Genomic DNA, 57,671 nt, shown 5'->3' on the forward strand with positions numbered 1-57,671 from the left:
CGAATGCTCCATCTCAGCAAGCATATCTCCAAGGTCGCTTCCGGGAATCTGGAAGCCCGGCTCGTGATCGACGGCAAAGATGAGATCGGCCAGCTGGCCCGGCAGTTCAACCACATGGTCCGCAATATCAATGACCTGATGAGCGAGGTGCAGGAGTCCAACCAGCAGAAGAATGCCATCCTGCTGAAGCAGAATGAGATCAAATTCAAAATGATGGCCAGCCAGATCAATCCCCATTTCCTGTTTAATGCCCTGGAGTCGATCCGGATGAAGGCCCACACCCGGGGCCAGACCGATATTGCGCAGGTAGTCCGGCTGCTGGGCAAGATGATGCGCAAGAACTTAGAGGTCGGCGGAGGCAGAATCACCCTGCAAAGTGAGCTGGAGACCGTGAACTGCTACCTGGTCATCCAGAAATTCCGCTACAATGACCGGCTGGCCTACGAGCTGTATGTAGATCCGGCAGCGAATACGCTAAGGATTCCGCCGCTTATTATTCAGCCGCTGGTGGAGAATTGTGTCATTCACGGCCTGGAGGACCGGATGGACGGCGGAATGGTCCGGGTAGATATTCGGGTGGAGGAGGCCATACTTAAGGTTCAGGTCTCCGATAACGGAACCGGAATCTCGCCGGCCCGGCTTGCAGAGCTGCGGCAGATGCTGGACAACAACGATGACTATGAGACCCACAGTATCGGAATGCGTAACATCCATCTGCGGCTGAAGCTGACCTATGGCCCGGAATGCGGCTTGATTCTGGCCAGCCAGAGCGGATACGGAACACAAATCAGCTTCGCCATCCCTTTAAGGAGTGATTCCTATGTATAGTGTGTTAATTGTTGATGATGAATTGTCTATCCGCGAAGGACTTGTCACTCTGCTGGACTGGGAGAGCCTCGGCTACCGGGTGGTAGATACAGCGGCCAATGCGATTGAAGCCAGGCATAAGGCTAAGCTGTATTCCCCGGATCTGATGATTGTGGATATCCGTATGCCCGGGAAGGATGGACTGGAGCTGATCGGTGAGCTGCGGGAGGATCATGAGGAGCTGCATATTCTCATTCTGAGCGGCTATGCCGACTTCAGCTATGCCAAGCGCGCGCTATCTTACAATATCGATAACTATCTGCTTAAGCCGGTCGATGAGGAGGAATTGCAGCTGTATCTTACCGGACTGTCCACCGTGCTGAACGCACGGCTGGCACACCGCAAGAATCATGAAGCCGTTAAGGTCTGGAGCCGGGAGATGCTGGTTCAATCCCTGCTGATGGAGAGCAATCTGCATCCCGCCCCGGCACTGATGGAGTCGGCGCTGGAAGCGGGGCTGCTATGGGATTCCTACCAGATCGTGCTGATCCGGCTGCTGCTCCAGGATCATGCGGACAACGGACCCTCTAGTTGCGTCAAGTCCCGGCTGACGTCAAGCTTCGAGGACAACCGCTGGGGCATCGTTTTCGCGCTCGATTCTTATCTCGGGGTGCTGCTGCAGCCCTCTTACCAGAAGGAGCTGGTAAGCAAACGGATGGCCCTGCAGATCCGTGAGGCTGCTGCCGCAGAAGGACTGGAGTGCATTATCACTGCCGGGGATATGGTGGACAGTCTGACGGAGCTGCCGGTCTCGCATCAGTCGGCGCTGGCGCGGATGAAGGATCATTTCTTCTATGATGAGCCGGGGATGATCGGACCGGATTCGCTCAAGCTGAAGCAGGGGCTGCCTGCGAACCCCCAGGATACGGAGAGCAGGCTCGCTCCCGTGATGGACCGGCTGTATTTCGCCCTGGATACCGGCAATCTCAGCGTAATCTCTGCCCTGATCCAGGAAGCAGGGGACCTTATGGCTGCTGCGGGCTTATCCGAGATGGCGGTGAAATCCTACTATGTCCGGGCCGTCACTACTATGTCCGGCAAGCTCTCCGTTCATTATAAGGAGCTTAGCGCTGCGCAGAGCCGGATGGAGGAGCAGATTCAGCAGATCTACAGGCATACCTCCCTCCCCCAGCTCCAGCGCTATATCTCAGGTCTGCTTGAGGAATATGCTGGCGGGATTATACGCGACGATATGGATGTCCTGATGAAGCGGATGGTCGATCTGATCCACCGGCACTATGACGAGAATCTGAAGCTGGAGACGCTGGCCGATGTGTTCACCTATAGCAGTGCCTATCTGGGTAAGCTGTTCAAGAACACCATGGGCTGCTCCTTCAACACTTATCTGGATACGATCCGCATGGAGAAGGCCAAGGAGCTGCTGGACCAGGGCTGCAAAATCCATCAGGCAGCCAGCAGCGTCGGCTTCAGCGATGTCGATTATTTCCGTGAGAAGTTCAAAAAAATCACAGGCACCTCCCCCTCCGCTTACCGGAGAAAGGAGCCGGAGAATGTTTTTTCAGAAAGCGCTTACGAAAAAGACTGATTTCCCCCTGTTTTTACACTTAAATCTTCGGGTGTTTCCCGTCCTGGCGGCAGATTATGATAAAGCTATATCGAAGGAGGGACATAAATGAAAGCGATTACCACCGCGATGAAGCCGGAGCCGAAGAAATCCTCCTCCAGCTTCTGGGGGAAATTCCGGCAGCAGAAATACCTCTATATGATGGCTGTTCCTTTTGTCCTCTGGGCCTTTGTCTTCAGCTATCTTCCGTTATGGGGGTGGATGATGGCCTTCCAGAAGTATAAGCCGGGCAAATCCTTTTTCGAGCAAAAATGGGTCGGCCTCCAGTACTTCCGGGAGCTGTTCCAGGATGAGCAATTCTTCAACGCCCTGCGCAATACGCTGGCCATGAGTATCATGGGACTGCTGGCAGGCTTTATCATTCCGATTATCTTCGCTATTCTGCTGAATGAGGTCCGGCTGCAGGTGCTGAAGCGCTTCGTTCAGACGGTGTCGTATCTGCCGCACTTTGTGTCCTGGGTGGTTGCCGCCGGGATCATTACCAAGATGCTCTCCACGGACAACGGCGCAGTCAATGACCTGCTGATGGGTCTTCATATCATCAGTGAGCCGATCCAGTTCATGGCGAAGGGCAATCTGTTCTGGGGCATTGTCACTGCCTCGGATGTCTGGAAGGAGACGGGCTGGAACACCATTATCTATCTCGCCGCCATCTCGGGCATCGGGCCGGAGCTGTACGAAGCAGCCAGGGTGGACGGAGCCAGCCGGCTCCAGCAGGTGCGTCATATTACTTTTCCGGGCATCCGGGGTACCATCGTGATCCTGCTGATTATGTCCATCGGCCATCTGATCAGCATCGGGTTCGAGAAGCAGTTCCTGCTCGGCAACAATCTGGTGCGTGACTACTCGCAGACCCTCGACCTGTATGCCCTGAATTATGGGCTGGGGATGGGACGATTCTCCTTCGGGACGGCGATTAATATTTTCAATTCCGTGGTGAGTGTAATTCTGCTCTTTACGGCCAACGGCATCTTCAAAAAAATAACCAAGGAAAGCATCATATAGGAGGCCCTGCTCATGATTAAAAAACTGGCTGCGGCATCCTGGTCGGACCGCATCTTCGATTTGGTTGTCTATCTCGCGATTACGGTGGTTACCGTTGCTACGCTGTACCCTTTTCTGAATGTACTGGCGATCTCCTTCAATGACTCGACGGACAGCATCAAAGGCGGGATTACGATCTATCCCCGGGTGTTCACCTTCAAGAATTATGAGACGATCTTCGCCTTCTCCGGCCTGATTACCGGCTTCAAAATCTCGGTACTGCGCACGGTTATCGGGACTCTGCTCGGACTGGTCAGTGCCTCCATGCTGGCCTTCACCTTAAGCCGGGTGGACTTCCAGGCCCGCAAGTTCGTCTCTACCTTCCTGGCGCTGACGATGTATGTATCGGGAGGCCTGATCCCCTTTTACATTCTGATTAAAGACTTGCACATGATGGGCACCTTCGGCGTGTATGTCCTGCCCGGTCTGGTGAGCGCCTTCAATGTGTTCGTGATCCGCTCCTTCATCGACGGTCTGCCTTACGCTCTTCAGGAATCTGCCAAGCTGGACGGAGCCAATGACTTCACCATCTACTGGCGTGTTATTCTGCCTCTGACCAAGCCAGCCTTGGCAACCATCGCCCTGTTCCTGGCCGTCGGCCAGTGGAATGCGTGGATTGACACCTATCTGTATAATGGCTCGAAGGACTCGCTGACCACGCTGCAATTCGAGCTGATGAAGGTCATTCAGAGCACCACGACCAACGCGGATAATTTCCGCGGACGCAATATGACAGAGGTCATGGCCCAGATCTCCCCGGAATCGGTCAAAATGGCAATCACTATTGTCGTCACCGTTCCCATTCTGATTGTCTATCCGTTCCTGCAGCGCTATTTCGTCAAAGGCATGACGCTGGGTTCGGTCAAAAGCTAATCGGCTTAAGCGGTATCTTCAGGCTAACGCCTGTGAATACAATATGTTTCTACCAGACAAAGGGAGGGTTTCTATTCATGACAAGAAAGACGGCGAAACCGGTTGTAGCGCTGATGGTGCTGACCTTGCTGCTCAGTGTGCTGGCAGGCTGCGGCGGGGGCAATAATAACGGCAACAAGAATACGGCTGAGAATACCGGGGCCAAGGCTACGAACAGCGGCAATGCCACGGCAACAGCTGAGGCTACGGCGGCAGCTGAGGACCTAAGTCCCCTGACACTATCCTTCTTCGCGGAAGACCCTAATCCGAACTGGAACAATATGAAGGATGAGGTCAGCACCGTCATTACGCAAAAGACCGGCGTCACCCTCGATGCCGAATTCGCTGTCGGTGATCCGCAGCAGAAGATCGCCCTCATTGCAGCGGGCGGGGATTATCCCGACATTATCTCGGCTAAAGGCGACATTGGTAAGCTGGTGGATGCCGGCGCGGTCCTTGATCTGACTGATCTGATCGATAAGCATGCCCCTAACATTAAGCGCGTACTCGGCGATAATCTGGCCCGCGCCAAGTACACGAATGAAGACCAGTCGATCTACGCTATCCCAACTTGGGCAGCAGTGGATGAGAAGAAATTCGTAGCGGGCGGCGGCTTCGAGCTGCAACACCGGGTATTGAAGGAAGCCGGGTATCCGGAAATTAAGACAGTCAAAGATTATGAGAACGTTATTAAGGCGTACCTGGATAAGCATCCAACCGATGAGAACGGCAACAAAAACATCGGCGTCTCCCTCAACGCGGATGACTGGCATATGTACATTTCCGTCACCAACCCTGCGGTAGCTACGACCGGCGGCTCCGATGACGGTGAATATTACATCGATCAGGAGACTCATGAAGCGATCTACCATTTCCGCCGTCCAGAAGAGAAGGAGTATTTCCGCTGGTTGAACCATATGAACGACATCGGCCTGCTTGATAAGGAGAGCTTCGTGCAGAAATACGACCAGTACAAAGCCAAAGTGGCGACTGGACGCGTGCTTGGCCTGATTGACCAGGACTGGGATTACAACGACGCACAGCAGGCGCTCAAAGCCGCCGGCAAATTCGATCAGACTTACGGACATTATCCGGTCACTCTGACGGATGAATACAAGGAAACCAGCTTCTGGCCTACCGGCTTCATGGGCGGCTACGGCATCTCTATCTCCACCACTAACCCCGATCCGGTGCGGACGATCAAGTTCCTGGATTACCTGGCCTCCGATGAAGGTCAGATTCTGAACAACTGGGGTGTTGAAGGCAAGCACTATAAAGTGGAGAACGGCAAACGCGTAGTTCCTGCCGAGGTTCAAGACCGCATTAATAACGACAATACCGCCTTCACGAAGGAAACGGGCATTGGCTTCTACTGGAACATGATGGTTCACTATGGTGACGGTGCCAAGGATTCTACGGGCAACTACTACACCAAGAACTTCCCTGAGCAGCTCGTGCTGGGCTATAGCGATGTTGAGAAAGAGACGCTGGCAGCCTACAAAGCTACGACCTGGAAGGATCTGTTCCCGAAAGAGGAAGAATTCAAGGAGAAAGCCTACGGCGCAGCCTGGAACATTTCCATTCCCGGTGAGGACGAAGTCTCCATTCTGGGCAATAAAATGAAAGATATTACCTGGAAGCGCATCCCGCAGGCCATTCTGGCCAAACCGGCGGAATTCGATAAAATCTGGGATGATTACATGGCCGATCTGGAAAAAGCCGGCGTTAAGAAAATGGAAGCTGGCTATACCAAGTATGTGCAGGATCGCGTGGAGTTGTGGACTAGCAAATAAGATTCCATAAACCTTGATCGAAAAATCTTAGTAATAGAGTAGTCGCCACTGCGGAGCTTTTGGACTTCCGGCCGCTGTTGTCTCCAGATTTCCTGATTTAGACCGCTGGTTGCGGTAGAAATCCGGAGACAAAGGCGGACGCTAACGCTCCTACAGTTCCAAAATCTCCTCCGCCGCTCCCTTCTATTTACTAAAGTTTGTAGTTCAACCTATATTTCATTGCAGAAGGGCACCCGTGCGGAATAGCACGGGTGTTGTTTGCTGCGCTGGAACGATCGCAACTGCATTTTGTACAACAGAATGCTGGAAGAAGGGCTTCGAAATACAATCTATTGTATTCCGTACAATTGAATGTTGAAAAAAGGCCAGTTTTCACCCAAAACTCAACATTCCACTGTATGAAATACAATAGAATCTCATTTTACGGTAAGCTATGCCTTTTCTATTGCAGGAAATACAATCTAGCTATGCAGCTCGTGATAAGTTTTGTTAATCATATCGGTGTATATGGAAGGTGAGTAATCCCTGACCTGATCATAAGCGATTTGGGACAACCGCAGTGCTTCCTCCTTCATGCCCCGGCGCATACAGATCTGTGCGCGGTAAGCATAAGCTGTCAGCAGGTTGGCGCGGTCAAGCGGGTGGTAGACCTGATCTCCCGGCTCGGCTTTGGACAGGCTGATCAGCGCTTCATCGTCCTGGCCGAGATGATACCTTGCGATGCCAGACATGAGCTGGGCGCTGGATGCGTAATGTTCATCCTCCTGCGGATACTGCTCCGCCAGCGCAAGAACCTTGCTGTACTCTCCCTTAGCTACCGCAAGTCTGATCTCTCCGATCACCACCAGCTTCAGTGAATTCTCAGATTCGGTGAATTCTGCGAATGCTCTGGCCTTTTTCATGGCCTGCTCTGCCGCCAAGGTCTCTCCTTCGGTCAGCGCCAGAATCCCGAGCACACGATACAGATGATCTGTCATATAGTAGATTCCCTCTTCCCGCGAAACCTGAAGCGCTGCCTGTGCAGCTTCACGGCTTCCCGCATAATCCCCCAGGGCAGACAGACTAATACTCTCAGCATAATGAAGATCGATTTCAAAGATAAAATCATTCCCCACCTTATTATCCTCGTACTCCTTGCGGACCCGGCGGATCAGCTCCAGCCCTTCCGCGTACCTGCTCTGTGCGAAATTCAGGGCATAGGAAATATACTGCACCTTCGCCCGTTCCACGAATAAGCCGAAGCGTTCATAGATCAGCGCTGCCCGTTCCAGCTCCGCTTCCCCGCCTCCGGCTCCCGTATAGAAAAGGGAACTTACATAGAACTCCAGCAGACGCGCAGCATCAATCGTCATCGGAAGCGTACGCTCCGTGAGCGGCTGGAGCCGCTGGATGACCTCCCTGTAATTCTTCGCCTTGAACTCAGCCTCCATCTCCCGGACAAGCGGAGCGAGCTCCGCCTCCTCCTCGCCTTCCAGGAAGTAGCCCGGATCAACTCCTAGCCTGCCGGCCAGAACCTGCAAGCTGTTCATCGAGGGCAAGGCGCGTCCATTCTCGATTTGACTCAGCATGCTCTTGGTCATATGGTCTCCGGCAAGGTCCGTCTGCGTAAGCCCCTTAGCCTTGCGCAATTGCTTGACTTTCTCTCCGATAGTTTGTTTGGTGGTCATCTGCTTGCCAACTTTCCTGGTAGCTTTTCTTTTCAGTATAGCTTACCTATACCCTAAGAGAAAGCTGGAAATACGCTAAAGTTAAATTATATTAAACTTTTTATTGCATTCTTGAATTTTTACTCATACAATAAGTTTAATTAAAATTAACTTTTTGATCAAAGGGAGTGCTTTTATGTCTCAAATAACATCTGCAACCCATGATAAGGCAGCGACTAACCGTAACATATTTCTCTTCTTCAGCAGCAAGCTGGTCTCTGTTCTCGGCTCCAGTATGTACACCTTCGTAGCCGGTCTGTATATCCTGCACGAGACTGGTTCAGGGAGCAGCTTCGCCGTTACACTGCTGTGCGGGCTGCTGCCCGGTATCCTGCTGTCCCCCTTCGCCGGTGTGCTCGCCGACAGAGTTAACCGCCACAGGCTGCTGATCGGCTCGGACCTGGCCAGTGCCCTGATTATGTCCCTGGCCTTTCTATTCGTCTCGCTGGAGGGAATGTCCCTATGGACTATCTATCTGTCGCTCATTCTATTATCTATCTGCTCTACCTTCTATAGTATCTCAGTCTCCTCCTCGATGATGATGCTTGTAGACAGCGGCTCCGTCCAGCGGGCCGGATCACTGAATCAGATTGCCGGATCGGCTGGCCACCTGCTGGCTCCGATTCTCGCCGGTCTTCTGTATGCCTTCCTTCCCCTTCAGGATTTCATGCTGCTGAACGCGGCAGGCTTCACCGTTTCGACCGTGATGGGCTGCATGCTGAGATACAAGCCGATTCCACGGCTTCATGCTGCCCTTGAACCTGCCGAAACCGCAGATCCCCAGCCGCTCCACGAACGTCTGGGCACTGCTGTTAACGGGGTTCGCACGAATCTGAAGGAAGGCTTCGCTTATGTGATCCTCCGTCCGGTCCTCCGCTCACTGATGGGGATTGTGTTCTGGATTAATTTCTTCGTCGTCGCCCTGAATGTTGTGCTGCCCTACGTTGCAGTACAGACACTCGGACTCTCCTCGAAGCAATATGGAGTCCTCGAAGCGATGCTGGCGGCAGGCGTACTGCTGATGTCGCTGCTGCTTGCTATACTTCCCCAGAGCAAGAGTCCGGTGAAGCCGATCCTCGGAGGCTTAAGCGCAATGGGAGTGTTATTCCTCGCACTGGCGGTTCCGCTGCTGCTGCATTTCACCCCGAAGGCCACCTTCCTTCTCTTCCTGCCGCTGCTGGTCCTTATCGGCGTCGTGATTATGGTCATTAATATTCCGATTCAGGTCTATCTGCAGCAGACTACCGAGGAAGAGTACCGTGGACGCGTATTCGGGCTGGTGGAGGGCATCGCCGGTTCCATCGCTCCGCTCGGAATGCTGCTCTATGGAGTCCTCCTCGACCGGATTCCTGGCTCGTTCATTCTGCTCGTCTCCGGTGCAGCTATTCTGGCGGTCACGCTGGCCGGACAGAGAGGCCTTGTCCGCAGCAGTGTCGCTGCTCAACAGGCCGCTCAGGGGAAGACAGAGCAGGCGGGGGTCTGAATGTCTGAATTGACCATAGCTGGCAAGCTGTCCAATTGATACGCTTAACGCAGCAGAATCTAATCAAGGAGGCGGAACGTTATATGTACGCGCACCACAGGCAGACGCTGGAGAAGCTGGCGGAGAAGCTGGAGCAAGACCCCGCTTGTCTGGCGGCAATCACCAGCGGATCTGTAGCCAAGGGAACCGCCAGCGAGACCTCGGATGTGGATGTTCATCTGGTCTTCACCGATGAAGCATATGCGGAATATGAGCGGAACGGCAGGCTCTCCTACGTGGACCGGGAAGTCAGCACCTATGAAGGCGGATATGCCGATATCAAGGTGATCAACCTCCGGTTTCTGGATCTTGCCGCCCGACGCGGCAATGAGCCGACGAGGTATGCTTTTACCGGTGCAGAGGTACTATTCTCCAGAATCCCGGAGCTAAATGAGCTGGTGGCCCGGATTCCCGTCTATCCCGAGGAGAACCGCGAGCGTAATTTGCGGGAATTCTGCGCCCAGATCTACCTGTACGGGCTGTATTTCGCCAAGGAAGCGGGCAAAAAAAATGACGCCTACCTGCTCGCTCATACGGCGGTCCAACTGGTGTTTTTTAGCGGACGGATGATTCTGGCGTATAACCGGCTGCTTTTTCCAAGCCCTAAAGGGCTGCTGGATGCTGTCGATGCTGCGGAAGCCAAGCCGAAGAATTTCCGTACACTGGCAACAGAGCTGCTGCAATCGCCCAGTGCACATAAGAGTGTGCGCTTCGCCGCGAAGATGCTGACTTTCTATAATCATGGCTTGTCCTTCGAGCAGGCACTCGGGATCTATGTGCTGAACAACGAGCGTGCCTGGATGGAGCAGCCTCCTTCCTTACAGGACCGCTAGTGTAGACAGACATTCATATTCGGCATACTTACTGGAACCTCCAGCGGAATAGTGGAACAGCAAAAAGCGTCCCCCACAAAGGGAGTCGCTGTTTGCTGTTGCTGGAAGCAGCTGCTGTCAATGGTCTCACTCTGCTAGCACAATCGCTATAGTGGAAGCACCTCAGAGACCCGGCGCCGCTGTGCCTCAGCCATGATCCGGGCTTGCAGCTGCACCCGTTCCCAGGTAGCACTCAGGCCCTCGGCCTGCTGCCCGCTCATGATCGCTGCAAAAGCCTCCAGCTGGCCCACATAATAGTTCAGCGGTTCGAATTCGCATAGGGTGGTACGGTTGTCCGGCAGATCATGCCGGATTTTGAGCTTATAGAACCCCTTGATCGGCCGGAAGAAATCGGGGACCGTCAGCACGGTATGGTCGAAATACAGGATATGCGAGGCCCGGAATGGCAGCTCAAAGGAAGTGAGACACTCGGCCCTCAGCCCGTTCTTGTATTGCAACGCCGCCTGAAAGGTCCAATCGCAGCCATCCGGCCCGTCAAAGGCCGACTGCGCCAGGATCTCCTCCGGCTGTAGACCGGCAAGGGTCTGCACGAACTGCAACCAATAGCAGCCAAGATCGGCAAAAGCACCTCCGCCCTTCCCCCTGACACTCCGGTAATTGCCGGCATGCCTGTTCTTGGCAGGAACGGAGATTCGGGTGCTGATCCTGCGCAGCGCACCGAATTCGCCCGAATCGACGATGCCCTTCAGCGCCTGCTGCCAGGGGTGACAGGCAATCATCAGACCCTCGGCCAGCTTCGGGGCAGCAGGGTTACTCTTCGCCAGCCTTAACTGCTCCGCTTCTTCAGGACGCAGACAGATCGGCTTTTCCACCAAGACATGCTTGCCCGCGTTCAAAGCCCGGATCGCCCACTGCGCATGAAGCTCATTGCTGAGCGCAATGTACACCCCGTCCAGCTCATCTAGCTCCAGCAGCTCATCCAGACTGCCCGCCACATAGGGAATCCGATACGCTTCCGCCATAGCCTCCGCCTTCGCCAAGGTACGATTGGCAATCGCGGTGATCTTCACCTTGTCCACTATCCGAGCCGGCTCCAGCATCGCTGGAACAGCAATATTCGAGGCGCCCAGAATGCCAAGCTTATAGCTTGGCTCCTCTACCACACTGCTCATATCTGCGCCAGCGCAGCATAGGTGTTGAGGTACAGCACATTACATTTGGAGCAGGCCGGGGACAAGCCTTCGTCCATAATCCGCCGCAGCCGGTCATATCGCGCAGAATTCCATATGTCTGTCAGTGTCAGATCCTTCACATTGCCAATAGCCAGCTCGCCAAAAAATTTACACGCACTCACCATCCCGTTCGGGGCAATATCCACCCGGGTGCTGAGCGCAAGACATTTCGACGTGCTGCGGGATTTCATCGGCTTGCCAGCCACAAAATCCTCAATCTCATCAAAATCCAGCCCAGGCTGATAACGGATTCGGGTATTGTGCCAGGTGTTGCTGTTAATCCGCCGCAGGTCATCGGTCAGTCTGGTGATATTCTCCGGCTTGATATGGTATTTGAACGCATGCCAGCTGCTCCGGTGATCCGGCGGAAGCTCGGCCAGCCACTGGAAGTGTTCATCGTAGAAGCGGTCCATCGCAAAACTGGTCTCCTCAGAGATATACCATGGGAAGCAAAGCAGGACCAGATCCACACCCTTTTGTTCAAAAAACTCCACCAGCTCGTACAATCTGCCGATCATATTATCATTTATGACGTTATGCACGGAGATCCGTCCGCGGAAGCGGCCCTGCTCGCGCAGCTCCAGCAAACGGTCAACGGCGTCGATGACCTTCTGGAACGAATTCTTGCCGCGCAGGAAATCATGCTCCTCCTGGAACCCCTCGATCGGGATCAGCAGCTCCAGATTGTCCGAGATTGCACACAGCTCCTCTTCAAACTTCGGAATCATATAGGCATTGGTGCAGATGGTCGTGTCCCGGGGATGCTCCTTCAACAGCTCCAGAATCTCCTTAGCCTGCCGGTGAAACAGCGGCTCCCCTCCCCATAAATACAGGCGGGACTGCGCTTCATCCGTCTCCTCCAGCAGCCTCTGGATCATTCCCAGATCCATATCCAGATTCTGCTCAGCGGTATCCATATCATGATGGTAGCCGGATTCATTCCACTGATAGCAATGCTTGCAGCGCAGATTGCAGCGGTTGGTCAGCTTGAGGGACATAATCTCCGGCATTACGGTCCGGAAGCCCGGATCAAGCTTGCGCTCTCTATGCGGAACCACGACATTTCGAATCGTACGCTTCAAAGCTTCGAAGGACTTGGCGTCCAGGCTCACTCTACTGGTAGGTTGCATTAGCTTCTCCCTCCTGCTGTGGATAATTGTTCGGCATAGCTTGCCGCATAGTCAGGGTATTGACCTCTAGCGGCTCTGAGATTATTCGCCAGCTTGCGAAGTACATCATCATCATATCCTGACGCGGCCCACTCCCCGTAAGTGATACCGTAACCAAGCCCGACCCACAGATCACTGTTGATCTTCTCATGCGGGCCGAAGGGGTCGAGCAGCACCAGCGGTGTACCCGAAGCCAGGGAATCTATCAAAGCGCCGCCGCCCGGCTTGCTGATGACTGCAGACGCCTGCCGGATGACTCCGTACATCCCCTCCCCGTAGCTCTGGCAGGGCGGGAAACGCTCCGTCCGGTTACCCGTTACCTCTGCAAACGGCGGGAAGGTATATTGCCCGCTGCCGTCCTTCGTCCAGGTGCGCCACTGCGAATCATTCATATAATAGCGTCTGCCATGGATAGCCCCGCCAATCTCCTGAATGCTGTAAGCGGCAATATCCAGCTCGTACCCCGCCGACTCCAGCGCGTCGAATTTCTCGCGGAAGGTTCCAATTCCCCAGCCGCCCCCATGAACGACCAGCCGCCCGTTCCTCTCCGCAGCAGGCAGTGTCTCCTCAGATCCGGCATCGATGCTGCACAGAATCTCCTGCTTCCCGGGATCATACAGACTTACTTCATGGTAGCCTTCCGCGTAACCCGGATTCAGTTTGCGAAGATTCTTCCACGATGGCGACAGGTCGGCGTCGATATACAGCAGGTCAGCATACACGCTCATTCCCGCCATCTCACGGTACCGGTCCATGACATGCACCCAGTGCCCGGACAAGACGATGAAGTGCTGCCGCTCCTCCTGCTTCCATTGCTGCAGCAAATGTTCAACGGCTGCTGGGTCAAGGCTGCTTCTTATATCGGACGGTATTTTCTGTGAGGTCAGGGCGACAGCAAAGCTCTGCTGGTATGCCCTGCGGCTGTTGTCTGTCTGCTCCTTTTTGTGGTCAGGCATTAAGGCCTCAAACACCTCAACCTCTGCCTGAAGGCCCATCGCTGTGAACTTCCGTTCCAGCAGCAGACCAGGGACATAGAAGCCCAGGCCAAAGCCTGAGCATAGAATCGTCACGCTGTTATTCATTGGAGGGTTCCTTTCTTTATCGCAGGATAGTATAGCCTGTGCGCATGAGAGACTCGTCCAGCGTACGGATGAGGCTCTGCTTACTGTCTTCACTCCGGTAAGTCAAGGCCGCATACAGCTTGCCCTTCGTGGAACCGGCAGTATGGGCGGGGTCCAGCGGCTGGAGCGCGCTTGAAGTCAAGGGCATCACACCTTCACCTGCCCCCAGCGAGAATAAAATCCCCGTCTCCTCCATCCGCTCCAGCAGCTCCTCATAATGAACCTTGCCCATAGCCGCCAGCGGTACCTGTATCAGGCATGTGTGCATGTCCTCCTGCTTAAACCGGCGGTCCACATAATGCTTGATCAGACTCATCGACTTGCGGGCATTGATCTCTACCAGAGGCGCCAAGCTTCCGTCACGCAGCAGCATGGAATCAACACACACCTCACCGTAATATCCGTCAGCATGCAGCTCCCGGCCTATGCTGTGCATGGTCTCCCAGTAGCCTTCCTTGTCCAGCTTGTCCAGCAGAGACGGCTGCGGGGAGCGGGATTCTCCGAAGGCGAAGCCCTGGTTCACCAGCTGCTGGGCAGACAAAAGGGTGACCCGGCCTTCCGGATCAATCTGAAACTGGCAGGAGAAGTCTGTCTCCCGGTCCAGCAGCGGCTCGAGGACAAACCTGATTCTTTTCCCCTGATTGCGGCTCGATTCCAGATGCCCGGCCATCCGGCGCAGCATACGCTCTGAATCCACCAGCTGGTTCCCTTTACCGGATACCCCATACTCATCCTTGATCAGGAAAGCCCCCTTCTCCAGCAGTGCTTGTCCCGATTGCAGCAGCTCCTCCAGACTGTCGACCACTAACGCAATATTCGGCAGCCCCAGCCGGTCCCGCATCGCTGTAGAATAGCTCTTGGTATTCACCGCCCGTACAATCTCTTCATCAGGCAACGTAGGCAAAAGCTTGTACCGGCTAACCGCCTCCTGTGTCCCGGGAAGCACGGCGAAGGGCTCCAGCAGCGCTCCTTCCGGTATTAAGCGGTCCGGTTCCTGCCCGGCGTCCATCCGGCCCAGCAGTTCAAATATATTCAGCGCCGCCTGTGCGGGAACAGACTCCACTGTCTCCAGGCGGAGCGCATCCATATTGGTGTTGAAAGCATAACCGAGCGATTGCAGATAGTCATATTGTGCCCGGTTCATCCCCTGGCGGGTTAAGAGCACATCGCCGCTCCCGCAAAAGACAAACAGCATTTCATCCATCGCCTGCACGATAGCCAGCGCCTTCGCATCGGGAATGGCCGGCAAGGAGGCCAGATCCTCCTCCCGCCAGTACCGCTCCGACTCCAGGCTGCCGCAGTGCACAGCATTCCTCATCATACGGCAAGCCCGGCGACATAAGCGGAGAACCGGTCCACTGATTTCAGATGCTCCAGATCAAAGGTGTCGAAATCTACCTCTATATTGAATTCATCCTCGACTCTCAGAATAAAATTAATGATCTGCAGGGAGTCAAGTGCGGCGTCCAGGGTCAGGTCAGAAGCTCCGCTGAGCGTCTGAAGCAAACCTGGTTCCTCCTTGATTTCGGCAATAATCTCAATGACTTTCTGCTGCATGTGTCTACCCCTTTCAGGTTGCGGAATTGGAATGAATAGCATGAATATACCAAATTTTAAGTTGTTAATATATGGTTGAATGCGCCAAAATATTGAGATATACTAGGGTGGATTCCAGTCATCCAACATAAGGAAGCAGGAAACGGAGGTTTGTTTATGGAAGCTTTTCCGGTATTTACGGGGGATTATTTATTCGACTCTTCTTCACCCGTACAAATGCTCCTGACTCAAAATACGGTCACTTCCGTACGTCATCAGCACGATTTCGTAGAGCTGGCATACGTGGTTCAAGGGACAGGCATTCATCTGGCAGGTGAGGATAAAATGCAGGTGGTGCAGGGGGATGTTCTAGTGATTCCGCCGGGGATATCCCATGTCTTTCATCCGCAGGATCTGAGCGGTACCGAGCCGCTGCTGATCCTGAATTGTATGCTCAGGCCCGGGCTTGACAGTGTGCTCAGAGAGCTGCCGGGTACCTTATCCGAAGAGGCCCTCTTGCCGCTGCTTAAGCTTCTGGAGGTGCGGCAATGGTTCGGATACAGGGAGAAGAATAAGGAAATCCTCTTCCTGCTCGGGCGGCTGCAGGGGATGCTGAACTCTGGCCCGCTTATGGATGAGCAGCGGCTATACCCGCCGCTGCTGGAGCTGGCCAAGCTGATTATGCCCGCAGCAGACACTCCCTTCGCCGAACGCCCGGGACCGCAGTATGACCCGCTGCATGATGTCCTCCTATATATGATCAGTAACTATAGTGAGCGGATCACGCTGAATGAGATGAGCCGCCAGCTTGCGGTGAGCTCCCGCCAGTTCCAGCGGCTGCTTAAGAATAAGACCGGCAGGTCCTACATCCAGATCTTCCAGGAGATCCGGATGAAATACAGCTGTATCCTGCTCCTGTTCACGAAGCTTGGCGTCCAGTCCGTGGCCCTTGAGGTCGGCATTTACGACATGAAATACTTCTACCGGCTCTTCCGCGAATTCAGCGGCATGACTCCCGCTTCTTATCGCGACCGGCTGCACAGCCACTTCTGCTCGGCGAAGGAGATGATGAGCAGTGTTGAACATTGCTCCTGTTAAAAGTACCCACTACCCTAAGCTGCGCAGCTGTATTGATGATTGCATCCAGTCTGTAGCACAGTGGCAGGGACTGGACAGCAAAGGCATGTACGGCGATGCCTGGCAGATGTTCCTGGATGAGCCGCAAGCCCCGGACCAGCCTTTGATTGAGCGAATACGGCTGCCCCGGATCAATACCGGCTATCTGTCCGCGTATCATGGCCTTACCTTCAGTTATATAGAACGGACTGAACCGGCAATGGATAGAAGCTACATGCTTGACCTGCTGGAGAATCAGCTGTCCTCAGGCATGCCGGTTCTGGTTGGCTTTGATTCCTATGACTGTCCCTGGTGTGTAGCCTACCGCAGGCTGCATACGAGCCATGCCTGTCTTGCCGTGGGCCTGGACAGGGAGAAGAGTCTGATTTATCTAACGGATGCTTACTATGGCAAGGATCTTGAAGCGATAGATTTCAGCATCCTTGAAGGGGCCTGTCATTTCTATGCTTTATTCGGGCGGTGCGAAGTCTCCCGTTCCTGCTCAGATTGGCAGACGATCCTTCAAGAGGTGCTTACCAGCCCTGCCCAACAGATTCGGCCGGATCAAGTGGGCGTCCAGCTCAGGGCGTATGCCCAGGCCTATCTGGAAATAGGGATACGGCCTGATAACTCACCCGAAGCCAGTTCGGCCTTCAAAATCTATGCCAACGCCTTGCCGATCAGCCGAATCCGGTTCAGCCAATTCCTGCAGCTGCTGGAGCGCGAAGGTCCGGCGCCTGCTCTCTCCCGGGCGGCTGAAGGCTACCGTCAAGCAGGCGAGCAGTGGGATCTGATCAATCAGTTCATGATTAAGGGGATGTGCTCGGGTAACAAGCCCGCCGCGCGGGTGAAGCTTCACAGGAATATGTGTGAGATCATCCGCCTGGAAGAACAGCTTCTGGAGGAACTGGTAGATCTGGCTATGACTACGCAGCCTAGCAGATAGCTCCTCTACCATACAAAACAAATAGAGCAGCGGCCCCCAACCGGGAACCGCTGCTCTGCTCTTTTTAATCTAACTATACTGCTACTTGCGCACCGAGAGGACGAACCGCTCCAGCGCGCTTATATCCGTAATGCTCTGATTGCAGCCCTGATTATCCAAACATACGTACTGGCCCACGGAAGCAAAATTATCTGCCGCCGCAAACTCCGGCTTGGTCTTGACGGTCAGGAAGGCAAGCTCCTGCTGCCGGTTGCAGAACAGGCAGTAGCCCTTCTTATGCATCGGCAGCATCCGGCCTTCCACCCCAATGAACTCCCCCTCATGCGGATAGACGATGAACAGCTTGTTCGTGGCGATGTCCGCCCAGGCCAGATACGTGACATAACGGAAATCAAAGGACTGCAGGTCAGGCAGCTTCATCTTTTTATTTTTGGGAAACAGCTTCTGAATCTGCTTCAGTGTAATCGGCGGAAACGGCTCCAGATAAGGCTCCAGCCCACTGGTATACTGCTGGAAGTCCTCGGCCTTCTCGAAGGTGGAGATGGCCCGCAGCATCTGCTCCTGATCGGCGGTCAGTGAGGCGAAAGCCCCCGTCACGTTGAGCTCGGCGCTGTATCTTACGGTCTCCAGTACACGGCGGTCCGCTACCGAACGCAGTGTTTTCAGCACAAAATCCGCTTGTTTCTTAATATAATTATATTGATGGTTTCTAATAAATGTTGGTTTCACAGCTCTTCAGCCCCTTATTATGATTGATTAAAGCAATAAGGTGCAGAGCCTGCGATTAGAAACGATAATATCTGTTTGGGCGATCAAGATTGTCCTGCCGCACCCCACGCAAAGTATCGCCCCGGATCAGGCTCTGCATGAGGACTCCCTAGCTAATGAGCAATTCGTTGCCATCCGTGTAACCCCCTATCAACTAACCTGCCAAAATTATAGCAGGAAATTACGGTCGGAACAATTCCAATTGTTATAGGTGTGCACAGCAGATGCCCTGGGATGACGGCGGATGGTGGAGCCGGTTTTTACTGTTTATTTTATAGCAGGAGTGTATGAAAAGATTCCGCATCCAGCTCCAGCTTGTAATGCGTGCCGTCATTCGAGAGGGTAACCGTCCGCGATTCCTTGAACGGATTGGCAATGACGAGGACCCGTCTGCCCTCCGGCGTCTCGAAGGCGACTGCATTGCCGGTCCATTTGCCCTTGAGTCCGATTCGGCTGGAGCCGGGACCCACGAAATGGGCGAAATGCTTCATGACATAGAACTCAGGATTGTACACTGCCTTGACGCCTCCAGGGTCTACAGTAATCATGGAGTTCTGTTCCCATCCCCACGTACTGCGCCCCTTAGGCAGCAACACCATATTCCAGTAGATATACGCGTTCACGCCGTTAGTGAAATAATGCTGATACAGATTAAATACATATTTGGCATAAAACCAGGTGTTCTCCCCGTCCCCGCATTCGTTCTCCGTCTGCATATAACGCAGTTCAGGATAGGCCTGTACCGTACGCTGGATGCCGTATTTGCCTGCCCACTGGTAGCCGACTCCCTTCACATACTTGTAAGCTTCAGGATCACTTAATACCGTATGGGCATAGGCATCGAAGCTGCTGTCCTTCTTCTTCATCCACTCGTCCCAAGGCTCCGGTGCGTTGATCGTGCCCAGCCAGATCTCCGTAGCAAGTCCATGCTGTTCAAAAGCCGGCCCCAGATAATCCCGGATGAATTCCAGCAGTTGCCCGCCGGTCCATACGCAGGAAGGGAATTTCTGATCGGCTACCACTTCGTTCTGTACATGTACCTGATGAATGGTAATTCCCTCTTCAGCATAAGCCTGGACGAACTTCACAAAGTAGAGCGCATAGGCCTCCAGAATATCCTTCTCCCAGCGCAAGGTGCCGTAATTGTAGACGCGCGGGAATTTCATCCACGTTGGCGGACTCCAGGGGGAGGCGAATAATTTCAGCTCCGGGTTCAGCTTGAGAGCCTCGCGGATATAGGGGATCAGATACTTGCGGTCCCGCTCGATGGAGAAATGCTCCATGGCGTAATCGCCGTCGGTCTCATTCAGGCTGTACCATTCCAGGGCATAGTCGCTGGCCCCGATCGGCAGGCGGCAAATACTGAATCGCTGATCCCCTTCCGGGTGAAAGAGCGAATGCAGCACAGCGCTTCTGTCTTCGTCCGCGAGGAGATTCAGCGCCTCGAACCCCAGCTCATTGAAGCATCCGCCGAACCCTTCGATATTCTGATGCAATTGTCCGGTGAACGCCAGATCCACTGCTTCGGCAGTGGTGGCTTCCAGGGGATGGGATACCCAAGGCTCATTTTCTGTACTCGATATCCATACTTGTCCTGTCACGTCCACGCTTATGCCTCCTAATGCTGTAGATGTTCTCCAGTGCTATGTTTATTTAATAATCATTACGCCCCAAGCATCAAGGGTAAGTTCCTCATCCTGTGCCACCGGATTGCCGGACAGCAGTTCCGTTCCGGCTTCGTACGGATATTGGAAGCTGAGCGGCTGGGCTGAATAGTTATAGTAGTAGCGGATGGTGCTTCCCTGGCGGTTCACACCGGACTTCACGATGAGCGGGAACGACAGCTGCTGGTCCGCTCCCCATAATCCGGCCGTTTGGAGCGTATCGCGCAGGATCTCCGCAAGTGCGGCAGGTCCGGTCATACAACCGATGTAGGTGGCTGTTCCTTCGCCGAAGGTATTTCGGGTGACGGCTGCATATTCGCCCCACTGGGGATGATCGTAGCTGGCCAGCACCTCCGCTGAACCGGGAACAATCATCTCCATCCAGGTGCGGACGGTGTGAACGCCTGCTGCGGCTCCCTCAGGGAACAGCTTGCCGGTAAGTCCCGTAACCGCATTCGGTGTGGCAAAATGACTGTAAGCAATCCCGCAGGCCTCATGTATGATCCCAGGCTGTGCCGTATGACGAACCTTCACCTGTTCATCGGTGAACCCGCTCTTGAAGGAATAGACCACATGGCCGCCGCTGTGAACGTAGTCATTTAATTGCTGAAGCGCCTCATCCGAGACAGCGTATAAAGCAGGAACCACAACCAGCTCATACTCACTGAGGCGCGGGCTGCCCGGCTGGATGAAATCGCAGGCGATGTTCATTTTATAGAGCTCATCGTACATCCAGCGGACCACATCATTATAGATCAATCCTCCCGGCAGCTTGAACCATTCGATCGCCGACAGCGCTTCATTGCTGACCATAACGGCCACCTTACTGGTCTTCTTCAGTCCGATCAGCTGGTCGCTTAACCGCTTGAAGTCCGCGCCGATAGTCATAGCTTCCTTATACACCGGGTTAGGCAGGAAGTCATGGCTGAGAAGCCCCTTCCAGTAGGTCTCAAAGGAGTTATGAATCGAATGCCAATGCCAGTAAGCGACCATCGAAGCCCCTGAGCCCAGATGGCTGAATGCCAGCTGCCGCAGCTGGCCGGGATACGGCGTCCACTCTGGGAACGCCTGTGCCTGCGTCTCCAGCACGAAGTAATTATCCTGCTTCAGCGAGCGGATCAGATCTCCCCCGAAGGCAATCTCGGCACCGGTCAGCTGGTCCTGGGACGGATGATAAATATCTGTACCGGCAATGTCAAAAGGCTGCGAAGCCGCAAAGTGGTCTACCGAAGGCTGAACACCGAAGGAATAGCCCCGCCACTCGAAATCGAAATTATGTGTGGTGAACTGCCCCGGCTGCTTATACTCATTCACAATTCCGACCTGCCACGCCAGGAACTCATTTACCAGCCCACGCTGGAATCGGGCGAATTCCGTACCCAGGCTGCCGTTGATTGTCCCTGTCATGGACGGGAAGTCCTCCCAGCTGTCGATCCGGTTACTCCAATAATCCAGACCGAACTGGTGGTTGATGGCTTCGAGCGTTCCGTAGGTTTCCCTCATGTACTTGACGAAGCTAAGCTGGACGTTCGGTCCGGCCGTCTCATAATGCTTGGTCTCATTATCGATCTGGTAGCCGATCACCGCCGGATGCTTATGTACCACAGCCATCAGCTTGCGGATGATCCGCTCCGCGTAGAACAGATACGCCGGACTGGTGATATCCATAATCTGTCTGGCTCCATATTTGCCTTCCCCGTTCACGGTGACCGCCAGCACCTCCGGGTGCTCCTTGACCATCCAGGCCGGAACCGCATAGGTAGGTGTTCCTACAATGACATGAATTCCGGCCTCATGCATCGCATCCAGCACTCTACGTACAGAGGAGAAGTCGAATACCCCATTCTGCGGCTCATGTGTGCTCCAGGTCGATTCGGCAATCCGGACGGTATTAATGCCAGCATCCTTCATCATTTGGATGTCCTGCGTAAGACGGTCATAAGGCATGTATTCATCATAATAAGCAACGCCGTATAACAAGTGATCCATTATAATCCTCCTAAGAGTTTTGATAGCTACGCATTCTGAATGTCTTCGCAAAACTGGCTTCGGAAGCATACGCTAAGAATTTTGATAGCTTAGTTTAGCCTTTTACCGCGCCCGCTGTCACGCCCTTGGTAATCTGTTCGTTGAAGATGGCGTAGATGACAATGGCAGGGATCGAGGTCAGCACCATAACCGCAAATTGAGAGCCGTAGTCTGAGGAATACTGGCCGGCGAAGTTCATAACCGAGAACGGCAGCGTCTTCAGCGCATCCTTACTCAGGAAGGTTGATGCCATAATGAATTCATTCCAGCAGTTCAGGAATGTGGTGACGATGACCGTAACCAGTGCAGGCGCGGTAAGCGGTGCAATGATCTGGAAGACAATCCGGTAAATATTCGCGCCGTCTACCACAGCGGACTCTTCCATTGCTCTAGGAATGCTGCGCATGAAGCCGGTCAGGATGAAGGTTCCCAGCGGTACAGACACTGCGGTGTATGGCAGGATCAGCCCGAGATAGGAATTCGTCAAGCCCAGCGCCTTGAAGATGGCAAAGTTAGGCAACAGGGTCGCATGAATCGGAATCATAATCCCCAGCAGGATAATGGTGAAGAAGACTGAGCGCAGCTTCCACTGCATCCGGGTAAAGGCATAGCCGAGCGTAAGGGACAGAATCACCGTTAACAGAATGGTTACGGAGGTAACGAAGGCGCTGTTAATGAAGTAGCGCAGGAATTTGCCGTCCACCCAGGCATTGATATAGTTCTGCCACTGGGGGTCACTCGGCCATTTCAGGACGCTGGAGGAGTAGAATTCATTGCTGCTGAGGAATGAGAAATCTACCAGCCAGATGAGCGGGAACAGCTGAACCAGGGCGACGATCAGGAAGAACACCCATAGTATGGTTTTTGTGCTTTTTGTCATGGTGATTCCTCCTTAGAATTCCGTCGCATCACTGCGGGTCAGTTTGTTACTGAGATAGGTGGCAAGCAGGCAGACAATAATGAACAGAATCGAGATGGCGTTGGCATAACCGTATTGGCTTGCCGAGAACGCCTTGTTATAGAGATACACGGCCAGGAATTGGGTGGAATCACCGGGACCGCCGTTAGTGGTCAGGAACACGGTCTCCATCTGTTTCAAGGCGGTAATCATAGCCAAAGTAATCTGCACCGTAATAACCGGTGACAGCAGCGGAACGGTAATCCGCCAGTGCAATCGGAAGCCGGAGGCTCCGTCCAGTGAAGCGGCTTCATACATATCATCGGGAATACCTTTGAGTCCTGCATAATAGAACAGCAATCCCCAGCCGAAGCCGGCCCAGATCAGGATGAATAACATGGAGACGAGCGCAGTGCTGCTGTCCCCCAGCCAAGCGTGCTTAAGGAAGCCGAGTCCCAGGGAATCCAGCATTTTGTTGAAGGCGCCGAAGGTCGGGTCAAGCAGGGATAACCACATTTTTGAAATAACGACTACAGAAATGACACATGGGATGAAGAAAATCGTTCTGAACCACTTCTCTGCCTTACCGCCCAGGCGGTCCAGCATAATGGCAAAAAAGATGGCAATCGGATGTTGGATCAGGATAAAGCCCAAACCGAGCAGTACGGCATTTCTAAGTGCCAGCCAGAACCGTGAATCGTGAAACAGCAGCTCTGTATAGTTGGCGAATCCGATGAATGCCGAGGGCGTTCCCGGAGACAGGGTGTCTCTGAACGAGTAATACGCGCTGAGGATTATCGGCACGAGAAAGGTCAGGGCGAACAGGAGAATCCCCGGAAAGACGAACAGAAAGATTGCCATTTTGTTGTTAAATACTTTTTGCATGGAACTCCAACTCCATCCTTAAGATTAGAGAGGGGCAAGAATGCTTCCCGCCCCGTCTCCTTTCACTCTCTATAGTAGTGATCTGTAATCTGTTATTGTGTTTCCGCAGCCTTTTGAAGATCGGCCAGCAGCTGTTCAGGTGTCGATCCGCCAGCGAAGAACTTCCCGAAGGCATTCTGTGCATCATCCTTGAACTTAGGTGTACCAGAGTCAAGGGCGATAGAACCCGCTGTGCTGGTAGCCCCTGTCAGAACCTCGGTCAGTTGCTTCTGCAGCTCGCTCTCTTTGCCGGAAAGCTCATATTTCTGTGCCGGTACAGCCGCTCCGGTATCCCATACAATCTTGGCCCATTGATCGGCAGACATCATATAATCGAAGAACTTCTTGGCTTCTTCAGGATGCTTCGAGCTGCTCACCAGTGAATATCCTCCGCCGTTCCAGGCCAAAAGATCGGTGTCCTTGCCTTTGCCGCCTTCGACAACCGGGAATTTCAGTACATTCACATTGTTGCGGAAGTCTTCCGGCAGCTTGTCATTCGTTGCCATCCCTGCTTCCCAGGAGCCCATATACCACATAGCAGCCCGGCCTTGCGTGAACAGGTTCTGGGAAGCGCCGTAGTCCGCTGTCATGAACGATTCCTGGAACAGCTTGGTGTCTCTGGCTTCTGCCAGCAGCTTAGCCGCAGCTAGGAAGTTCTCATCGCCAGTGAAATTCTTCTTCTTCGCTACCGCATCCAGCATCAGGTTCTGATCGCCGGTGAGGCGTACGACAAGATCCTGGAAGAAGGCCGCAAAGCTCCACAGGTCCTTACCGTTCATCGACATCGGCTCAATGCCTTTGGCGCGGAACTGCTTGCCCGCTTCCAGCAGCTCGGCATAGGTGGTAGGAATCTTGATGCCGTTGTCATCGAACAGCTTTTTGTTATAATAGATCACTTCATAGTCACTGTTGCGGGGCAAGCCGTAGAGCTTGTCGTTAAAGGTGAATGATTTGTAGACGCCCGGCAGGAATTTGTAGGTGTCCCCTTCGTATTCTGCAGGGTTCAGCTCTTTCACATAGCCGGCTTGTACCAGCGTATTCAGCTCTGCTCCGCCGTGAACCATGGTCACATCCAGCGCTTCGTTGGAGGCCATGTACGCCTTCAGCTTGTTTTTGAACGGCTCCTCGGCGAGGGTCTCGATATCGATCTTGACATTGGGGTTCGCTTTGATATAGTTGTCGATTACCATTTGCTCTGCCAGCCCCTGGCCGGATTTACGGTCGGGAAGGTTCGAGAACAGACGCAGCGTTACTTCCTTGTCCGCAGAGCCGGTTGTACCGCCGTTCGTGCTGCTGCCTGCATTATTGTTCTTGTCGTTGCCGCCTCCGCATGCGCTAAGCACCGAGACTGCCGCAAGGGCCGTAACCAGCAGTATATTACGTGTGGATTTTGAATTCATAACCATGTCAATTCCCCCTATTTGTTATTGATCGTGGGTTGCTTTCTTTGTTTCTGAACACATCGTACCAGAGCACTAGAGTCAGGGTCAGTAGAGAAAAAGAGAGTAATGTTGAAAATTGTCGACTTCGCTTGTCAGCTCCCTTGTGTATATTCGGCATTGCGCATAAGATAAAAATCAAAAAGGTTAGTGATCCTGTGCTGCGCTACTACTTGAATATGAACCTTCGATACAAGATAACGATTCTGATCTTCCTGCTAATCACCGGGGTGGCCTGCACACTGGGCGCATACTCCTATAAGATCTCCAAGCAGCAGATTATCAATAAGGTGAGCAATTCCAACCAGAGTGTGCTCAAGCAGATCGACAGTAATCTCGCCCGTATGCAAAAGACGTTAGCCGACTGGGTCACGGTATTCAGCCTCGCTCCAGTCGTTCAGGACACTCTGAGGAGCAATACCCCGGATTCGGCGAAGATCGAGAACCAGCTCTATAACGGACCCACCGCGTCGATCATGAACCAGATGCTGGTGACCGGAAGCTTCGATTATCTGGCTCTGTACGGCAGCTTGTCCGAGCCGCTGTTTCAGGTTGCCACCGATGACAGCAGCGGTGCGTATAGTTTGAGCAAAATTACCTCAAATGATACTTATAAACAGACCGTCGCCTTAAACGGTGCCTCCTACTGGTTCCCGCTAACAGAAGAGAACAATGTATTCATTCAGAGTAACCGAAATGACAAGCTCGGCATGACCCGGATTATCCGCGATATTGTGAACGGGAACCGGATCGGCTTTGTGTTCGTCGGCATTAATCTGGAGACCATCCGCAGAACCTATCTGACGAATCTGTATGACAAGGATCACGGCATCCTCATTCTGAGTGAACGGGGCACACAGCTGCTGTCGGCAGGCAAAGAGACCTATAGTCCCGAAGCCATAGACTTCGTAATGAAGCAGGCCAAAGCCGGCATTCTCTCCGGCAACACCATCGTCAGCCTGGAAGGCAAGGATACGCTGCTGAATTACAACATCAACGAGGATGGCTGGATCACCCTGTACAGTGTTCCGCTCCGTTCGTTGACCCAAGAGCTTAATTCCATCAAATCAGCAGTGCTCGTGATGGTATTAGCCAGCCTGGTGCTTAGCATTCCTCTGCTGATGTTCTTCTCCTCCTTCCTGACAGCGCCGATCAAGACGCTGCTGCTGTCGATGCGGCGCTTCCAGAACGGGCAGTTCGAGGAGAAGGTGGAGATCAAATATTGGGATGAGATCGGCCAGCTGAGCCGGGGCTACAATAATATGGTCGGCAACATCAAAGCGCTGGTGGACGATGCCTATCTGCTGAAGCTAAAGGAGCAGGAAGCGGAGCTGAAGGCGCTGCAATCGCAGATCAACCCCCATTTTCTCTACAACATGCTCGACACGATCTTCTGGGAAGCGGAGGCGGCAGGACAGGACAAGATCAGCGAGATGGTGATCAACCTCTCCCGGCTCTTCCGGTTAAGTCTGAATCAGGGCAAGAGCTTCACCAGCGTAGCCAAGGAAAAAGAGCTGATTGAGCTGTATCTGTCGCTCCAGAAGATGCGGTTCCAGGAATCTCTGGAGTATGTGATCGACATTCCTGAGGAGCTGTATGCCTATGTCATCCTGAAGCTCAGCCTGCAGCCGTTCATTGAGAACGCGCTGATCCACGGCATTGAACGCAAGCGCGGCGGCGGACGGGTAAGCATCAGCGGACAACGCCGCGGAGAGAAGCTGATCTTCGTGATTGAGGATAACGGGAGCGGCATGAGCGAGGAGACGCTGCAAAAGATTCTCACCATGCCTGATGAGACGGATGTCTACACGGCCCGGGATGTCGGTGGCTATGCGGTGCAGAATGTCCAGGCACGGCTGAAGCATTTTTATAAAGGTGACTATGCCTTGAACTATTCCAGTGTCCCCGGAGAAGGCACGCGGGTGGAGATCGTAGTTCCGGTGATTGTAACTGACATGCAAGAATAAAAGAAGCCGGGGCAAATAAACAATACGAATACAGATCGGAGGGGATGTCCCTTGTATAATATGATTATTGTGGACGATGAGGAGCGGGCGCGGGTAGGCATAAGGACTCTGATTGACTGGCATTCGCACGGCATCCATATTGCAGGTGAAGCCAGAGACGGTCTTGAGGCACTTGAACTCCTGGATAGCTATGCCGTCGATATCATGCTAACAGATATCCGGATGCCGCAAATGGACGGCCTGGAGTTAATCAAGGTTGTCTCCGAGAAATACCCCAGCGTCAAATCGGTCATTATGAGCGGATATGATGATTTCGCCTATGCCCAGCAAGCCATAAGATCCGGGGTCAGTAACTATCTGCTGAAGCCGAGCCGCCGGCAGGAGATTCTGAGCACGGTTCTGGCCATCACGGAGCAGATTCAATCCGAGAAGCTGGAGATTACCACGCTTGAGCATCTGCGGCAAGGGTTCCGGGAGAGTCTGCCCCTGCTGAAGGAAAAGACGTTAAGCCAGCTCATTCTCACTGAGAGTCCCGCGTATTCCCGGCTGCTGGCTAATCTGAAGATGAACCAGCTGGTTTTCCCCTATTTGCTGTACGGCATCATTCTGCTGCGCATCGACAATTTCCAGCTGTTGCATGAGAAGTATATGCATGAGGATACGGAGCTGCTGAAGTACGGGCTGAAGAATATCTGCGAGGAGTCGCTGCCGGAGACTGTGCTCTGCGTTGCCTTCGAGCATCAGGACGATATTGTGCTAATTCTCAATATGGACGAGCTGCCGGATCAGGAGGAATTAAGCGGTTATATCCGGATTATTCAGGAGAATATCGCCAGCTTCCTGAAGTTCACCGTATCCGCCGGGATCGGAAGTATTGACAAGAATATTGAGCATCTGCGCCACTCCTTCGTGGAGGCTTGCCAGGCCTTGAATACAACCAACTACACCGGCATTGCTAAAATCGTGGAGTACAGCGGAGAATTCGATGCCGAGTCCTCTCGATCCTCCTATCCCCTGCATGAGGAGCAGGAGGTGCTGAAGGCGGTACGCAGCGGTTCTTCGGGAGACATTGCCGATAAGCTGACGCTGTTCAATGTGGCTCTGCAGCCGGAGACGGTGTCCAGGGACCAGGTGATCAAATCGAGCTTCGCCCTGTTCTTCGCCCTGTATAAATTATGTATTGAGAACAATGTCAATGTAAATAAAGTCTTTGGGCAGAATCTGACCGAGCTGATCCATGTGCTGTCCCGCTCCAGTCTGGATAATCTGTTCCAGTCGCTGTTGGAGACGGCCCAGCGGGTCAGTGAGCATCTGACATCCAAGAAGAACAGCAACAAGCTGCTCGAAGCGGCCAAGAGCTATATCGGCGAGCACTTCATGAAGGATATCAACCGTGAGATTGTCGCCAGGGAGATCTATATTACCCCCGGTTATCTAAGCCTGCTGTTCAAGCAGCAGCTTAAGATCAGCTTCATCGATTATCTGCATAAGGTCCGTATTGAGCATGCCTGCCAGCTATTCAAAGATCCCGGAATGCGGATCGAGGATATCGCGCTGCAGTCCGGGTATAACGATACGAAATATTTCTATCAGGTGTTCAAAAAGTATAAAGGACTCACGCCCAATCAGTTCCGCAGCAATACGGAGTGAGGGGTATTGTTCATACTGCCCGCCCTGCTCCCTGCACCGGATGCTTCATATGTGTGCAGGGGCTTGTGGCCGCACCCAGGCCAATTGTGTTCGGTTTTTAACATACATTTGGTCCACGCGCCGTACCCGGTCCAATTGTAATCGGTTTTTCGATTACATTTGGTCCACGCGCCGCATCCAGGCCAATTGTAATCGGTTTTTCGATTACATTTGGTCCATGCGCTGCATCCAGTCCAATTGTAATCGGTTTTTCGATTACATTTGTCCCACTCGCCGCATCCAGGCCAATTGTGATCGGTTTTTCGATTACATTTGGTCCACGCGCTGCATCCAGTCCAATTGTAATCGGTTTTTCGATTACATTTGGTCCACGCGCTGCATCCAGTCCAATTGTGTTCGGTTTTTAACATACATTTTGGTCCACGAGCCTCGAAAGGCCAGCAGCCTCTCCAAAGGAAAGCTGCTGGCCTGCTTGTATGTTGGTGGCACTAAAGAGCCAATGTTGAGTTATTGACCGAAATTGCTGTACTATGACCAAAATGCTGTGTTTTCGCACCATATTTCTGCTCATTGCACCGGAATGCTGAGCTCTGTCCCGCCGGAGGTTAGCACCGTAATCCGCTCTCCGGCAAGCTTGATCTGGAGCAGGTCTTCAGGAGTCTGTTCCAGCATCAGGCCGAGTTCCTTTGCCCCGTCTGTCAGCGGCGCAGATGAAGGGTCGCCGTACACAGCAGAAGCCAGCCAATGAACTCCAGGCTCCAGCGATGCCGTCAGGGTAGGCAGCACAGTCCGTGGATGAAGCAGGTTCGTGTTGGCATTCGGCGAGATTAGCTGAGCCTTGGTATAACCCATCAGCCCCTTGATGGCGCTTGTGCCCCATGGGGTCGCTGCCGCCGCCTCCAGTTCGTCCAGCTGCTGCACAAGCTCCGTCTCTTGTCCCAGCGCGAAGCCTCCCTCGGCAACGTCCAGCGCCCGGCCCGTCTCAATCCGGTGGATACGGATATGCCAGGGCAGACCGGCTACTACCCATGTGCATACCTCAACATCAGCCCAAGGCTTCCAGACGGACCGCAGGACGTTGTCCGTAATCTCTGATTCCAGATTCCGCCGCCGAACGCGGTACAGATTGTCTCCTCCTTCGCTGAGCGCAAGCATGGAATCATAGGCGCCTTGCGATAATCCCCATTCTGAGCGGGGAACGCTGAACCCGAAGCCTGTGGAATAGACGAATTTCTCGTATTTGGCTGAGGTATGGGTATGCTCATTGGTAGATAGATGCCCGCTGTTGAAGGCGGCCAAATGACCGGAAGCCGGCTCGCGCACCAGGACGAGATGCGGCGGATGCTGCACACTCACCGCCGGAAGCTCCGGCAGCGGCAGCTCTGGTTCGCTCCAGAACGGATGCTCCGCGCCGAGGGCAAGCGGCAGGAAGGTCTTCAGCGCCCAGTAAGGCGAGCCGGGAGCATTATAATTCTCCGCCATGACCAGATTCGGATACGTGTATCCGATGGTCAGCACACCGGCTGCATCGAAGATAGGCTGGCGGAACCACCAGCGCAGGTTGCGCAGGACGATGCCTTTGACCACACCGGCAGGGAAGCCCTCCACCTCTGCATAAGCCAGAGCGCTCCAGAATGCAGACTGGGCGAACCGGTAGGCCAGACTGCGCCCGTAGGGAAGCGCAGCGCCGTCCGGGGCGAACCAGCCTATGAATTCAGCGGCGAAGAGCCGGGCGCGTTCTTTGAACAGACGGGAACGCTCCGGGTCTTCCCGTTCCATCAGCTTGGCATACAGCAGCGAATAGTAATGGATGGCGAAGGGCCCGTAATAATCGCAGTGTCCGCCAACACCGTCACTGTACCAGCCTTCACCCAGATAAAAGGCATCCATCCGCTCCAGATTCCGCTCCAGTTGAATCGCATCATAAGGCCGTCCTACTGTGCGGAAGCCGACATTCACCAGCACATTGAAGAACAGCCAGTTGCAGTCGTAGCAGGGACGGGAATTGATCTGGTTCAGCCAGCTGTACAGATGCTCCTGCTCCTGCGGAGCAAGCGGGGACCAGAGATGCTCCGGCACAGCCGCCAGCGCGAAGCCGAAGGCGGCCATCTCGACCAGACGCTGGTCATAGTCCCTTACATCACCCCAATATTCCTCATGGGCCGGATCGGTACCGTGCCGGATGCCGTCCAGCACAGTGGCCCATAGTTCACTGTTCCCGCCTCCGGCGAGCAGTGGAATCAGTCCCCAGAGCACCCGGGAGAAACCCTCCATTCCGGCAGTGGCTGACGGATAGCTCGCTCCCGTAATCCCGATCTCAAGTCTTGCGCTGCCTCTGCTATAGAGCGGCCGAAGCGGCTCTGTCAGCTGCTCAAGGGCAGCCAGCAGGTCGTCCCGGGTCTTCAGCAGATTGCTCTGAATCCCCAGCTTGCCCGTCGCCGGATCGCCTGTCCCCAGATTTCCAATTCCCAGAGTCATCTTGTTGTTCGTCATTATCGTACTCCTCCTACTCCCAATAGAACGGGCCTGCTCCCTTAATCCGGGCCAGTGTCTCAACATAGAAGAAATCCCCGTAGATCAGCGGCACATCGATATTCCGGTCTTCAGGATAGTTACTGGTGCCGTGAAGCAGCAGCCCTTGTTCGCCGGGATTGTCCCAAGTTCCGTAATTGCGGTAGAGAGATTCCGTGATTCTAAGCGCCCCGTTCCGGTAGACAGGAGCCTCTGATTCTTCCACCAGCCCGGCCAGCAGCAAGAGACCGCTTGCGGCGCATGAACCGGCTGAAGTATCGCGAATCTCCCCAACCTCGCCGGGAGCACGGAAATCCCAATGCGGGACCTGATCCTCCGGCAGCCGGGTCAGGAAGAAATGCGCAACTTGCTTGGACGCATGCAGGTAGCTAAGCTTGCCCGTATGGTGATAGGCCAGCGCCAGCCCGTACAGTGCCCAAGCCGCGCCGCGCGACCAGGCCGATTCTGGCGCATAGCCCTGTCCGCCCAGCTTCTCTGCCACTTCGCCCGTCTCCGGGTTGAAGTTGACAATATGATAGACGGAGCCGTCCGGCCGGATGAAATGCTCCAACACCGTATCCATATGTGCCTCCGCGATATGCCGGTAACGCGGGTCTCCCGTGACTTCGGAGGCCCAGAACAGCAGGCTGGTGTTCATGCTGCAGTCAATGATGGCGACCCCGCTGTTGTCCTCGCCTTCTCTCCAGGGATTCCAGGCCCGGATGTAGCGGCCCTTCAGGTTGAAGCGTGCGGCCAGATAGTTGGCGGCCTTCAGCCCGCGGACCCGTGATTCTTCACTGCCCGTCAGCTTGTAATTGGCAACGCTGGTCAGCAGCCACATGAAGCCCAGGTCATGGTCCAGCTTCACATAGCCGTCCAGCACCTCATCCAGCCGCTCCTCGCAGCGCTCGGCTACCGCTTTCAGGCTCTCATCGCCGCTCCCTGCGTAGAGCTGCCAGAGCATGCCCGGCCAGAAGCCGGCAGTCCACCAGCTCGGCACTTCCAGTACATACTTGCCGCCTTGGCTGGCATGCGGGAACTCCGCCCCGATGCTGATACTGTTCGTTCTCGTCTTCTCCAGCGCCTTACTCCAAGCCTCATCTACCCATGTCTGATCTATGGTTCTGCTCATTTGAATCCCGCCTTTATCTGAATGGTATACGCCTGCCGTCATCTACAGAAATTGAAAAGTAAACACCAATACGCCTGCCGCCCCGGGCTGGAGAACCTGGAAGTCCAGAGTATTCCACACCGTGTCCTGGCCATAGTGATCCTGGTACACATGTGCGGTAATCTCAGGCCGGACAATCTGCGGATTATAGGTTACCTCAACGCCGTTCCCCTCAGCAGCTCCCGGCAGCCTTACGCTCCCCGGTTCCCGCACCTCCGGTCTGCGCCACGTTACGAACCGTTCCGTCCAGCTTGCCGGAGCTCCGTCATAGCGGTAAGTGTCAGTCAGCTCCAGACGGGGCAGCTCCTCCTTATGCCAGACCAGCGAACGCACCAGGGATTGCAGTCCGGCTACCGGGTACGCCCGGGCCAGCTCCAGCGTCAGCTCATCTTTCGCCGCTGCTGCCGAAGCATGCAGCACGGCAGCATGGAACTCGCGTCCTGCCCCCTGGTACTGGCCGTCAATAATCGGCACGCTGTGGCCCTGCGAACCGTTGCAGTCATAGCCGTAACGTCCGGCACCGAAATAGTCCGCCGTGTACTCTCCGCTGCCCAGATCGGCCGCGAAGATCTCCCCCCGGCCGCTCAGAATGAATTGGCCCAGGTCATTATGGTTATGCGGCTCGTCGTTATGGCCGCCCTTGGCCGCGAAGCCGAAGGCGCCGGCAGCGGAGATATGCCTTGCTACCAGCCAGGCTGCATCGGGCAGATAGCTGCTGCCAGCCTCCCATGACTCATTCTCCTCCCCGGTTCTTGTCCAGATCAGATTGCGCAGAGCCGGTGCGAAGCGGCTGCAATGATCCTCTGTGAACGGGGCGCGCAGCGCAGAAGGCGGGCGCAGGACATCCGGATAGACGTCCGCCAGATAATGGGAGAGTCCCATATGCACCCGCACCCGGGGCACTGTATCGGAGAAATTAGCGACATAGCTGCCGTCTATGAAGCATTGCTGCTGGAAGCGGGCGATCTGTGCCACCTTCTCCTGCTTGAACCAGTCCAGCGTGCCTCCGCTTCTTACACGGAGCAGATCGCTGTAATAAGTGAAATAGCCGAACCCGTAATTCCAGTAGCCCAGCCCTTCCTGGCAGGCCCCGTCTGCCCCGAAGCCCCGCAGATAATAATTCATGCTGCTCTCTGTCTTCAGCAGGATCTCCGCCAGCATGTCCTTGTCCTTCACAAGCAGCAGTGCAGCCGCCCCGACAGAGCCTGCGCAGACCGCCGCCCAATTGTGAGTCGAGGTCTCCCAGAAATAAGGGCCATGCGCAAGGAACGGCCGGAAGATTCTATTCTCCACCTCACTGCGTATCCGGGAGCGGAGCAGCAGCGGGAGTCGCTCTCCGAGCAGCAGCAGACATTCGCTTAAGGTAAAGCCTGTCTCGGAGGAGAACAGATCGATATGGCGGTTGATCTCAGCAGCATCATGCTTCTCAGGAAGATGGGCGGGAACACACCATGTGTACTCATCGCAGATCGCCCATAGAATATCTGTAAGCTGCTCCAGAGCTGCTGCGTTCTCCGGCTCCAGCAGACTAAGGAACACATACGTATTCAATCTTCTTCTCGATTCAAAATAAGGCCGCTCATACTCCAGTCTCGACCCCGTCTGCCGGAAAAGGGTAAACAAACGATACGTCAGCAGCGGTATAGGCTGCCCTTCCAGCCTCCGTGCCTCTGCACGAATCTCACTGATACTGGCCTGCAAGACTTTAGAAGATGCCGCCTCTCTCCAAAAAGCAGCCGAATCTCCTTGCGGATAATATAAGCTGAGATCTGCCGGCTTCATGTTCTCTGCGATTGCCTTAAGTTCCTGTATGTTCATGCCTAAGCTCCCTCTCCTGTTCGATCTGTCTGTATCCCTTATTCCAACGCATGGTCCCGCATCACATTCTCACCGTCCGCGATTCTCCGGGCCGTCCATTTCATGTCTTCTCCCGACCAGAAGGGGTCAGCAGGAGGCAGACCCAGCGGCAGGAAAACAGTGGCGCACAGATACAGACTGCCCGTATTAATGTAGCTCTCGGCCAGCTCCGGCTGATAGCCGTAGATTCCCGGCTGCAGCCAGCCGTTCTCATCCAGCGTACCCGGATATTGCATAATCCGGCTAATAACTGCGGTCAAAGCGCAGCGCACTTGGGCCGGAGGCAGCGAGTCTTCCAGGAAATGCTGGAGCGCCGCCTGCGACAGCAGCTGAAATGCCCCGAACCGGTAGACAATCGAACGCCCGAGGAACGGATACGTCCCGTCCGGAGCGATGCTGCGCTCCAGCACGGAGGCATATCTCTGCGCCCGCTGCAGGACCAAGGGTCTAAGCCGGGCATACTCTTCATTCTCCTGTTCGAAAAGTGTAACCACATCCAGCAGCATCGGCTGAATGACAAAGCTGTTGTAATAATCCCAGTGAAAATCCTTCCCGTCTCCATAGACTCCGTCACCCTTGTACCAGTCCATGAACATGTGGACCGCATAACCCACCCGCATCCGGTCATACTCCGGGTCGCCGAGCAGGTACAACGCTGCTTCTACCATCGCACTGAACAACAGCCAGTTGCTGCCGCTGGGGGCGGTCCGCCGCGTCTGCTTAAGCGCCACAATCAAATTGCCTTTGACCCGTGCGTCCAGCCTAACTGTAATCGCTTTCGGCGCACGCACCAGAGCATGGGCCAGAAAAGCCGCATCCACCAGCGGCTGGCCTTCGGTCTTGAATTCCATATAGTCAGGCGATTGCGGATCGACCGCCGCATCAATCGCTTCCAGCATCAGCCCGGCATAACGGGCTCTTAAGCGCTCCTCTTCACCCTCAAGCCCTTGAAGCTCCAGCCAGGGAGCCATTCCGCAAGCCAGCCTCGCAAAAGCCTCCAGGTGAGCAAACTGGCTGCGCTCACTATGAAATTCCGCAGGTAACTGTTCTTTCAGTTTCCGTGCGGCGAGTGCCTCCAGGACCGGCGTTCCAATCCGCAGCATCGTATCCAGCCAGTATTTACGCTGTTCTATCCCACTCATCCTTGATTCCACCCTCTCAGGTATTCTTCTTCTCTAGTGTATTGTGGTATTATTGCAATGTCTTTGCGAATAATGATGTTTTATTGCGTATATTGTGATCAACAAGAAAGGGGCAGTAACGATGAAGCATGCCCGGTATTATGAATCGTTCGACGGCGATATTCTGGCCGGTATCGGCAATTCTCCAATCTCTCCGACGAGGGATTTCCATATCCACGACCACTATGAAATCTTCCTGTTCCTCGGCGGCAGCGTGAACGGCTTCGTGGACCAGTACAGCTATCCGCTGGTGCGCGGCGACGTCCTGTTATTCAATAATCATGAGATTCATAAAATCATCAACCGCTCCCCCGACCCTTATGAGCGGCTGACCATACATTTCAAAGCACCGCTGGTCTATCCGTTCTGTACGGCAACCACGAATCTGCTGGCCTGCTTCCAGAACCGCCAGCCCGGAGAGAACAACCTGGCCCGGATGGAGGAGCCGCTGCTCTCGGAGTATACCGCTCTCTCCTCACAGCTGATTACAGCCCTGGAACGCAAGCAGTACGGCAGCGAGGTGCTGGCCCTGACGTATCTGATTCAGATTCTGGTACTGGTCAACGAGCTGTACAGCCGCTCCCGTGCCGCCGTGCCCAGCATAATCTCCTCCCATATTCAATCCGCGATGAGTTATATCGACAACCACCTGCACCTGAATCTGTCGCTGGGGCATATCGCCGGGGAGCTGAATCTGGATAAATATTATCTCAGCCATCTGTTCAAGCAGCAGACCGGAGGCACCATCTACCGTTATGTGCTGCTCAAAAAGATCGCGTTATCCAAGCAGCTCCTGTCCGCCGGCAACTCCGTGTCCGATACCTGCTACCTGTCCGGCTTCAATGATTATGCCAATTTCATCCGCACCTTCAAGAACATCACGGGCATTCCTCCAGGAAAATACGGCAAATAAAAACGGCACCGCCTATCCGCAGCGCTGCCGTCTTAGCAAGAGAACTAATGATTTTGTTGTTGCGGGCCTAGCCGTGACTCCAGAGAAGTTTTGGACTTCCGGCCGCTGTTGTATTAGGATTTCATGAATTTGTACCACTCTTTGCGGTAGAAATCCTAATACAAAGGCGGACGCTACCGCTCCTCCAGTTCCAAAATTCCCCTCCGCCACTTTTCTCTCAACTCAAATTCTTTAAGATCGATCTTTATACCCGCTACCGTCACCGCTCCCCTCCCCTATACTCCGTAGGACTTACGCCCGTATAGTCCTTGAACACCTTGGAGAAATAATGCTGGTCGCCGAAGGACAGCAGCTCCGACAGCTCCTTCACCTTCAGCTCTGGCCTCAGCGCAATCAGCCGGCAGGCTTCGGCTATCTTCAGCCGCATGCTGTAATGCACGAAGGTCTGGTGCGAATAGCGCTTGAAGATCCGGCTGACATAGGAAGGGCTCACGTGGAACTTAAGCGCGGCCTCGGTAATGGAGAGCGGAGCGTAGAGCTGCTCCTGCACGTATTGCTCCAGCAGCCGGAACAGCTCCTCGCTGCTCTTAGGCCGCTGCTGCCCGGCTGAGATCGCTCCCTCCGGCAATCCTATTCTGCTGCCCTCCTGCTCCTGCAGATGGGCGACCAGCCGCTGCATCACTTCGGCCAGCTGCTGCCGCTCCACCGGCTTCAGCAGATAATCGAATACCTGCAGATTCAGCGCTTTGCGCGTATATTCGAAGTCGCTGTAGCCGCTGATCAGCACCGCCTTGAGTGCCGGATTCACCAGTCTGCACTGCCCGATCAGCGCAAGCCCGTCCAGCTTGGGCATGCGGATATCGGTCAGCAGGATATCCACCGGGTTAGCCTTGATGTATTCCAGGGCATCCAGCCCGTTCGAGGCGGTGGCGGATATACGGACAGGCAGCTCCATAGACTGCAAAAGAGCCTCGATATTCCGCAGAATCGGCTTGCTGTCCTCTGCAATGATAGCGGTATACATAGCGCTCCCTCCCCGGTTCTAGTAGAAGTCTTTACTCATAGATGCGATAATCTGGACCGTGGCACCCTTTTCCCCGTCTAAGTGGTTGTAGATGTTGAAGAACAGCCGGTTCCTGTACATCAGCTTCAGCCGGTTCACCGTATTCACAATCCCCATATTGCCAATCCCTGAGGTATCATGCCGAAGCTCGTTAACCCCGGAATCCGAGTCCTCAATATTGTCCAGAATCTCCCTGATCCTGCCCGGCGCGAAGCCTTCCCCGTTATCCCGGATTTCGATGGCCCACAGGCCGTTATATACCTTCACCCGCACCTCAATCCTCCAAGGAGGGTCTGTATTCTTAAAAGCATGCTCAATACAATTCTCCACGAACGGCTGAATCACCAGCCGGGGCAGCTCAATCCGTTCAAGCCCCCCGTCCCCGTCAATCTCCCACTCCAGGTCATCCTCGAAATTATGCTGAATCAGGGACAAATAATGCCGGGTATGCTTCAGCTCCTCCGTCAATGTCACATGCTGATAAGGGGAGGAAACAATATAGCGCAGGCTGTCCGAGAGATGCTTGCACATTTCGGTCACCACGTTATTCTTCCCTTCCTGGGCGGCAATACTGATCAGATACAGGACATTGTGGATAAAATGAGGCGCGATCTGGGCCTGCAAGGCAGAATTCCGCGACTTCACTTCTTCGTGGAGCGCAAGCTTTTCCCGTTCGATAGATTCCTGCAGCCGCTCCAGCAGCTCCTGAAAAGCGCTATTCAGTTGAATCAGCTCATTGTTGTGGGTACGCGGGCCCGTCTTCATATTCAGATTGCTGTAGTTCATCCGCAGAATCTGGCTGCGCAGCTTGCGGATCGGAAGCAGCAGGTTCCGGGTCGAGAAGTAGATGAAGATGAACGAGAACAGAATCAGCGCGGTGATCAGCAGAATAGAGATGTATTTCACCGAATTGACCGGGCCCAGCACCACATTCCTTGGATTCACCACGTAGGTAGTCCAGCCCGTCTCAGCAGAGCGGTGGTAAGCCACATAGTTCTGGCCGCTGCTTAGATAGATTCCGCTAGCTGCTGCAGATTCAGAGGGAGACGCTGTGAATTCGGGGACCTTCTCCCCTTCACGCAGTGCCGGAGAGCTGGAGACCAGCCGCTGGTCCTGATCTACAATATAGATCTTGCCGCCCGCCAGGCCCGCAGCAGATCTGTTCAAATACCGCTGATCGAGCTGCACCGCCAGATAGCCGAACACCTGACCATTCTGGTTCCTGATCGCCCGCACAAAAGAGATGGCCTCCGCCCCCTGCCGGTACAGCCCGTAACCGCTTGCATTCCAGGTCGGCAGGTTACTGCTCTCTTCCAGAAACGGCCTGAGCGAAGCCGGGCTATCCGCATATCCGATATATGATGCCACCCGCTCCCCAGTCAGATCATAGATCATCATATCCTCAATGTTCAGACTCGGCCCCAGCGCCTGGAACATGATGTCTTTCAGCCGGCGGCTCCGGGTCAGCCCTTCGAGGGTGAGCTGCGAATAATCACCTGCGGCCAGCAGCGTGAACACCTCTTTGTTCGACAAAATCCGCTGGGAGAGCTGGTTCTGGTTACTGATATACAGGTTCAGCTGGTCGCTGACCTGGACAGCCGCCCGCTTCATTTCGTTCTCTGTCTTGTCCTTGAGCGGCTGGATCACCATATAATTCACGTAGACCAGGAAGCAGCCCAGCACAATCAGCAGGAGCAGCATGAAGGTGAAGAAGAATTTCGTTTGCAGACTGGCCTGAACCCTGCCTCCGCGCAATTTCTGAACAATAGTAGCCAAGCCCGAGCCCTCCCTGAACCTTAGGATGCTGCCTACTTTACAACCAATCGGGCGAAATGACAAGCCATCCCCGGAGTTCAGAATATTACACAGAAAGTGTCAAGTACAAACATGTACCTTGTGCTCTCCTCATTCTATAATGGGCAATGTAAACGGATTCAGTTCACAGAAAATACACTACGGGGGCGATCACATGAGTAAGCAAATGAAGAAAATCGCGACAGGCCTGCTCGCTGGAATCATGACCTTAACGCTGGCGGCATGCGGCTCTGACAATTCAGACAAGGGCAATGCTGTGGCAACGGACAGCGGAGGCGGTAACAGCGGAGGCAGCAGCAGCGGCAAAAAGGTAACCATCGAGCTGGCCATCTCCAAAAGCTCGCAGGATTCAGCGTTCGTGGCCCAGGATGTGCTGGATGAATTCGAGCAGAAAACCAACATCAAAGTCAATCTCCAGTTACTTCCCGCAGAGCAGACCGCCACGGTACTCCAGACTAAGCTGGCCGTTGACGAGGTGCCTGACCTGATTCAATACAATCTCGCGAGTGCGACTACAGACCTGAATCTGGAGCGTAACTTCGAGATTCTCGATAACGAGCCTTGGGTAAGCCGGCTGCTGAACAAGGATGTGCTCTCTGCTTACGATCATGTCTACAGCTTCCATTACAGCCAGGATACAGGGATGCAGGGAGTCGTCTACAACAAGGATATTTTCAAAGACCTAGGACTTGAGATTCCGAAGAATTACGAGGAGTTCCTGGCGGTCTGTGAGAAGATCAAGGCCAGCGGCATTACGCCAGTGTTCATGCCGTTCAAGGACAACTGGGCGGCGAATATCTGGCCGGCGGCTGCTTTTGCCGACTGGGCGGCCAAGAACGAGCCGTCTCTGTTCGAGGACATCAATGCCGGACGCAAGAAGTGGTCCGATGTTCCCGAGTTCGCCACCTTCCTGGAGCAGCAGTATGAGGTCTACAAGAAGGGCTACACCAACACCGACATTCTCAGCGACAGTTACGATATGGCCGTGGGCAAATTCCTGAACAAGGAAACGGCGATGATGTTCATGGGCGACTGGCTGATTGTGAACGTGGCTGAGAAGGACCCGAATGTGCATCTGGGACTGTTCGCCATCCCTTCTTCTGAAGACGCCAATCTCGGCGCAAGCCCGCTGGGCGGCCAGTTGTTCATTCCGAAGAAAGCCAAGCATATGGATGAAGCGAAGAAATTCCTGGAGTTCCTGGCCACCGAAGAAGTTGCGCAGAAAATGGTGGACAGCCAAGGTTCCGTCTCCAACTTCAGCGATGTTACTACGCCGAAGCTCCCGGAATACAAGCAAGAGATTGTCGATCAATATATCACCCCGAAGAAAACTACGCTGACCACCGACGCTTACATGATCGTGGACCGCAGCGAGCTGTACCGTCTGCTTCAGGATGAATTCGCCGGCGGCCTGGGCGCCAAGGGCGTACTTAAGGCCTGGGATGAGAAATTCAGCCAGCTGATGAAGGACAAAGGCGTCGAAGGCTTTTAACTAGAGCAAATAACTATTACAACAGGCAGAATAAAGCCCGTCCAGGGCTTTATTCTGTCCCTGGCTATATAGGAGTGTGAAGAGATGAATGTATCCAAGAGACTATACTCGTATTACCTGATCTGGCCTGCACTGCTCATCTATTCGATCTTCTTCGTGCTGCCAGCGCTGATCGGACTCTTCTATTCCTTCACCGACTGGCGGCTGGACCGAGAAGCTATCAAGTTTATCGGCTGGGACAATTTCGAACGGATTTTCACAGATCGAACGCTATTGCTTGCGATGAAAAACACAGCGATCTTCGCCATCGTTACCGTACTCGGTAAAAATCTGCTCGGCATCGCGCTTGCGGTCGGCCTGAACATGAAGCTGAAGTCCAAAAACCTGCTGCGGGCGATTTTCTACTCGCCGTCGATCCTCAGCGTGCTGGTCATCAGCATTGTGTTCACGCCCATGCTGCGCTCCGACGGGACGATTAACCGCATCTTCGAGGCTGTGGGTCTGCCTTCGCTGAGCCAGGCCTGGCTGACCAATCCGGCTCTTGTCATCTGGACAGTTGCCTTCGTATCCATCTGGCAGCATACCGGCTTCCAGATGGCGATCTATCTGGCCGGGCTCCAGTCGATCTCCAAGGAATATTATGAAGCCGCCACCATTGACGGCGCCGGCTCCTGGCGCAGCTTCCGCAGCATCACGATTCCGCTGCTGCTTCCTGCGATCAACATCAACCTGATGCTGACCCTGATCGGCGGCCTCAAGGTATTCTCCGAGGTGTTCGTACTCACCGGCGGGGGACCGGGCAATGCCTCCCAGGTGGTCGGTACGATCATCCTCCGCTCCTTCGGAGAAGGCAGCTGGGGGCTGGGCACAGCCGTCAATACCCTGCTGTTCGCAGCCGTAACGGTCATCGCGATTCCACTGCTGATCTTCATGCGGCGTAAGGAGGTATCGGAGTAATGAGCTTTTCCCGTAAAATGGCCTGGCGCAACTATGTGGTCGAAGGGCTGCTGCTGTTGGCCTCCCTGCTGATTATCCTACCGCTGCTGATCATGCTGTTCGGCAGCTTCATGACCAGCTCCGAGGTACTGAAGTTCTCCCTGCGGCTCCCGGAGGAGTGGAAGTTCTCCAACTATACAACCGTCTTCAAGGAAGGCGGTCTGGGACGGGCATTCCTGAACGGGATGCTGATTACCGGCGTCTCGTCTGTTCTGAATATCTTCACCTCCTCGGCGGCCTCCTTCATTCTGGTACGCCGGGAGACCAAGTGGTCGAATTTCCTGTACATGTTCTTCTTCATGGGCCTGATTGCCCCGATGTCCACCATCACCACGATCCGTGTTGTGCAATGGATGGGCTTCTATGGCAGCATCACCAGCGTCATTCTGATCTATGCGTCGCTGAATACGGCGTTCAGTGTGTTTCTGTACAGCGGATTCATCCGGTCTATTCCGAAGGCGCTGGATGAAGTTGCTTTTCTGGAGGGGGCGAATACCTTCGATGTGTTCTTCCGAATCGTCACCCCGCTGATCGTCCCGGTGAACGCCACCGTAGCCATTATGGTCTTCATGTCCGTCTGGAACGACATCACCATTCCGCTCTATTTCCTGACGGACAGTTCGGACTGGACGATGCCGCTCTCGGTATACAATTTCTACGGCAAGTACAGCCGGGACTGGAACCTGATCTTTGCGGATCTGGTGTTGACCTCCCTCCCCGTACTGATCCTGTATATCTTCTGCCAGAAGTACATTGTTAGCGGACTTACGGCGGGAGCGGTCAAGGGATAACCTCAGCCCCTTTTGTGGCTTTGTTGGACAAATGGATTATTCGGGCCGGAGCATTCAGACATAACATACAGCAGACAACCTGATGCGGCATCCGGGAGATCCGGCGCGCCTGCCCATCCGGTTGTCTGTCCGCCGGGCCCGGCGAGTCCATGAGCCAGAAGCACATGAAAGGGGCTTTTAATTATGAATACAAAAATAGCAAACCACAGAAGAAATCTAGCATCAAATTTTAATCCTTACGTGTTTGCGAGTTATGAACTTTCCTATTATTTTGGCTACGTCGCTGTCATTGATCCTGTATACAATAAGGTCACCAAACGGATTCCGGTAGGCCTTAACCCTGGTCCTATGTGCTTGAATCCAAGTGAGGATAAGCTCTATGTAGTAAATACGGGCAATGATTCGGTCACTATCATTGATGCATATAACTTTAACGTTATCAAAACCCTTCACATTGGCTCTTCGTCCACCTCTAGCGCTCCTGTTGCTATCTTCGCTGCTGCTAACGTGAACAAAGTCTATGTAGCCCATTCGGGTAACAGGGCCGTTACAATTATTGACTCCGTCACAGATACGGTTATTAAGCAAGTGGATTTGCCTAGCGGAAGCGGCTACCCTTTTGCCTTTGCCGGTAAGGTGAACAGTCTCTTTGTCTTTGTTGCATGTAAGTCTAAAGATAATGATAAAGGCAAGGTTGTCGCCATTTCCGTTGACGATGATACCGCCCATCCAGTTGGGGATGATACTCCGCTTGAATTTGACGGGACCCACAACCCCTTGACCGTGTACCCAGGCGGAGTGGAGCTGGTCACACTTGGGCCGACTGGCATGTTGACTCATTTTGAACAACTTACAATTGGTCCGTCCAAAACTTCAAGTATGCTGGACAATACGGTATCCGGGATCTATCTGGATAACAATATGTTATTTTGCACCTCGCGGGAAGATAGAGCCTATCTGAAAAAATTCAACAACCTGTTCATGGACCAGCAAGGAAACATCACCCATGATCAATTCACAGAAATTCCTAGCTACAAAGGCCAGGATAAAATCCGTGTTTCAAGTGATCAAAGTACTATTTGCATCACCATTCAACCCACCACTTTCCCGACAGGTGGTCTGCAAATTTACGATGTAAACGCTGCTAGTTCACGGTTTGTTCCGCTCCCTTATGTCGGTGATTTAGCACTTTACGATTACATCATTGCCTATGTAGGACAACTGACTTCGATTCAACCGATAGCTTTGGGAGATCCAAGTAATCCCATTCCTGCTATTCCGATTGGCACAAGTCCCTCAGACCGCGTCAACGTGAAGAACATTATTTCCGGTTATAGCAATCAATCCTTGTAATGCACATTTAGTATAATAATCGAGCTGTCTCTTCAAGTCGAAATGGACTTGAGGACAGCTCTTTTTTTGCCAGAAATGCATTGTAAGCGGACTTACGGCGGGAGCGGTGAAGGGGTAACCTCAGCCCTTTTTGTGGCTTTATTGGACAAATGTACTATTCGGGCCGGAGCATTCAGACATAACATACAGCAGACAACCTGATGCGGCATCCGGGAGATCCGGCGCGCCTGCCCATCCGGTTGTCCGTCCGCCGGGCCCGGCGAGTCCATTATCCAGCAGCACATGAAAGGGGTTTTTATTCGTGAATACGAATATGGCAAAGCGTCGCAGAAATTTATCATCAGGTACTAATCCTTACGTGTTTGTGAGTTATGAACATTCCCTTTACTTTGGCTATATTGCTGTCGTTGATCCTGCACAAAATAAGATCATTGAACGGATTATGGTGGGCCCAAAGCCCGTATCTATGTGCTTGAATAACCAGGAGGATAAGCTTTATGTAGTGAGTAATGTCCAGGATTCGGTCACTATCATTGATGCGTATTCCTTTAAAGTTATCAAAACCCTTCCCATTAGCAGTTCGTCCGCTCAAAGCGCTCCTGTTGCTATCTTCGCTGCTCCTCGCGTGAACAAAGTCTATGTAGCCCATTCTGGTGACAAGGCCGTTACAATTATTGACGCTGACAAGGACGAGGTTATTGCACAAGTGGAATTGCCTGACGGAAGTGGCTACCCGTTCGCCTTTGCCGGTAACATGAATAACTACTTTGTCTTTGTTGCCTGCAAGTCTAAAGATAATGATAAAGGTAATGTTGTCGGTATTGATGTTGAATATAACACCGCTCAACCTGTTGGGGAAGATATTGAGCTTGAATTTGACGGGATCCACAACCCCTTGACCTTTTATCCAAATGGAGCGGGGCTGGTCACATTTGGACCGACTGGCATGGTGGTTGTTTCTTCATTTCATGCAATTTTAGAGTCCAAAGCTACAAGTCTGCTGGACAATACAGTATCTGGAGTCTACCTGGACAACAATTTGTTATTTTGCACATCGCAAGAAGATAGAGCTTATCTGAAAAAATTTAAAAACCTATTTTTCAACCAGCAAGGAAACATTACCTATGATGAATTTACAGAACCCGCCAGCTTCAAGGGCCAAGATAAAATTCGTGCTACACATAGTCAAAATTATATTGGCATCACCATAAAGCCCACCACTTCCCCGACAGGTGGTCTGCAACTCTACGATGTAAACACTTCTAGTTCAAAGTTTGTTTCGCTCCCCTATGTAGGTGATCTAGCGTTTGCCGGTGACAGCATGGCTTATGTAGGAGAGGTGAACTCGATTGTTCCGATTGATGTGGGAACGGCAACAGTGCTGCCCGCTCTTCTGATTGGCTACAATTCCACTGATCGCATCACCGTCAATAATATAATCTGCGGTTATAGCAATCAATCCTTGAATGTAGATTTAGTATAAAAATCGAGCTGCCGCTTCAAGTCGAACTGACTTGGGGGGCAGCTTTTTTTCTATCTTACTGGACATTAGGACTATTCGGGCCGGAGCATCCAGACATAACATACAGTAAACAACCTCATGCGGCATCCGGTTGTCTGTCCGCCGGGCCCGGCGAGTCCACCAGCTAGAGCTCCATGAAAGGGGATTTCATCTATGAATATGAATCGAACAGCAAACCGTAACAGGAATACACGGAGTGGCCTTTCTTATGTGTATGTGTCTTATGTAAGTAATAATAATGGATATGTCGCTGTTATTGATCCCACTACCGATGAGATCAAAAAACGAATTTCAACAGGCCGTAGTCCGGCCGCTATGTGCTTGAGTCCCTCTGGGGATAAGCTTTTCGTGGCGGATGACCTTGGGAATGTAGTCTTTGTCTATAGTACGGATGACTTTCGCTATTTAGGCGGAATTCCAGTTGGCAACAAACCTGCTGCTATCCTCATAGAGCCTAGCGGCAAATTTGGCTTTGTAGCCAACTATGGAGAAGCGAGTGTGACGTTCTTTGATCCCATCACTCTTAAAGTGCTTGGAAGTTTCAATTTGAAGAAATACGGCACACCTTTCGCCATTGCGTGCAATGAGAACAACCCCTTTGTCTCTGTTGCCGGCAAGGGATTTTCTCCAATTCCAGATTTTGTTGTTTATTTTAACATGATTGAAAATGGGTATGGCAATTCTTCCACTCATGCGAAGGAACGTGTATATGACCCGACCCATAATCCCTTGACCGTTCGCCCGAATGGACAAACGCTGGTCGAGCTTGCAAATATTGGATTTGTCGATTTTATTAATGGTCTTAATTCTTCCTTTAATACGACAAGTTTGCTGGACAATACGGTATCCGGGATTTATCTGGACAATGGCTTGTTATTCTGCACGATGCGGGAAGAAAGGGAAATTTTGAAAGTATTTAAGAACCTGAATACTGATGCGAATGGGAACATCACCTATGATTATTTCAAAGAAATCCCCAGTTACAAAGGCCAGGATAAAATTCGCGCTTCGCTTACGCAAAAGTATATTGGTGTCACCGTTCAAGCTTATGATTCTCCGCTGGGTGGTCTGCAAATTATTGATGTAGATCATTTAAGTTCCCGGTTTCTTACGCTTGCTTCCACTGGCGATCTTGCATTCTTCTCAGACACCAAAGCCTATGTGGGAGGATTTAACTCGGTTCAACCCATTGATCTGATCAATGCAAGACCTCTAGAAGAGATCAGCATAGGAACAGTGTACTTCAGAGTGAAGAATGTTATTTGCGGTTATAGCAATCAAACCTAAGGTACATGTAACGTTAACGTAGAGCTGCCTCTTCAAGTCGAAATGGACTTTGCGGCAGCTTCTATTTGCGTGGACTCTCTTGTTCCTTCAAGGGTAGCCCCCCTTTTTGTGGCTTTCATGGAAAAATGGATTATTCGAGCCGGAGCATTCAGACATAACATACAGCAAACAACCTCATGCGGCATCCGGACACACCTGGCGCGCCTGCCCATTAGGTTGTCTGTCCGCCGGGCCCGGCGAGTCCACTAAGGAAGCTCGAAGACCAATTCTATTGCTATCTTCGCCGCTCCCAAAGGTAACAAAGTCTATGTAGTTGGCATCACCATTCAGCCCACTACTTTCCCGGACGGCGGTCTGCAAATCTACGATGTTCAAAATGCTGCTTCCCGGTTTGTTCCTCTTTCTGAGGTCGGCGACTGGCATTCTTCTCAGACACCATGGCCTATGTGGGAGAACTGACCTCGGTTCGGCCGATTGATCTGGCAACCGCATCGGCCCTGCCCGCAATTCCGCTTGGGCATGCAAGTAATAATCGTGTTACCGTCAAGAATATTATTTCCGGTTATAGTAATCAATCGTTGTAAAGATTGAAGAATGCAAAACAGCGCAGCGGATCTCCCATAGCTGGAGAACCGCTGCGCTGTTAGCCTTTAATGGTCTGGAGCGCTCATCTATTCAACCTGCAGATTCATTTGATACTACATACTATCCGCCTGCTTACATATGCCCCAGCAGATTCGAGATGACCTGCGCACTCTCGGCACGGGTCATGGTGGCTTGCGGCGCGAATTGCTGATTGCCGCGCCCCTTGATCAGGCCCGCCTGTTCGGCAATGCTTGCTGCATGCTTCGCCCAGTCACGAATCAGGGAATAATCACTGAACGAGCTGGCCGCCGATTCACTGCTGCTCTTGCTTCCCTTCAAGTGTTCATAAGCACGGACAATCATAACCGCCATCTCCTCGCGGGTAATGTGCTCATCCGGAGCGAAGGCCTCCTTGCTGCGTCCGAGCACGATGCCCGCTTCATTTACAGCGGCAACAGCTTCGGCGTACCACAGCCTGGAGTCCACATCGGTGAAGGCCGATGCGGATGGACTTGCCGCCTTAAGTCCAAGCGCACGTGTAATCATTGCGGCGAATTGCGCCCTTGTGACTTCTCCCTGCGGCTGGAATTCGGTGCCGGAGATGCCTTCGATGATATGCTTCGCAGCCATGGACTTAATGACACCGCTGGCCCAGCTGTTGCTGCTGACATCGGAGAAGCTCTTATCGTATTCCAGTACGGCGTACTGGCTGAAATGGTTGACAGCGGTAGAGATTGTACCTTTACCGTCTGTCAGCTTACCGGCCATGTAATCTACAGCTCCATTAGCAGCGATATAGTAGACGCCAAGCAAATCGCGGTTCGCCTTAGAATCTACTGCGAAGGTCACAGTCAGCGGCTTGGCAAAAGCCGTCACCGTTACGGTGCTTCCGTCCGCAGCAACAACCTCCAGGCTGAAGCTGATGACCTCGCTCGCTGCTGTTAACCGGACAGACCCGTTGACTGCCGGATTATTCATCAGCTGCTCCGCAGCTGCCCTCGCTGTCTTCACGGCGTAGAGCCGGATTGCCGTCCCCTCCGGTTGTCCTCCTGCACTGACAGCCTTCTCCCGGATGCTCTTCAGTACTTCCGGGCTCAGATCAACAGCCACTGTATTCCAGGCAAGACGCAGGGTATTCGCTCCTGTCATGCCTATTATCTCTGCTGGAAGCAGCACGGATTCAGTCACATCCGTAAGCTGAACGGTCAGGACTCCGTCAGCCGGAGCTGGAAGGTCCTGCGGCTTAATCACCTTCTCCGTCACTGAAGACGGGGATGGGAAAGGCGCTACAGCCGGTTTCGGTGTTGGGGTTACGGCCGGTGCCGGTATCCATACCGGCTCATCCGTTGGAACCGGTGTAACTGACGGTTCCGGCGCTGGTGTTGGCGTCGGGGTTGGCTGCTCCACCGGCGGCAGTTCCTCTTCGCTTACCGTCACCGTTCTTGTCACTTCTTCGGCTGCGTTGCCGGCTGTATCTCTGACATTATAATGGAAGATATATTCCCCTGCTTGCGCCGTATCCAGCTCCGTCAAATTATAGACATCACTAGTCACGGTGGTCACTATGCGGTCTGTGATGTCCCCGTCCTGATCGTCATAGGCGGTAGCTCCCGCATCGGTGTATTCCGCACCCACAGATACTGTCACTGCCGCATCGCCCGTCAGCGTAATAACCGGCGGTACCGTATCCGGTTCCGGCAGCGTGATCGTTCCGCTGGCAGTGCTCTCTGCTGATGCTTCTCCTCTGCTCAGTGTTACCGAGAAAGTGAAGTTGCCCTCTGTATCCTCAGTGGCTTCCTGGAATGCAGACAAGGTAATGTCACCCAGGGAAACCCCGGTATCGTGGAAGCCCGGCAACCCGCTGATGGTCTGCGCCAGCCAGGTACGTACAGCCTCTTCGCTGACAGCTGCATCCTTTTTCACACTGTATGTTGCGCCTTCAATAATTCCCTTCGCCTCAAGTACCGCCTGTTCATTGGCCGCGCTGGCCAAGTCCTTCGCCACAGCCAGATAGCTGATCAGCGAGGCCTGGCTGAACGTATTGTTCACCGAATATTTCACCGTACCGCTGACCGGCAGTGTGAAATCATGTTGAACCTTCACACCGCCCAGACCAGCAACCAGGCCGGTCTTAACCGTCTCGCTCACGGTCTGGCCCCCCGCATCAACATAGCTAAGGGTAATATCCATGGTCCGGCTGGCATTGTTCCACCAGTCCAGATGATAGGAAGTAATTGTGTATTTACCTGCACTTAGAGGCAGGTTGTAGACCAGCGGTGTATTTTTCGTATTCGAGCTGTACACTCCAGTCTGGGCTTTATTGGAGGCAACTACATCACCGCCCAGTCCTTTGACACTGTAGTTAACGCCCGTATTCGTATGTCCCCATAACGTATCTCCTGTGGACAATTGATCTCCCTTGTCATTCAGCAGACTGTCGCCTGCAAGATCCCGGATGGCTGTATACGGTGGAGTGTCGCCATCCCCGGCAAGACCCATGTCCAGGAAGTACACCAGCCCCTCAGGAACCACTTCCACATAGGCAATGGTCTTCAGGCTTCCATAGGTGCCCGTGACTGCTACCCGTTCATATGGAGTGTCAAAGCTCAGCGCATCGAGATTCCACTTCACCGCCACCTGTGTGGTCTTGCCGTCTGCGAGTGTGGCTTCTACCTTGGCTGGAAGCTCCGGCAGCTTCCCGGCATAGGTGGCCCTATCAGGAATGGACGCAAGCTCTCTCACATCTCCAAGCAGCAGCAGATTCAGAGCGGAAGACAGACGTTCTACAAGCTGTGTTGCCCCTTCCTGGTCCAGCCGGTAGGAAGCCGGATCATTCAGCGCTGTCTGGGCGGTATCCAAGGCATCCGTGAACATCTTCCAGTCCTTCTCCGGGTAGCTCTCTTCCCTGCTGACCTCAAGCGCAGCACTCACCGCCTGCTTAAGACCTGCCGTATCCGGGCTTCCTGCTCCTTCCCCGCCAATGACTGCAACGGAATCCACGGCCAGGGTTCCGCTCAGCACCTTGATCTGGACGGTATGTTCGCCGTATTTCAGCCCGCGGAGCGTGAAAGCCTGATATAGCTCCCTCGCTGCCGCCGTGCTGCCCGAGACCACTTCAACCTCTCCGTCCACCACGGCTTCCAGCTTCGCGGAGCCGTCATTCGGCCCCAGAATATCAAGGCCCGTGCCGGTAAAAATATACTTCAGCACCGCACCGGCCCCTTGGCTGGTAGAGAGGGAGCGCTGATACACATACATGCCTTTGCCATTCTCATGGGCCCAATCGCCTTCATAGACCAGCTTCGTCCCCGGGACTTCCGCCAGATCCGTCATCTCCAGATTATCCAACTGCTCGGCGTAGTAAGGGGTGTATCCGTCTACCTTCTCCACCTTCAGATTATCAAAGCGGACATGATAGAAGCCGCTGGCGAGCTGTACGCGCCCGGAGAGCTTCGGACTCGGATCAGTATAGGCTGCAAGCTCAACCTGATCCAGATAGGCAGTGACCGTGTCACCAGTTACCTGAATAGCAATGTTATGCCACGCGTCATGTGCCGTATTGAAATCAGCAATCTTCACACCGCCTGAGCCGGTCACTGCGTTACCGCTGGCTACCACGGTCCCGCTGGACAGCAGCTGCCAGCCGCCGTCGAACCAGAATTTTAGCGCATAAGGGGTGCCGTTAATCGTCTGCGGCCCGCCCTGGTATCTGGCTCCAATCGCAGCGTAATTATTTCCGCCGTAAGTGCTATTCTGTTCAAAAGACACATCGGCACTCGCTTTATAATTGGTCCAGCGGTAATCCCCGATGGCTGTGACTGGGTCGCCACCGTTCCAAGCGCCGCCTACTCCGGTAGTCGTCTGGTCCAGCTGCTGCCGCAGCACATAGTTATCCGTGCCATCGACCAGATAGCCCTCGAACGCCCCGTTGAGATCCTGCGTATAACGCGGCATGACGCTATACGGGCCTCCGCGCGAGGTGACATAGCTCTGCGCGCCGGTAATCTGTCCGCCCTCTCCGATCACGGGAACGCTCCGGTCGCCATAATTGAAGTCATCGGCATACAGCATCTGATCCTCCGTATTTTGCACGGACCCGGTAGCATCGGTATCGAGCACTGTGCGTTCGCCCTCCACCGGGAGCGGGGTACCGAATTCTTCATTCGTACGGTTATCCAGCGTAGTTACCGTAACAATCGAGAACGGCTTCACACGTATGGTATACACACCGCTGCCGTCTGCATGCACATCCCCAAGGTCTTTCATATAGTTGCTGTTAAAAGCCTGACCCGTCTCCGCCGCGCGGGTCTCCCATACCTCTAACGAAGGATTTCCGGTATAGCCCATGTTCACGGCCTGGAGCTTGTAGATCTTATCATACTGGCTGTCATTGATGATTACAGTCGAGAAATCCTGCTTGTCAGGAGCGGCAAGCGTCATATAACTCGGAGTACCGTTGCGTCCGCTGACCGGATTCGTGCCCGTTGCTCCGGTATAGCTGGCCGCAGGAACGGCTCTCCAGATGCCAGCCGTATTGTCTTCGTTCTCCCAGCCGGTCTTGGCGAACCCATTGAAATGCTTTAGAATAATCAGCCCCGCGTCATAATGAATGAAGCCCGACCACGGGTCACGCGCACTGAGCAGCTCCTTGAAGGAATATTGTCCACCTTCATAAAAAGAGCCAATCGCCGGCTGATAGATGAAATGCGTCCGGCGTGAATTCACGAAGCCCTTAATAATGGTATTGCCCATCTCCAGCGGGCCGCCGGTACCGCCGATCCCCGTCCCGGCCTCCGACGGGTCCTTCATATTATTATTGGGGCGGAAGGCCGAGTTGCTGAAGGTGGCCTGGGCTTCACTGTTCCAGATCTCCTTGTCGAATTCATCCGCGAGCCGCTTGAAATTGCCCTTACTGTCGTCATCGGTGTTGTAGTGATACCCGGCAGCAGCTACCGCTTCGCGCAGCGACAGGTCATTCACCATCGCATCGCCGAAGGAGCCGATGCCGACTTCATCGGAAATGACCAGCTTAATGCTGTGGTACAGCTCCTTCTCCTGCTCATCCTTGAAGTCTGAAGTATCTGATTTGACCCTCTCGCCATACTGCTTCGTCCAGGCCAGATCCGGCGCGTGCTCATTTATATGGGGATTCACATAATCCACCATATACCCGTATTCACGGTATGCGGCCAGAATGGTGTTTTTGTACCAGGTATAGATTTTATCATTGCTGTCTGCCCAGGCCGGAGCATTCCAGCGCAGGAAGCTCACCTTGACTGCCGGATTAATGGCCTTCGCATCAGCCGCAAGCTGGAAGCCGGGATGCCGGGCCACATTGGCCGCTTCATCCTCCGTACGCATCGTCGAAGGGTCGGGACCGGTAGAGTTATTCCGGTCATTGCCCATCTCTATCTTGACATGGTCGATCAGCGGGCGGTCGCCGCCGAACAGGATCTTCAGCATTTGCGCATACGCCTCCGGCTGCTCGGACTTATAGTCCATCAGCAGCGCACTGGTGCTGTTGCCGCTCAGTACGCCGAACCCCTTGAAGGTCAGGCCGTTAACATTCCCGTCCTTGATGTCCGTGCCGTCCAGCTGAATCCGGACCGTAGAAGAAGCGGTCTCACGGGCGTTGTCTAACTTCTGCTTGATCGCGCCCTTGGCAACAGCGAACCAGCTAAGAATCGGCTTCTCCCCGGAGGCATAAGCATAGCTCAGCGTCATCGGACTGCTGGTGTCAATATCTCCGGGAATGGTAAATTCACCGGAAATAAATTTTGTCGTATTCGTGTTGAACTGAGCAAACGGGATCGTCTTGCTCTCCCCGCTGCTATTCTTGTATTCCAGCCGGGGCTGTATGATCCGGTCACGGCTGCCATACCAATCATAGAAACCGCTGCTAAGTGTATAGGTGCCGGACTGAAGCGCTTTCAATTTATAGATAATGTCATTGCTGGCCGGGTCAGCCCGCAGCCCCACGACCCATAGACTTGGATCAGTGGCCGGATCGGTGAGATTCCCGTTCTTGGAATTTTTCACTTTATGGATCGAATCATCAAAACCCCAGTCCGTCGTCCCCGCGACATACTTCTGGTCCGGTGACAGGTTAAGCAACTCACTGCCTGTCAACGTTTTGACCGCTTCGTATAGCGGTGAAGCAGAAGGACCATTACCAAAAGAATCGCCCCCTCTGCCGCTATCCACAAAATAGACTAGCGGACTGCTGGCTGGCGGAACCACTTCCACACTGGCAACCACCGGTCCGCCGTTCGCGGTTCCGGTAACTGCCACCGTATCATAAGGCACATCAAAGGTATCTTCTCCGATGTTCCAGTTCACCGCCGCAGCCTGACCTGCAATCTCGATGCTTGCCGGAAGTGTCGTTCCTGCGGTAGTCTTGGCGCCCATATAAGCCGCAGCATAGACCGTATCGACGGCAGCCGCCGATGCCGACGGCAGACCAAGGGCAGGGAACATTCCAGCCACGAGTGTAGCGGACATCAGCACGGAGAAAAGCCTTTTCTTCACGCGGTTCTTTCTGTTCATTCATTAATCCTCCTCTTTCTCACTTAAGTAAGCGCATTCAACATGTCGGTAGAAGAATGATTGACTTGGGCAGACCTTCGTCTAAATTCACAATGCGGATATACAAATACCTGGCAGACTGCGACAAGCTGCAACTGCCAGGCGGATACTCTACTCACCTCAATCCTCGATTGGGACTGGATAGGATATTTTTATTACCTAAAAGTGGTTTACACTGCATAAGAAGCACTAAAGAAATAAACAAAAAGCAAAAGAAGCGGAGGGGAAATTTGGAACTGTAGGAGCGGTAGCGACCGCCTTTGTCACCGGATTTCACCCGCGAACAGCGGTTTAAATCAAGAAATCTGGTGACAACAGCGGCCGGAAGTCCAAATGTTCACCGCAGCGACGATGCAGCTTCAAGTTCAAAACTTAAGTGCGTCTTATATAGTTCAAATCTGACTCCACTACCCCTTAATCCCCGAAGCAGCAACGCCCTGCACAAAGTACTTCTGAAGCGCCAGGAACACAATCACTACCGGAATGATCGAAACCACACTCGCCGCCATAATCAGGCCATACTCCGCAGAGTACTGTGAGATGAACATCCGCAGACCGATCTGGATGGTCTTGAGCTTCGTGTCCGTCAGGTAGATCATCGGCCCCAGGAAGTCATTCCAGGTAGCGACAAAGGTGAAGATGGTCAGCGTAGAGAGCGCGGGCTTGGACAGCGGAAGCATGATTCTTGCCCAAATTCCGTATTCGCTGAGTCCGTCAATCCGGGCCGCCTCACATAATTCATCCGGCACCCCCTGATAGAACTGGCGCATCATGAACACGCCGAAGGCCGAGAAGGCTTGCAGCAGAATGATTGCCAGGTGGGTATTGTTCAGTCCCATGTAGCGCATCAGAATGAACTGCGGCACCATGTAGGCTTGCCAAGGGATCGCAATTGTCGCGATGTACCCCAGGAAGATCACATTTTTGCCTCTGAAATGCAGCTTCGAGAAGGCATATGCCGCGAAGCTGGAAGTCAGCAGCTGCAGAATCGTAACGATAATGGATAATTTCGCTGTATTGTAGATGAAGCGTCCGAGCGGAATCCGGGTCCAGATATCCTGGAAATTCTCCCAGCGCGGATTCGCCGGAATCCACTGCATCGGGAAGGAGAAGACATCCTTGTTCAGCTTGAGCGATGACGACAGCATCCAGATATACGGCACCAGCATTGCCAGTACGGTCAGAATTAACAGGGCATATACAAGCACCATTAAGCTGATTTTAAGTCCTTTACTTTTACCAACCATATCTTATAGATCCCCCTATTGTCCGTATTTCTTCTCGCCGCGGAACTGGACGATGGTAATGCCGAGTACCAGCAAGAAGAGTACAATCGCCATGGCACTGGCATATCCGTAATCCAGCGAGCGGAACGCCGTGTTGTAGATCTGATAGACCATGACCCGTGTAGCATTGTTGAGCTGGTTATCCGCGCCCGCGAACAGGTTGATGAAGATATCGTAGACCTTGAACGAGTTGATGACCAGAATCATCAGGACAAAGAAGGTGGTTGGTGCCAGCTGCGGCACAGTCACGTTGCGGAATCTTCTCCACGGGCCTGCCCCGTCCAGCTCAGCCGCTTCATACAGCTCTGGATTAATGCCCTGTAGACCCGCCAGATAGATGACCATGTAGTAGCCCATATTTTTCCATACGGTGAAAAGCACTACCGTAAACATCGCCCACTGCTTATCAGCCGCCCAGCGGGGCAGGTCCTCCAGCGGAATGCCGGTAATCGTATGCAGAATGTTGTTGATCGGCCCCATGGTCGGGCTGAAGATGAAGTTCCATACCGCCGCAACCGCTACCAGCGAAGCCACGTAAGGGAAGAAGAAGACCGTTCTCATGAAATTACGGCCCATAATCTTCTGATTGAGCAGTATTGCCAGGGCCAGCGCTACGATCATGGTCAGCGGCACGACTCCGACGGTGTAGACAATCGTGTTCCACAAGGCTTTGTGGAAGGTGGTATCCGAGATCAGCCGGGAGAAGTTGTCCAGCCCGATGAACTTCATCGGATTGGCCCCGTCCCATTTCACAAAGGCCAGAATAAAGGCAAAAATCATCGGTACCAGGGTGAACAGGGCAAATCCGATAAAGTTCGGCGCAATAAAGCTATACGCGACCAGGTTATCCCGGAGTCCGCGCGACAACCGGCTTTTTGGGCTCTTATTTGTACGCAATATGGTTTCGTTCTGCATTCGTTCTCCTCCAAACCTTATATAACATCCCCGCAAAGTGGGAATTACATCAACACCTGTTAATGTGAGTGCTGTGATGTCCTCTATTTAAATGGAAGGCGGGCCTTCGCCCGCCCTTCCTTCAGGACACTAACATTACAGATTCATATTAATTGTTCAAAAGCTGGCCTACACGGTCATTCATATCCTTCAAGCCTTCGTCAATCGTAGCGTTCTTGGTCATGATGTTGTCATGCGCTTCATTCAGAATAACCTCAATGTCCGCACTCTTCTCATGAATCGGCATTTCCAGGTAAGTCTGAACGGTATTCAGTGCAGCCTTGCTGTTCTCATCCGCCGGGAAGCCGTCGATGGAGGTGATGGAATTGATCACTTCATCATTCTTGATCGCAGGAATCGTACCGGTGGAAGCAATAACCTTGGCGCCTTCCGCACCCGTTACGAAGTTCATGAAGTCAAGGGCAGCTTCCTTATGCTTCGACTTCTGGTTCACAGCCAGAGAAGTAATCGTTCCCAGAGTTGTACCGGCTTCAACGCCGTCAGGATGAGGGTATTTCACGATGCCCCATTCCGCAGATTGGGATTCGCCGCTCTTCACCTTCTCAATCTGGGTGGCAATGAACCAACTGCCCATGTTCATCATGGCTACGGAGTTGTTGTAGAATACGCCGGAGTAATGCGTGCTGGAGGTCTTCAGGGTCGCATAATCCATAACAATACCGTCTTCCTGCTCCTTCAGAATCCGCTCATAGGTAGGCTTCAGGAAGTCATAGTTGCCGCCAACCACGGTGTTCTTGCCGTCCAGAATGCCGAACAGTTGAACCGCGCTCCGCCAAGTGTGGTAGTGGGCACCGTATACTTTTTCCGAGCCGCTGCCGGAGGTCATCTTGCGGGCCAGCTCGTCGTATTGGTCGAAGGTCATATCATTGGTCGGATAATCCACGCCTGCTTTGTCGAACAAGGCTTTATTGTAGTAGATCAGCCAGAAGTCACTGCGGAACGGAAGCGCATACACCTCGCCGTTCACTTCAATCTGCTCGACCGTACCGCCGTATACGGAAGGATCGATCGATTTGTCACCCATGTAAGTCTTCAGCGGCTCCAGGTGATTCTGCTTCACCAGGTTCGAGTAGCCCGGAATGTCTTTGATCGTCAGGACGTCCAGATCCGCTCCGCCCGAGAGCTGTGTGCTGAGCATGGTCATATAGTCGGTGGATCCAAGATCGACATATTCAATGGTTACGTTCGGATGTGCAGCCTTGTAAGCATCGATCAGCGGCTTGTAGTATGCAGTTGCTTCCCAGTCCCACAGCGCCCATTTCAGTGTTACCGGCTCCTGGCTTGGTTCGGAGGAAGCGGTTGCAGCGTTGCCCGAAGCAGGTGCGGCAGTGGCAGCAGCGTCTTTCGTATTGTTATTGCCGGAGCATCCGGCCAGCATGCTCACGGAGAGCGCGGTGGCAAGGGTCATGCCGTAGAATCTTTTCAAGTTCATGTAAGTATCCCCTTTATCTTCTTATGATGGTGCAGCGGCCGGCACCTGTTGATCCGGCCTTAGTTCAAATTGTAAGCCTTTTCAGAGCCGATGGGGATGCAAAATCAAACACAGTTCATTCACTATTCTGTGCTCT

At 53.4% G+C, this 57,671-nt stretch carries 40 protein-coding genes (1 of these 40 running past the window's edge); 18 read left to right on the forward strand and 22 right to left on the reverse strand.

Annotation, left to right across the window (positions count from 1 at the left end):
- The 5 genes from MKY86_RS20865 to MKY86_RS20885 form a co-directional block, all read left to right on the forward strand.
- Positions 1–828, forward strand: partial view of a histidine kinase gene (locus MKY86_RS20865; protein ID WP_083685423.1) — the end only. Its footprint begins 963 nt before the window's first position; only the last 828 of its 1,791 coding nucleotides appear in the window; the start codon falls outside the window, past its left edge; the stop codon is at positions 826–828.
- Positions 821–2,413 carry a response regulator transcription factor gene (locus MKY86_RS20870; RefSeq protein ID WP_076081233.1) on the forward strand — a complete coding sequence of 531 codons (1,593 nt, stop codon included), beginning with the start codon at positions 821–823 and terminating at the stop codon, positions 2,411–2,413. Before MKY86_RS20865 ends, MKY86_RS20870 begins: the two co-directional genes overlap by 8 nt.
- A gap of 87 nt (positions 2,414–2,500) precedes the next feature.
- On the forward strand, positions 2,501–3,457 hold the full coding sequence (locus MKY86_RS20875) for an ABC transporter permease (RefSeq protein WP_076081235.1): 957 nt from the start codon (positions 2,501–2,503) through the stop codon (positions 3,455–3,457).
- Positions 3,458–3,469: 12 nt separating this feature from the next.
- Entirely contained in the window at positions 3,470–4,369 is a 900-nt protein-coding gene (locus MKY86_RS20880; protein WP_076081237.1) for a carbohydrate ABC transporter permease, read from the forward strand.
- Between the two features lie 77 nt (positions 4,370–4,446).
- Entirely contained in the window at positions 4,447–6,201 is a 1,755-nt protein-coding gene (locus tag MKY86_RS20885; RefSeq protein WP_076081239.1) for an ABC transporter substrate-binding protein, read from the forward strand.
- Positions 6,202–6,662: 461 nt separating this feature from the next.
- Here MKY86_RS20885 and MKY86_RS20890 read toward each other — a convergent pair whose 3' ends face one another.
- Positions 6,663–7,868: a helix-turn-helix domain-containing protein gene (locus tag MKY86_RS20890; RefSeq protein ID WP_076081241.1), complete on the reverse strand. Its 1,206-nt coding sequence runs from the start codon at positions 7,866–7,868 to the stop codon at positions 6,663–6,665.
- 175 nt (positions 7,869–8,043) lie between these two features.
- Between MKY86_RS20890 and MKY86_RS20895 the strand changes: the two genes are divergently transcribed.
- Both MKY86_RS20895 and MKY86_RS20900 read left to right on the forward strand, forming a co-directional pair.
- Positions 8,044–9,390 (forward strand): MFS transporter, encoded by a 1,347-nt coding sequence (locus MKY86_RS20895; protein WP_076081243.1) that lies wholly within the window; start codon positions 8,044–8,046, stop codon positions 9,388–9,390.
- A gap of 83 nt (positions 9,391–9,473) precedes the next feature.
- A complete protein-coding gene (locus MKY86_RS20900) occupies positions 9,474–10,262 on the forward strand; it encodes a nucleotidyltransferase domain-containing protein (RefSeq protein ID WP_076081244.1) in 789 nt (262 codons plus the stop codon).
- A gap of 146 nt (positions 10,263–10,408) precedes the next feature.
- On the opposite strand, the gene MKY86_RS20905 is transcribed toward MKY86_RS20900, so the two are convergent.
- From MKY86_RS20905 to MKY86_RS20925, 5 genes are read right to left on the reverse strand one after another with little or no spacing between them, the layout of a single operon-like run.
- Positions 10,409–11,434: a Gfo/Idh/MocA family protein gene (locus MKY86_RS20905; RefSeq protein WP_076081257.1), complete on the reverse strand. Its 1,026-nt coding sequence runs from the start codon at positions 11,432–11,434 to the stop codon at positions 10,409–10,411.
- Positions 11,431–12,624: a radical SAM protein gene (locus tag MKY86_RS20910; RefSeq protein ID WP_076081259.1), complete on the reverse strand. Its 1,194-nt coding sequence runs from the start codon at positions 12,622–12,624 to the stop codon at positions 11,431–11,433. Before MKY86_RS20910 ends, MKY86_RS20905 begins: the two co-directional genes overlap by 4 nt.
- A complete protein-coding gene (locus MKY86_RS20915) occupies positions 12,624–13,745 on the reverse strand; it encodes a hypothetical protein (RefSeq protein WP_076081261.1) in 1,122 nt (373 codons plus the stop codon). Before MKY86_RS20915 ends, MKY86_RS20910 begins: the two co-directional genes overlap by 1 nt.
- Positions 13,746–13,761: 16 nt before the next feature.
- Complete coding sequence (locus MKY86_RS20920; RefSeq protein WP_076081263.1) at positions 13,762–15,105, reverse strand: hypothetical protein; 1,344 nt, start codon at positions 15,103–15,105, stop codon at positions 13,762–13,764.
- Positions 15,102–15,341: an acyl carrier protein gene (locus MKY86_RS20925; RefSeq protein WP_036731643.1), complete on the reverse strand. Its 240-nt coding sequence runs from the start codon at positions 15,339–15,341 to the stop codon at positions 15,102–15,104. Before MKY86_RS20925 ends, MKY86_RS20920 begins: the two co-directional genes overlap by 4 nt.
- Before the next feature lie 156 nt (positions 15,342–15,497).
- On the opposite strand from MKY86_RS20925, the gene MKY86_RS20930 reads away from it, so the two are divergent.
- Positions 15,498–16,418, forward strand: a complete 921-nt coding sequence (locus tag MKY86_RS20930; RefSeq protein WP_076081265.1) for an AraC family transcriptional regulator — start codon at positions 15,498–15,500, stop codon at positions 16,416–16,418.
- Positions 16,396–17,382, forward strand: a complete 987-nt coding sequence (locus tag MKY86_RS20935) for a hypothetical protein (protein WP_076081267.1) — start codon at positions 16,396–16,398, stop codon at positions 17,380–17,382. The genes MKY86_RS20930 and MKY86_RS20935 overlap by 23 nt, the downstream gene beginning before the upstream one ends.
- An 81-nt stretch (positions 17,383–17,463) precedes the next feature.
- Here the strand turns inward: MKY86_RS20935 and MKY86_RS20940 are convergent, their stop codons facing one another.
- The 6 genes from MKY86_RS20940 to MKY86_RS20965 all read right to left on the reverse strand — a co-directional run bounded on the left by MKY86_RS20940 (position 17,464) and on the right by MKY86_RS20965 (position 25,070).
- The gene (locus tag MKY86_RS20940; protein ID WP_076081269.1) at positions 17,464–18,111 is read right to left on the reverse strand and encodes a FusB/FusC family EF-G-binding protein; all 648 of its coding nucleotides are present in this window, start codon (positions 18,109–18,111) and stop codon (positions 17,464–17,466) included.
- 311 nt (positions 18,112–18,422) lie between these two features.
- Positions 18,423–19,694, reverse strand: a complete 1,272-nt coding sequence (locus MKY86_RS20945; protein ID WP_340827855.1) for a glycoside hydrolase family 30 protein — start codon at positions 19,692–19,694, stop codon at positions 18,423–18,425.
- 105 nt (positions 19,695–19,799) lie between these two features.
- Positions 19,800–21,803: a beta-galactosidase gene (locus MKY86_RS20950; protein WP_076081271.1), complete on the reverse strand. Its 2,004-nt coding sequence runs from the start codon at positions 21,801–21,803 to the stop codon at positions 19,800–19,802.
- 94 nt (positions 21,804–21,897) lie between these two features.
- Positions 21,898–22,722, reverse strand: a complete 825-nt coding sequence (locus MKY86_RS20955; protein ID WP_036731633.1) for a carbohydrate ABC transporter permease — start codon at positions 22,720–22,722, stop codon at positions 21,898–21,900.
- A gap of 12 nt (positions 22,723–22,734) precedes the next feature.
- Positions 22,735–23,625: a carbohydrate ABC transporter permease gene (locus tag MKY86_RS20960; protein WP_076081273.1), complete on the reverse strand. Its 891-nt coding sequence runs from the start codon at positions 23,623–23,625 to the stop codon at positions 22,735–22,737.
- A 92-nt stretch (positions 23,626–23,717) separates the two neighbouring features.
- The gene (locus tag MKY86_RS20965; RefSeq protein ID WP_083685427.1) at positions 23,718–25,070 is read right to left on the reverse strand and encodes an extracellular solute-binding protein; all 1,353 of its coding nucleotides are present in this window, start codon (positions 25,068–25,070) and stop codon (positions 23,718–23,720) included.
- 212 nt (positions 25,071–25,282) lie between these two features.
- On the opposite strand from MKY86_RS20965, the gene MKY86_RS20970 reads away from it, so the two are divergent.
- Positions 25,283–27,070 (forward strand): histidine kinase, encoded by a 1,788-nt coding sequence (locus MKY86_RS20970; protein ID WP_143803797.1) that lies wholly within the window; start codon positions 25,283–25,285, stop codon positions 27,068–27,070.
- A 60-nt stretch (positions 27,071–27,130) separates the two neighbouring features.
- A complete protein-coding gene (locus MKY86_RS20975; protein ID WP_340827857.1) occupies positions 27,131–28,720 on the forward strand; it encodes a response regulator in 1,590 nt (529 codons plus the stop codon).
- Between the two features lie 567 nt (positions 28,721–29,287).
- On the opposite strand, the gene MKY86_RS20980 is transcribed toward MKY86_RS20975, so the two are convergent.
- The 4 genes from MKY86_RS20980 to MKY86_RS20995 are packed head-to-tail and all read right to left on the reverse strand — an operon-like array spanning position 29,288 to position 35,401.
- Complete coding sequence (locus MKY86_RS20980; RefSeq protein ID WP_076081307.1) at positions 29,288–31,198, reverse strand: DUF2264 domain-containing protein; 1,911 nt, start codon at positions 31,196–31,198, stop codon at positions 29,288–29,290.
- Positions 31,199–31,226: 28 nt separating this feature from the next.
- The gene (locus MKY86_RS20985) at positions 31,227–32,363 is read right to left on the reverse strand and encodes a glycoside hydrolase family 88 protein (RefSeq protein ID WP_076081279.1); all 1,137 of its coding nucleotides are present in this window, start codon (positions 32,361–32,363) and stop codon (positions 31,227–31,229) included.
- Between the two features lie 42 nt (positions 32,364–32,405).
- A complete protein-coding gene (locus tag MKY86_RS20990) occupies positions 32,406–34,220 on the reverse strand; it encodes a heparinase II/III family protein (protein ID WP_076081281.1) in 1,815 nt (604 codons plus the stop codon).
- Positions 34,221–34,258: 38 nt separating this feature from the next.
- A complete protein-coding gene (locus MKY86_RS20995) occupies positions 34,259–35,401 on the reverse strand; it encodes a DUF2264 domain-containing protein (RefSeq protein ID WP_076081283.1) in 1,143 nt (380 codons plus the stop codon).
- A 121-nt stretch (positions 35,402–35,522) separates the two neighbouring features.
- Here MKY86_RS20995 and MKY86_RS21000 point away from each other — a divergent pair, with 121 nt between their 5' ends.
- A complete protein-coding gene (locus MKY86_RS21000; RefSeq protein ID WP_083685429.1) occupies positions 35,523–36,353 on the forward strand; it encodes a helix-turn-helix domain-containing protein in 831 nt (276 codons plus the stop codon).
- Positions 36,354–36,612: 259 nt separating this feature from the next.
- Here MKY86_RS21000 and MKY86_RS21005 read toward each other — a convergent pair whose 3' ends face one another.
- Both MKY86_RS21005 and MKY86_RS21010 read right to left on the reverse strand, forming a co-directional pair.
- Positions 36,613–37,377 carry a response regulator transcription factor gene (locus tag MKY86_RS21005; protein ID WP_076081285.1) on the reverse strand — a complete coding sequence of 255 codons (765 nt, stop codon included), beginning with the start codon at positions 37,375–37,377 and terminating at the stop codon, positions 36,613–36,615.
- Between the two features lie 18 nt (positions 37,378–37,395).
- Positions 37,396–39,192, reverse strand: a complete 1,797-nt coding sequence (locus MKY86_RS21010; protein ID WP_340827415.1) for a sensor histidine kinase — start codon at positions 39,190–39,192, stop codon at positions 37,396–37,398.
- 193 nt (positions 39,193–39,385) lie between these two features.
- Between MKY86_RS21010 and MKY86_RS21015 the strand changes: the two genes are divergently transcribed.
- From MKY86_RS21015 to MKY86_RS21040, 6 genes are all read left to right on the forward strand, one after another.
- On the forward strand, positions 39,386–40,723 hold the full coding sequence (locus MKY86_RS21015; RefSeq protein WP_076081288.1) for an ABC transporter substrate-binding protein: 1,338 nt from the start codon (positions 39,386–39,388) through the stop codon (positions 40,721–40,723).
- Between the two features lie 84 nt (positions 40,724–40,807).
- Entirely contained in the window at positions 40,808–41,680 is an 873-nt protein-coding gene (locus MKY86_RS21020) for a carbohydrate ABC transporter permease (protein WP_076081290.1), read from the forward strand.
- Positions 41,680–42,510 carry a carbohydrate ABC transporter permease gene (locus MKY86_RS21025; protein ID WP_076081293.1) on the forward strand — a complete coding sequence of 277 codons (831 nt, stop codon included), beginning with the start codon at positions 41,680–41,682 and terminating at the stop codon, positions 42,508–42,510. The genes MKY86_RS21020 and MKY86_RS21025 overlap by 1 nt, the downstream gene beginning before the upstream one ends.
- Positions 42,511–42,693: 183 nt before the next feature.
- Positions 42,694–43,863 carry a YncE family protein gene (locus MKY86_RS21030; protein WP_076086941.1) on the forward strand — a complete coding sequence of 390 codons (1,170 nt, stop codon included), beginning with the start codon at positions 42,694–42,696 and terminating at the stop codon, positions 43,861–43,863.
- A gap of 301 nt (positions 43,864–44,164) precedes the next feature.
- Positions 44,165–45,346, forward strand: coding sequence for a YncE family protein (locus MKY86_RS21035; protein WP_076085879.1), 1,182 nt, complete (start codon positions 44,165–44,167; stop codon positions 45,344–45,346).
- Between the two features lie 192 nt (positions 45,347–45,538).
- Positions 45,539–46,672, forward strand: coding sequence for a YncE family protein (locus tag MKY86_RS21040; RefSeq protein ID WP_076085882.1), 1,134 nt, complete (start codon positions 45,539–45,541; stop codon positions 46,670–46,672).
- A gap of 717 nt (positions 46,673–47,389) precedes the next feature.
- Here MKY86_RS21040 and MKY86_RS21045 read toward each other — a convergent pair.
- The 4 genes from MKY86_RS21045 to MKY86_RS21060 all read right to left on the reverse strand — a co-directional run bounded on the left by MKY86_RS21045 (position 47,390) and on the right by MKY86_RS21060 (position 57,535).
- Positions 47,390–53,803 (reverse strand): S-layer homology domain-containing protein, encoded by a 6,414-nt coding sequence (locus tag MKY86_RS21045; protein ID WP_083685778.1) that lies wholly within the window; start codon positions 53,801–53,803, stop codon positions 47,390–47,392.
- Positions 53,804–54,249: 446 nt separating this feature from the next.
- Positions 54,250–55,089, reverse strand: a complete 840-nt coding sequence (locus tag MKY86_RS21050; RefSeq protein WP_051493958.1) for a carbohydrate ABC transporter permease — start codon at positions 55,087–55,089, stop codon at positions 54,250–54,252.
- A 15-nt stretch (positions 55,090–55,104) separates the two neighbouring features.
- Positions 55,105–56,043: a carbohydrate ABC transporter permease gene (locus MKY86_RS21055; RefSeq protein WP_076085888.1), complete on the reverse strand. Its 939-nt coding sequence runs from the start codon at positions 56,041–56,043 to the stop codon at positions 55,105–55,107.
- 148 nt (positions 56,044–56,191) lie between these two features.
- A complete protein-coding gene (locus MKY86_RS21060; protein ID WP_076085891.1) occupies positions 56,192–57,535 on the reverse strand; it encodes an ABC transporter substrate-binding protein in 1,344 nt (447 codons plus the stop codon).
- Between the last annotated feature and the right edge of the window lie 136 nt (positions 57,536–57,671).

The organism is Paenibacillus sp. FSL R7-0333 (assembly GCF_038000365.1).
GTDB classification, from domain to species: Bacteria; Bacillota; Bacilli; order Paenibacillales; family Paenibacillaceae; genus Paenibacillus_AQ; species Paenibacillus_AQ silagei.

Excerpts from the sequence above, each read along its gene's own strand:
- MKY86_RS20925 (WP_036731643.1), bottom strand. The coding sequence starts at position 15,341 with ATGCAGCAGAAAGTCATTGAGATTATTGCCGAAATCAAGGAGGAACCA.
- MKY86_RS21015 (WP_076081288.1), top strand. The coding sequence starts at position 39,386 with ATGAGTAAGCAAATGAAGAAAATCGCGACAGGCCTGCTCGCTGGAATC.
- MKY86_RS20930 (WP_076081265.1), top strand. The coding sequence starts at position 15,498 with ATGGAAGCTTTTCCGGTATTTACGGGGGATTATTTATTCGACTCTTCT.
- MKY86_RS20890 (WP_076081241.1), bottom strand. The coding sequence starts at position 7,868 with ATGACCACCAAACAAACTATCGGAGAGAAAGTCAAGCAATTGCGCAAG.
- MKY86_RS20900 (WP_076081244.1), top strand. The coding sequence starts at position 9,474 with ATGTACGCGCACCACAGGCAGACGCTGGAGAAGCTGGCGGAGAAGCTG.
- MKY86_RS21025 (WP_076081293.1), top strand. The coding sequence starts at position 41,680 with ATGAGCTTTTCCCGTAAAATGGCCTGGCGCAACTATGTGGTCGAAGGG.
- MKY86_RS20950 (WP_076081271.1), bottom strand. The coding sequence starts at position 21,803 with ATGGATCACTTGTTATACGGCGTTGCTTATTATGATGAATACATGCCT.
- MKY86_RS20955 (WP_036731633.1), bottom strand. The coding sequence starts at position 22,722 with ATGACAAAAAGCACAAAAACCATACTATGGGTGTTCTTCCTGATCGTC.
- MKY86_RS21055 (WP_076085888.1), bottom strand. The coding sequence starts at position 56,043 with ATGCAGAACGAAACCATATTGCGTACAAATAAGAGCCCAAAAAGCCGG.
- MKY86_RS20870 (WP_076081233.1), top strand. The coding sequence starts at position 821 with ATGTATAGTGTGTTAATTGTTGATGATGAATTGTCTATCCGCGAAGGA.
- MKY86_RS20970 (WP_143803797.1), top strand. The coding sequence starts at position 25,283 with ATGAACCTTCGATACAAGATAACGATTCTGATCTTCCTGCTAATCACC.
- MKY86_RS20885 (WP_076081239.1), top strand. The coding sequence starts at position 4,447 with ATGACAAGAAAGACGGCGAAACCGGTTGTAGCGCTGATGGTGCTGACC.
- MKY86_RS20960 (WP_076081273.1), bottom strand. The coding sequence starts at position 23,625 with ATGCAAAAAGTATTTAACAACAAAATGGCAATCTTTCTGTTCGTCTTT.
- MKY86_RS20965 (WP_083685427.1), bottom strand. The coding sequence starts at position 25,070 with ATGGTTATGAATTCAAAATCCACACGTAATATACTGCTGGTTACGGCC.
- MKY86_RS20920 (WP_076081263.1), bottom strand. The coding sequence starts at position 15,105 with ATGATGAGGAATGCTGTGCACTGCGGCAGCCTGGAGTCGGAGCGGTAC.
- MKY86_RS20995 (WP_076081283.1), bottom strand. The coding sequence starts at position 35,401 with ATGAGTGGGATAGAACAGCGTAAATACTGGCTGGATACGATGCTGCGG.
- MKY86_RS21000 (WP_083685429.1), top strand. The coding sequence starts at position 35,523 with ATGAAGCATGCCCGGTATTATGAATCGTTCGACGGCGATATTCTGGCC.
- MKY86_RS20985 (WP_076081279.1), bottom strand. The coding sequence starts at position 32,363 with ATGAGCAGAACCATAGATCAGACATGGGTAGATGAGGCTTGGAGTAAG.
- MKY86_RS20880 (WP_076081237.1), top strand. The coding sequence starts at position 3,470 with ATGATTAAAAAACTGGCTGCGGCATCCTGGTCGGACCGCATCTTCGAT.
- MKY86_RS20975 (WP_340827857.1), top strand. The coding sequence starts at position 27,131 with ATGATTATTGTGGACGATGAGGAGCGGGCGCGGGTAGGCATAAGGACT.
- MKY86_RS20980 (WP_076081307.1), bottom strand. The coding sequence starts at position 31,198 with ATGACTCTGGGAATTGGAAATCTGGGGACAGGCGATCCGGCGACGGGC.
- MKY86_RS20905 (WP_076081257.1), bottom strand. The coding sequence starts at position 11,434 with ATGAGCAGTGTGGTAGAGGAGCCAAGCTATAAGCTTGGCATTCTGGGC.
- MKY86_RS21040 (WP_076085882.1), top strand. The coding sequence starts at position 45,539 with ATGAATATGAATCGAACAGCAAACCGTAACAGGAATACACGGAGTGGC.
- MKY86_RS21060 (WP_076085891.1), bottom strand. The coding sequence starts at position 57,535 with ATGAACTTGAAAAGATTCTACGGCATGACCCTTGCCACCGCGCTCTCC.
- MKY86_RS20915 (WP_076081261.1), bottom strand. The coding sequence starts at position 13,745 with ATGAATAACAGCGTGACGATTCTATGCTCAGGCTTTGGCCTGGGCTTC.
- MKY86_RS20875 (WP_076081235.1), top strand. The coding sequence starts at position 2,501 with ATGAAAGCGATTACCACCGCGATGAAGCCGGAGCCGAAGAAATCCTCC.
- MKY86_RS20910 (WP_076081259.1), bottom strand. The coding sequence starts at position 12,624 with ATGCAACCTACCAGTAGAGTGAGCCTGGACGCCAAGTCCTTCGAAGCT.
- MKY86_RS21050 (WP_051493958.1), bottom strand. The coding sequence starts at position 55,089 with ATGGTTGGTAAAAGTAAAGGACTTAAAATCAGCTTAATGGTGCTTGTA.
- MKY86_RS20895 (WP_076081243.1), top strand. The coding sequence starts at position 8,044 with ATGTCTCAAATAACATCTGCAACCCATGATAAGGCAGCGACTAACCGT.
- MKY86_RS21005 (WP_076081285.1), bottom strand. The coding sequence starts at position 37,377 with ATGTATACCGCTATCATTGCAGAGGACAGCAAGCCGATTCTGCGGAAT.
- MKY86_RS21020 (WP_076081290.1), top strand. The coding sequence starts at position 40,808 with ATGAATGTATCCAAGAGACTATACTCGTATTACCTGATCTGGCCTGCA.
- MKY86_RS20990 (WP_076081281.1), bottom strand. The coding sequence starts at position 34,220 with ATGAACATACAGGAACTTAAGGCAATCGCAGAGAACATGAAGCCGGCA.
- MKY86_RS21030 (WP_076086941.1), top strand. The coding sequence starts at position 42,694 with ATGAATACAAAAATAGCAAACCACAGAAGAAATCTAGCATCAAATTTT.
- MKY86_RS21045 (WP_083685778.1), bottom strand. The coding sequence starts at position 53,803 with ATGAACAGAAAGAACCGCGTGAAGAAAAGGCTTTTCTCCGTGCTGATG.